At 37.9% G+C, this 57,671-nt stretch carries 62 protein-coding genes, 1 tRNA gene and 1 other annotated feature (2 of these 64 cut by a window edge); of the genes, 23 read left to right on the forward strand and 40 right to left on the reverse strand.

From position 1 onward, the window contains the following. On the forward strand, positions 1 to 1,122 hold the 3' portion of the coding sequence (putP, locus tag DX933_RS05800; RefSeq protein ID WP_123315530.1) for a sodium/proline symporter PutP. Its footprint begins 384 nt before the window's first position; the window shows 1,122 of its 1,506 coding nt (coding positions 385-1,506); the start codon falls outside the window, past its left edge; its stop codon occupies positions 1,120 to 1,122. A 46-nt stretch (positions 1,123 to 1,168) separates the two neighbouring features. After that, complete coding sequence (locus DX933_RS05805; RefSeq protein ID WP_123315531.1) at positions 1,169 to 2,125, forward strand: agmatinase family protein; 957 nt, start codon at positions 1,169 to 1,171, stop codon at positions 2,123 to 2,125. A gap of 43 nt (positions 2,126 to 2,168) precedes the next feature. Here the strand turns inward: DX933_RS05805 and DX933_RS05810 are convergent, their stop codons facing one another. The 4 genes from DX933_RS05810 to DX933_RS18810 all read right to left on the reverse strand — a co-directional run bounded on the left by DX933_RS05810 (position 2,169) and on the right by DX933_RS18810 (position 7,769). Further along, positions 2,169 to 5,384 (reverse strand): efflux RND transporter permease subunit, encoded by a 3,216-nt coding sequence (locus DX933_RS05810; RefSeq protein WP_123315633.1) that lies wholly within the window; start codon positions 5,382 to 5,384, stop codon positions 2,169 to 2,171. Positions 5,385 to 5,437: 53 nt separating this feature from the next. Then, a complete protein-coding gene (locus tag DX933_RS05815; RefSeq protein ID WP_190279425.1) occupies positions 5,438 to 6,049 on the reverse strand; it encodes a TetR/AcrR family transcriptional regulator in 612 nt (203 codons plus the stop codon). Between the two features lie 359 nt (positions 6,050 to 6,408). After that, positions 6,409 to 7,134 carry a magnesium transporter gene (mgtE, locus tag DX933_RS18805; RefSeq protein WP_317843081.1) on the reverse strand — a complete coding sequence of 242 codons (726 nt, stop codon included), beginning with the start codon at positions 7,132 to 7,134 and terminating at the stop codon, positions 6,409 to 6,411. Between the two features lie 17 nt (positions 7,135 to 7,151). After that, positions 7,152 to 7,769, reverse strand: a complete 618-nt coding sequence (locus DX933_RS18810; protein WP_317843082.1) for a magnesium transporter MgtE N-terminal domain-containing protein — start codon at positions 7,767 to 7,769, stop codon at positions 7,152 to 7,154. Between the two features lie 258 nt (positions 7,770 to 8,027). Between DX933_RS18810 and DX933_RS05825 the strand changes: the two genes are divergently transcribed. Together DX933_RS05825 and DX933_RS05830 are read left to right on the forward strand one after the other, a co-directional pair. Beyond that, positions 8,028 to 8,354, forward strand: a complete 327-nt coding sequence (locus tag DX933_RS05825) for a general stress protein (RefSeq protein WP_123315533.1) — start codon at positions 8,028 to 8,030, stop codon at positions 8,352 to 8,354. Between the two features lie 140 nt (positions 8,355 to 8,494). Continuing rightward, positions 8,495 to 8,567 (forward strand) — tRNA-Val (locus tag DX933_RS05830). Positions 8,568 to 8,774: 207 nt separating this feature from the next. Here DX933_RS05830 and DX933_RS05835 read toward each other — a convergent pair. The 7 genes from DX933_RS05835 to DX933_RS05865 form a co-directional block, all read right to left on the reverse strand. Then, positions 8,775 to 10,121 (reverse strand): FAD-dependent oxidoreductase, encoded by a 1,347-nt coding sequence (locus DX933_RS05835; RefSeq protein ID WP_123315534.1) that lies wholly within the window; start codon positions 10,119 to 10,121, stop codon positions 8,775 to 8,777. A 12-nt stretch (positions 10,122 to 10,133) separates the two neighbouring features. Then, positions 10,134 to 10,412, reverse strand: a complete 279-nt coding sequence (locus tag DX933_RS05840) for a GNAT family N-acetyltransferase (protein ID WP_123315535.1) — start codon at positions 10,410 to 10,412, stop codon at positions 10,134 to 10,136. A 15-nt stretch (positions 10,413 to 10,427) separates the two neighbouring features. Beyond that, positions 10,428 to 10,826: a (4Fe-4S)-binding protein gene (locus DX933_RS05845; protein WP_123315536.1), complete on the reverse strand. Its 399-nt coding sequence runs from the start codon at positions 10,824 to 10,826 to the stop codon at positions 10,428 to 10,430. Between the two features lie 130 nt (positions 10,827 to 10,956). Continuing rightward, positions 10,957 to 12,327, reverse strand: coding sequence for an MDR family MFS transporter (locus DX933_RS05850; protein WP_123315537.1), 1,371 nt, complete (start codon positions 12,325 to 12,327; stop codon positions 10,957 to 10,959). Positions 12,328 to 12,350: 23 nt separating this feature from the next. Continuing rightward, entirely contained in the window at positions 12,351 to 12,926 is a 576-nt protein-coding gene (locus DX933_RS05855) for a TetR/AcrR family transcriptional regulator (RefSeq protein WP_123315538.1), read from the reverse strand. A gap of 97 nt (positions 12,927 to 13,023) precedes the next feature. Continuing rightward, entirely contained in the window at positions 13,024 to 14,076 is a 1,053-nt protein-coding gene (locus DX933_RS05860; RefSeq protein ID WP_123315539.1) for a C45 family autoproteolytic acyltransferase/hydolase, read from the reverse strand. A 156-nt stretch (positions 14,077 to 14,232) separates the two neighbouring features. After that, positions 14,233 to 14,796, reverse strand: a complete 564-nt coding sequence (locus DX933_RS05865; protein WP_123315540.1) for an NADPH-dependent FMN reductase — start codon at positions 14,794 to 14,796, stop codon at positions 14,233 to 14,235. Positions 14,797 to 15,277: 481 nt separating this feature from the next. On the opposite strand from DX933_RS05865, the gene DX933_RS05870 reads away from it, so the two are divergent. From DX933_RS05870 to DX933_RS05895, 6 genes are all read left to right on the forward strand, one after another. Then, complete coding sequence (locus DX933_RS05870) at positions 15,278 to 17,008, forward strand: ABC transporter ATP-binding protein (protein WP_123315541.1); 1,731 nt, start codon at positions 15,278 to 15,280, stop codon at positions 17,006 to 17,008. Next, the gene (locus DX933_RS05875; RefSeq protein ID WP_123315542.1) at positions 16,998 to 18,827 is read left to right on the forward strand and encodes an ABC transporter ATP-binding protein; all 1,830 of its coding nucleotides are present in this window, start codon (positions 16,998 to 17,000) and stop codon (positions 18,825 to 18,827) included. The genes DX933_RS05870 and DX933_RS05875 overlap by 11 nt, the downstream gene beginning before the upstream one ends. 122 nt (positions 18,828 to 18,949) lie before the next feature. Continuing rightward, positions 18,950 to 19,675, forward strand: coding sequence for an alpha/beta hydrolase (locus DX933_RS05880; RefSeq protein WP_123315543.1), 726 nt, complete (start codon positions 18,950 to 18,952; stop codon positions 19,673 to 19,675). A 106-nt stretch (positions 19,676 to 19,781) separates the two neighbouring features. Continuing rightward, complete coding sequence (locus tag DX933_RS05885) at positions 19,782 to 20,300, forward strand: YjcG family protein (protein ID WP_123315544.1); 519 nt, start codon at positions 19,782 to 19,784, stop codon at positions 20,298 to 20,300. Further along, positions 20,297 to 20,722 carry a GNAT family N-acetyltransferase gene (locus DX933_RS05890; RefSeq protein ID WP_123315545.1) on the forward strand — a complete coding sequence of 142 codons (426 nt, stop codon included), beginning with the start codon at positions 20,297 to 20,299 and terminating at the stop codon, positions 20,720 to 20,722. Before DX933_RS05885 ends, DX933_RS05890 begins: the two co-directional genes overlap by 4 nt. Before the next feature lie 298 nt (positions 20,723 to 21,020). Continuing rightward, complete coding sequence (locus tag DX933_RS05895) at positions 21,021 to 21,725, forward strand: DUF421 domain-containing protein (RefSeq protein WP_123315546.1); 705 nt, start codon at positions 21,021 to 21,023, stop codon at positions 21,723 to 21,725. Positions 21,726 to 21,741: 16 nt separating this feature from the next. Here DX933_RS05895 and DX933_RS05900 read toward each other — a convergent pair whose 3' ends face one another. After that, positions 21,742 to 22,644 carry an MBL fold metallo-hydrolase gene (locus DX933_RS05900; protein WP_223805880.1) on the reverse strand — a complete coding sequence of 301 codons (903 nt, stop codon included), beginning with the start codon at positions 22,642 to 22,644 and terminating at the stop codon, positions 21,742 to 21,744. Positions 22,645 to 22,683: 39 nt separating this feature from the next. Further along, on the reverse strand, positions 22,684 to 22,950 hold the full coding sequence (locus DX933_RS05905) for a hypothetical protein (protein ID WP_123315547.1): 267 nt from the start codon (positions 22,948 to 22,950) through the stop codon (positions 22,684 to 22,686). 261 nt (positions 22,951 to 23,211) lie between these two features. Between DX933_RS05905 and DX933_RS05910 the strand changes: the two genes are divergently transcribed. Further along, positions 23,212 to 23,685: a CotY/CotZ family spore coat protein gene (locus DX933_RS05910; RefSeq protein ID WP_123315548.1), complete on the forward strand. Its 474-nt coding sequence runs from the start codon at positions 23,212 to 23,214 to the stop codon at positions 23,683 to 23,685. Positions 23,686 to 23,742: 57 nt separating this feature from the next. On the opposite strand, the gene DX933_RS05915 is transcribed toward DX933_RS05910, so the two are convergent. Both DX933_RS05915 and mgtE (DX933_RS05920) read right to left on the reverse strand, forming a co-directional pair. Next, positions 23,743 to 24,261: a CotO family spore coat protein gene (locus DX933_RS05915; protein WP_190279426.1), complete on the reverse strand. Its 519-nt coding sequence runs from the start codon at positions 24,259 to 24,261 to the stop codon at positions 23,743 to 23,745. Between the two features lie 207 nt (positions 24,262 to 24,468). Next, a complete protein-coding gene (gene mgtE / locus DX933_RS05920; RefSeq protein WP_123315550.1) occupies positions 24,469 to 25,827 on the reverse strand; it encodes a magnesium transporter in 1,359 nt (452 codons plus the stop codon). Positions 25,828 to 26,086: 259 nt separating this feature from the next. Between mgtE (DX933_RS05920) and prpE the strand changes: the two genes are divergently transcribed. Continuing rightward, positions 26,087 to 26,830, forward strand: a complete 744-nt coding sequence (gene prpE / locus DX933_RS05925; RefSeq protein ID WP_123315551.1) for a bis(5'-nucleosyl)-tetraphosphatase PrpE — start codon at positions 26,087 to 26,089, stop codon at positions 26,828 to 26,830. An 8-nt stretch (positions 26,831 to 26,838) separates the two neighbouring features. Here prpE and DX933_RS05930 read toward each other — a convergent pair whose 3' ends face one another. Genes DX933_RS05930 through DX933_RS05940 form a run of 3 tightly spaced genes read right to left on the reverse strand, consistent with a single transcriptional unit; the run spans position 26,839 to position 29,176 of the window. Then, entirely contained in the window at positions 26,839 to 27,717 is an 879-nt protein-coding gene (locus DX933_RS05930) for an RluA family pseudouridine synthase (protein ID WP_123315552.1), read from the reverse strand. A 13-nt stretch (positions 27,718 to 27,730) separates the two neighbouring features. Beyond that, positions 27,731 to 28,534, reverse strand: a complete 804-nt coding sequence (locus DX933_RS05935) for an NAD kinase (RefSeq protein ID WP_123315553.1) — start codon at positions 28,532 to 28,534, stop codon at positions 27,731 to 27,733. A 33-nt stretch (positions 28,535 to 28,567) separates the two neighbouring features. Next, positions 28,568 to 29,176 (reverse strand): GTP pyrophosphokinase, encoded by a 609-nt coding sequence (locus DX933_RS05940; protein WP_123315554.1) that lies wholly within the window; start codon positions 29,174 to 29,176, stop codon positions 28,568 to 28,570. 145 nt (positions 29,177 to 29,321) lie between these two features. Between DX933_RS05940 and DX933_RS05945 the strand changes: the two genes are divergently transcribed. From DX933_RS05945 to DX933_RS05960, 4 genes are all read left to right on the forward strand, one after another. After that, positions 29,322 to 29,891 (forward strand): CYTH domain-containing protein, encoded by a 570-nt coding sequence (locus DX933_RS05945; RefSeq protein WP_123315555.1) that lies wholly within the window; start codon positions 29,322 to 29,324, stop codon positions 29,889 to 29,891. Positions 29,892 to 30,099: 208 nt separating this feature from the next. Then, a complete protein-coding gene (locus DX933_RS05950; RefSeq protein WP_123315556.1) occupies positions 30,100 to 30,480 on the forward strand; it encodes a globin domain-containing protein in 381 nt (126 codons plus the stop codon). A 17-nt stretch (positions 30,481 to 30,497) separates the two neighbouring features. Beyond that, positions 30,498 to 31,394, forward strand: a complete 897-nt coding sequence (locus DX933_RS05955; RefSeq protein ID WP_123315557.1) for a ClpXP adapter SpxH family protein — start codon at positions 30,498 to 30,500, stop codon at positions 31,392 to 31,394. Positions 31,395 to 31,929: 535 nt separating this feature from the next. Continuing rightward, entirely contained in the window at positions 31,930 to 32,109 is a 180-nt protein-coding gene (locus DX933_RS05960) for a hypothetical protein (protein WP_123315558.1), read from the forward strand. A 64-nt stretch (positions 32,110 to 32,173) separates the two neighbouring features. Here DX933_RS05960 and pepF read toward each other — a convergent pair whose 3' ends face one another. The 9 genes from pepF to DX933_RS06005 form a co-directional block, all read right to left on the reverse strand. Then, positions 32,174 to 33,949 (reverse strand): oligoendopeptidase F, encoded by a 1,776-nt coding sequence (pepF, locus tag DX933_RS05965; protein WP_123315635.1) that lies wholly within the window; start codon positions 33,947 to 33,949, stop codon positions 32,174 to 32,176. Positions 33,950 to 34,093: 144 nt separating this feature from the next. Further along, positions 34,094 to 35,290, reverse strand: a complete 1,197-nt coding sequence (locus tag DX933_RS05970; RefSeq protein WP_190279427.1) for a competence protein CoiA — start codon at positions 35,288 to 35,290, stop codon at positions 34,094 to 34,096. Positions 35,291 to 35,385: 95 nt separating this feature from the next. Beyond that, on the reverse strand, positions 35,386 to 36,075 hold the full coding sequence (mecA, locus tag DX933_RS05975) for an adaptor protein MecA (RefSeq protein ID WP_123315560.1): 690 nt from the start codon (positions 36,073 to 36,075) through the stop codon (positions 35,386 to 35,388). Positions 36,076 to 36,375: 300 nt separating this feature from the next. Continuing rightward, entirely contained in the window at positions 36,376 to 36,771 is a 396-nt protein-coding gene (gene spxA, locus DX933_RS05980; protein ID WP_123315561.1) for a transcriptional regulator SpxA, read from the reverse strand. A gap of 313 nt (positions 36,772 to 37,084) precedes the next feature. Then, the gene (locus DX933_RS05985; protein WP_123315562.1) at positions 37,085 to 37,687 is read right to left on the reverse strand and encodes a GNAT family N-acetyltransferase; all 603 of its coding nucleotides are present in this window, start codon (positions 37,685 to 37,687) and stop codon (positions 37,085 to 37,087) included. A gap of 375 nt (positions 37,688 to 38,062) precedes the next feature. Beyond that, positions 38,063 to 39,277 carry a putative glycoside hydrolase gene (locus tag DX933_RS05990; RefSeq protein ID WP_123315563.1) on the reverse strand — a complete coding sequence of 405 codons (1,215 nt, stop codon included), beginning with the start codon at positions 39,275 to 39,277 and terminating at the stop codon, positions 38,063 to 38,065. Positions 39,278 to 39,667: 390 nt separating this feature from the next. Further along, positions 39,668 to 40,546, reverse strand: a complete 879-nt coding sequence (locus tag DX933_RS05995) for an NAD-dependent epimerase/dehydratase family protein (protein ID WP_123315564.1) — start codon at positions 40,544 to 40,546, stop codon at positions 39,668 to 39,670. A gap of 132 nt (positions 40,547 to 40,678) precedes the next feature. Next, positions 40,679 to 41,422: a hydrogen peroxide-dependent heme synthase gene (gene hemQ, locus DX933_RS06000; RefSeq protein WP_223805881.1), complete on the reverse strand. Its 744-nt coding sequence runs from the start codon at positions 41,420 to 41,422 to the stop codon at positions 40,679 to 40,681. Positions 41,423 to 41,572: 150 nt separating this feature from the next. Further along, complete coding sequence (locus DX933_RS06005; RefSeq protein ID WP_317843083.1) at positions 41,573 to 42,499, reverse strand: DNA-3-methyladenine glycosylase family protein; 927 nt, start codon at positions 42,497 to 42,499, stop codon at positions 41,573 to 41,575. 316 nt (positions 42,500 to 42,815) lie between these two features. Beyond that, positions 42,816 to 42,993 (forward strand) — a binding site (T-box leader). Between the two features lie 62 nt (positions 42,994 to 43,055). On the opposite strand from DX933_RS06005, the gene trpS reads away from it, so the two are divergent. Beyond that, positions 43,056 to 44,045: a tryptophan--tRNA ligase gene (gene trpS, locus DX933_RS06010; protein ID WP_123315566.1), complete on the forward strand. Its 990-nt coding sequence runs from the start codon at positions 43,056 to 43,058 to the stop codon at positions 44,043 to 44,045. A gap of 555 nt (positions 44,046 to 44,600) precedes the next feature. Here trpS and DX933_RS06015 read toward each other — a convergent pair. The 5 genes from DX933_RS06015 to DX933_RS06035 form a co-directional block, all read right to left on the reverse strand. Beyond that, the gene (locus tag DX933_RS06015) at positions 44,601 to 45,374 is read right to left on the reverse strand and encodes a YjbA family protein (protein ID WP_123315567.1); all 774 of its coding nucleotides are present in this window, start codon (positions 45,372 to 45,374) and stop codon (positions 44,601 to 44,603) included. A gap of 73 nt (positions 45,375 to 45,447) precedes the next feature. After that, positions 45,448 to 45,654, reverse strand: a complete 207-nt coding sequence (locus tag DX933_RS06020; protein ID WP_123315568.1) for a hypothetical protein — start codon at positions 45,652 to 45,654, stop codon at positions 45,448 to 45,450. A 129-nt stretch (positions 45,655 to 45,783) separates the two neighbouring features. Next, a complete protein-coding gene (gene fabF, locus DX933_RS06025) occupies positions 45,784 to 47,022 on the reverse strand; it encodes a beta-ketoacyl-ACP synthase II (RefSeq protein WP_123315569.1) in 1,239 nt (412 codons plus the stop codon). Between the two features lie 33 nt (positions 47,023 to 47,055). Then, a complete protein-coding gene (locus DX933_RS06030; RefSeq protein ID WP_123315570.1) occupies positions 47,056 to 47,994 on the reverse strand; it encodes a beta-ketoacyl-ACP synthase III in 939 nt (312 codons plus the stop codon). A 324-nt stretch (positions 47,995 to 48,318) separates the two neighbouring features. After that, on the reverse strand, positions 48,319 to 48,963 hold the full coding sequence (locus DX933_RS06035; protein ID WP_123315571.1) for a hypothetical protein: 645 nt from the start codon (positions 48,961 to 48,963) through the stop codon (positions 48,319 to 48,321). Positions 48,964 to 49,083: 120 nt separating this feature from the next. Between DX933_RS06035 and DX933_RS06040 the strand changes: the two genes are divergently transcribed. After that, positions 49,084 to 49,266 (forward strand): DUF2929 family protein, encoded by a 183-nt coding sequence (locus tag DX933_RS06040; protein ID WP_123315572.1) that lies wholly within the window; start codon positions 49,084 to 49,086, stop codon positions 49,264 to 49,266. Positions 49,267 to 49,345: 79 nt separating this feature from the next. On the opposite strand, the gene DX933_RS06045 is transcribed toward DX933_RS06040, so the two are convergent. Further along, on the reverse strand, positions 49,346 to 49,654 hold the full coding sequence (locus DX933_RS06045) for a hypothetical protein (protein WP_123315573.1): 309 nt from the start codon (positions 49,652 to 49,654) through the stop codon (positions 49,346 to 49,348). 123 nt (positions 49,655 to 49,777) lie between these two features. Next, positions 49,778 to 50,017 (reverse strand): DUF2249 domain-containing protein, encoded by a 240-nt coding sequence (locus tag DX933_RS06050; RefSeq protein WP_123315574.1) that lies wholly within the window; start codon positions 50,015 to 50,017, stop codon positions 49,778 to 49,780. A 220-nt stretch (positions 50,018 to 50,237) separates the two neighbouring features. Here DX933_RS06050 and DX933_RS06055 point away from each other — a divergent pair, with 220 nt between their 5' ends. After that, on the forward strand, positions 50,238 to 50,930 hold the full coding sequence (locus tag DX933_RS06055) for a Crp/Fnr family transcriptional regulator (RefSeq protein ID WP_123315575.1): 693 nt from the start codon (positions 50,238 to 50,240) through the stop codon (positions 50,928 to 50,930). 149 nt (positions 50,931 to 51,079) lie between these two features. Here DX933_RS06055 and DX933_RS06060 read toward each other — a convergent pair whose 3' ends face one another. Next, a complete protein-coding gene (locus tag DX933_RS06060) occupies positions 51,080 to 53,407 on the reverse strand; it encodes a nitric-oxide reductase large subunit (protein WP_223805882.1) in 2,328 nt (775 codons plus the stop codon). A 252-nt stretch (positions 53,408 to 53,659) separates the two neighbouring features. Between DX933_RS06060 and DX933_RS06065 the strand changes: the two genes are divergently transcribed. The 4 genes from DX933_RS06065 to DX933_RS06080 are packed head-to-tail and all read left to right on the forward strand — an operon-like array spanning position 53,660 to position 55,715. Beyond that, positions 53,660 to 53,911: a DUF2249 domain-containing protein gene (locus DX933_RS06065; RefSeq protein ID WP_123315577.1), complete on the forward strand. Its 252-nt coding sequence runs from the start codon at positions 53,660 to 53,662 to the stop codon at positions 53,909 to 53,911. Beyond that, entirely contained in the window at positions 53,908 to 54,123 is a 216-nt protein-coding gene (locus tag DX933_RS06070; RefSeq protein ID WP_123315578.1) for a DUF2249 domain-containing protein, read from the forward strand. Before DX933_RS06065 ends, DX933_RS06070 begins: the two co-directional genes overlap by 4 nt. Positions 54,124 to 54,142: 19 nt before the next feature. Next, complete coding sequence (locus tag DX933_RS06075; RefSeq protein ID WP_123315637.1) at positions 54,143 to 55,381, forward strand: heme-copper oxidase family protein; 1,239 nt, start codon at positions 54,143 to 54,145, stop codon at positions 55,379 to 55,381. A gap of 34 nt (positions 55,382 to 55,415) precedes the next feature. Beyond that, entirely contained in the window at positions 55,416 to 55,715 is a 300-nt protein-coding gene (locus DX933_RS06080; protein ID WP_123315579.1) for a metal-sulfur cluster assembly factor, read from the forward strand. Between the two features lie 85 nt (positions 55,716 to 55,800). Here the strand turns inward: DX933_RS06080 and moaD are convergent, their stop codons facing one another. From moaD to DX933_RS06105, 5 genes are all read right to left on the reverse strand, one after another. Next, a complete protein-coding gene (moaD, locus tag DX933_RS06085) occupies positions 55,801 to 56,034 on the reverse strand; it encodes a molybdopterin converting factor subunit 1 (RefSeq protein ID WP_123315580.1) in 234 nt (77 codons plus the stop codon). After that, positions 56,027 to 56,500: a molybdenum cofactor biosynthesis protein MoaE gene (locus tag DX933_RS06090; protein WP_123315581.1), complete on the reverse strand. Its 474-nt coding sequence runs from the start codon at positions 56,498 to 56,500 to the stop codon at positions 56,027 to 56,029. The genes moaD and DX933_RS06090 overlap by 8 nt, the downstream gene beginning before the upstream one ends. Before the next feature lie 29 nt (positions 56,501 to 56,529). Then, positions 56,530 to 57,045: a molybdopterin-guanine dinucleotide biosynthesis protein B gene (gene mobB / locus DX933_RS06095; protein ID WP_123315582.1), complete on the reverse strand. Its 516-nt coding sequence runs from the start codon at positions 57,043 to 57,045 to the stop codon at positions 56,530 to 56,532. A gap of 149 nt (positions 57,046 to 57,194) precedes the next feature. Further along, on the reverse strand, positions 57,195 to 57,506 hold the full coding sequence (locus DX933_RS06100) for a metal-sulfur cluster assembly factor (protein ID WP_123315583.1): 312 nt from the start codon (positions 57,504 to 57,506) through the stop codon (positions 57,195 to 57,197). A gap of 108 nt (positions 57,507 to 57,614) precedes the next feature. Beyond that, on the reverse strand, positions 57,615 to 57,671 hold the end of the coding sequence (locus DX933_RS06105) for an alpha/beta fold hydrolase (protein ID WP_123315584.1). It continues 714 nt past the right edge of the window; only the last 57 of its 771 coding nucleotides appear in the window; the start codon falls outside the window, past its right edge; its stop codon occupies positions 57,615 to 57,617.

The raw sequence follows: 57,671 nt of genomic DNA on the forward strand, positions 1-57,671 counted from the left end.
GCAGTATTTATTTTAGCCTTCTTTCTTTTCTATACCGCGTCAGGACTTGTCGCCGGTGCAAAGCTTTTTCAAGGAACATTTGCAGCAGATTATCATACCTCACTCATTATTGGAGCACTTATCATTGTCACATATACCTTTCTCGGCGGTTTTTTGGCGGTTAGTTATACGGACCTGATTCAAGGTTTATTGATGACCATCGCACTAGCGTTTACAGCGATTTATGGACTAATTTACATTGGCGGATTCGGTGCATTATTTAATCAGCTGGGATCCATTAGCCCAAGCCTCATTGATGCATTCGCAGATACACGATATGACGAACCAAATAGCATACTATGGCAGGCAGCTGGTCCAATCGGTGTGGTAGGCATTATTTCTGCGTTAGCGTGGGGACTAGGATATTTTGGCCAACCACATATTTTAGCACGGTTTATGGCTATACGGTCTCATAAACAGATTCCAAAAGCACGACTAATCAATGTGTCTCTTGGTTTGGTTATACCGTTATATGCTGCTTTAATCGTCGGTATGATTGGTATTGTTACATTAGATAAACCTTTGGCAGATGCTGAGCAAGTATATATTCAACTTGTACAAATTGTTTATAATCCTTGGATTGCGGGGATATTACTTGCAGCCGTATTGGCAGCAATTATGAGTACAGTAGATTCTCAGTTGCTTGTATCCTCCAGTGCACTATCAGAGGATTTTTATCGCAGGTATTTTCGAAAGCATGCGAGTGAAAAGGAATTGGTATGGGTCGGTCGTTTTTCGGTACTATTAATAGCCATTATTGCTTTATTACTAGCTTGGAATGAATCCAGTTCCGTACTGGAACTTGTGTCCTATGCATGGGCAGGGTTTGGCGCAACCTTTGGACCAGCAATCTTATTTTCATTATTTTGGCGTAGAACTACCCGAAACGGCATACTGGCTGGAATCATTGTTGGTGGCCTAACCATCTTCATCTGGCCCTTCACTGGATCGGAATTGTATGAAATGGTACCTGGTTTCATTCTCTCCAGTTTAGCAATTATTCTATTTAGTCTCATTAGCAAACAGCCTTCCGAGGACATTTTAAACGAGTATGATAAAGTGATAGATAAAATCCGTTCCTGATAGGATAGAAACTACGAATTTGAAAAATAGGCAAGGAGAGATTGTATTGGAAAACACGTTGTATGGGAATACTCCCTGTTTTTTAAATAGTAAGAGAGCTGATTGGTTGAATAGTGATGCATATGATGTCCTTATTTTCGGGGTTCCCTGGGAAGGTGCTGTCACTTGGGGAGATTACACTGGATGTGAGTTAGGGCCAAAATCGATCCGTCTACATTCTGCCCGTTATTCGGGGTATCTGCCAGAGCTGGGACATATTGATGTATTGGAGCATTATAAACTTGGGGATCTAGGTGATGTCGATGTCGTGGCAGCAAATGCTGTGGAAACGATGGAACGAATTGAAGCATTTGCCTATCAAGTATGGAAAACGAAGAAATTTCCAGTTATTTTTGGTGGTGACCATAGTATCACCTATCCCATCGTAAAAGCACTCGGTAAACAAACAAACGGTAAAATCGGGATCATTCATTTGGATGCCCATTACGATAATCACCCTGATTACCAAGGAGAACGCTATGCTAGAAACACACCATTTCATCGATTATATGAATGCGAATCCGTTCGAAATGAAAGTATCGTTCATATGGGGATACATGGCCCTAGGAATAAACCGGAAACTGGGAAATACGCAATGGAAGCTGGCGCAAAAACGATTACCATTCGCGATATTCGCCAAGCAAAATCCATTTCGGATATTGCACGTGTTGCCTATCAGATGGCAAAAGAAGATACAGAAGTCGTTTATTTATCTATTTGTAGTGATGTACTGGATTTTGCTTTTAATCCTGGTGGACCAGTCGATGGCAATGGGCTTACTTCCTTTGAACTGCTGGAGTTGGTACATGAATTTGCCAAACGCGGTATTAACGGAATGGATTTTGTAGAGGTATATCCTCCACAGGACAGAAATCATCAATCCTCTCATTTCGTCACCTATGCAGTACTTTATGCTTTAGCTGGAAATGTCATCAATTTATCCCAAAAAGAAAACGAGCGCTGACTTTGATTATCAGCGCTCGTTTTTTTGATACGTGTAGAATGAATTAATCTAACTGCTTATTCTTTTTACGCGGTCTACCAATTACTTCATATACGATTGGTACAATAACAAGGGTTAATAACGTCGAGCTTACCAATCCACCAATAACGGTGATAGCCAAGCCCTTCGAAATTAATCCGCCACCATCTTCCATCCCAAATAATAATGGAGATAATGCCCCGATTGTAGCTAGTGCAGTCATTAAGATTGGACGTAACCGGGTACCACCAGCTTCTAATATAGCTGCTCGTGTTTCCATGCCAGTTTTTTCATTACGGATCACACGGTCCACCAACACAATCGCATTGGTAACGACAATACCAATTAGCATCAAAGCACCAATCATGGCAGATACACTTACTGGCTCACCAAATATCCACAAGGCGACGAGACTACCAATCACGGTAAACGGTAGTGAGAAAAGAATTGCAAATGGTGCTAAACCACCACTAAAGGTTACGACAAGGACAAAGTAGACAATCGCAATTGCAGCTACCATTGCAACTCCTAATTGGGTAAATGCCTCTTCAATCTGTTCCGTAACACCACCGAATTCTACTTTCACACCAGCAGGTAGATCAAGTTTTTCTATCGCTTTATCAACAGTACTGGATACACCAGCTGCGTCTTTGGAATTAATATCTGCCGTTACACTGGCATACATTTTTCCATCTAGACGTTCAATCGTTTCAGGAGATTTCCCTTCCTTCACTTCAACAACATCGGCGATTTTAACCTTTGTGCCAAGCGGTGTATCTATTTCTATTTTTGTTAAATCATCGATGGTTTTATAGGAGTTTTTTTCAACTTCCACAAATACATCAACATCTGCCCCATCATGTTTCACCGTTGTAAGGGCTTCATTCGCTTGATTATCACTTAGAGCCATCCCAATTTGTGCAGCGGTCAACCCTTGCTCACTCAATTTCTTTTGGTCAGCAACAAGTGTGTATTGATCATACGCTTCCGTTAGACTTGATTCTACTTGATCCAGGTCTTTATTTTTTTCGATAGCAGGAATGATTTCATCCATTGCGGCCTGAATATCCTCTACATTATTCCCAAATACATTTAGCTCCAAGCCACTGCTCATACCGGAAAAATCAAGGCTGCCCCAATCTCCTCTTTCGGTATCTTGGTTCAAATCTTCAATTAAAAGTTTACTTTCTTCAGAGAAATTCTTAAAATCATCCTCGTATTTAATAAAAAACAAGGCGGAGTTTTCATTTATCCCCATCATGGCGCCCATGCCCATCATGCTATCTTCCCCAAGAGAGAACTGATACATCTCAACACCATCACGGTTATTAAGAAGGGATTCTGCTTCAAGCGCTACTTCCTCTGCTTGTGCTCTCGTTTGACCAGGTTCTGGGCTGTATGTTGCAATCATCATCTTCTCTTCTTCATCTGGAAGGAAACTTGCGCCAATAACCGGGATAAGAAACAAGCTTGCTACTAAAACAATTGTTGCAGATCCAAAAACAATGATTTTATGATTTAAGGACCATTCTAGAATCCCTTTATAAAAGTTCGCTAATTTGCTTTCTTTCTTTTCTTGTTTCAACTGTTCCCCATTTGTTTTTGCAACCAATCTCTTTTTGAACAAGGAGTGTGAAAGCATTGGGACAATTGTTACTGCCACAATGAGGGATGCTGCTAAGGCAAATACAATTGCCAGTGCAAAAGGTAAGAACAATTCTCCAACCATACCACCGACTAATGCAATAGGTAAAAATACGACAATGGTTACGACCGTTGAAGAGAAAATGGGAATAAACATTTGTCTCGTTGCTTCACGGATTAATTCTTTTCCTTGTAATTTCTCATCTGGCAATGACATTCTTCGGTAAATATTTTCCATAACAACAATGGAATCATCAATTACCCGGCCAATTGCAACTGTTAATGCACCCAATGTTAAAATATTTAAGGTGATATCCATTTGGTGTAAGAAGAATATCGCCATCAACAATGATAACGGAATCGACACGATCGATATAACCGTCGTTCTGAAGTTTCTCAAGAACAGTAAAATAACGATGACTGCAAAGACAATTCCAAATATAGCCTTTTCGACCATCAAACTAACAGAAGCTTCAATCGGTTCTGCCTGGTCAAAGGTAGTGGTTGCTGTAAATCCAAAGTCTGATTCGAAATCATCCAGCACATCTTTAACTTTGTTAACCACTTCAACTGTGTTAGCCTGTGGTGCTTTTACAATTTGTAATCCAATGGACTCTTCCCCGTTGGTTCTTGAAATAGATGGTGCTTTTTTCACCATTTCAATCTTAGCAAGATCACCTAACTTTACAGTAGGTACACCCATTTCAGCTTGTGCCATTTGATCACTTGACATATCACCTTCTGTTGGTAATTGGCTTTCTGCAGGGTTCTCCCCTTCAGTCGGCATGTCCCCACCATTTCCTTGATTACCCATACCAGGATTCATTGCCCCATCTGGAAGCTCCGGCATTTGCGGTGTATATGGAATTTGAACATTTTTCAAGTCTTCTAAAGATACAATATCATTGTCAATCACGACATTTTTTTCTGATTTATCAAAGGCAGTTAAACCGAGTGGAAACGTAACGCTAGATCCTTGTATAAGCTGCTCTACTGTATCCTCTGTTAATCCGTGTTCAGCTAAAGCCTTCTGATCAAACGTAAGAGATACTTCTTGAATTTGCTGACCAGCCATTTGTGCTTCTGCTAAACCATCAATTCCTTCCAGTGAAGGTAGAACTTCCTTTTCAATTAGTTCTGTTAGCTCCTCTAAAGAGCGATCCGAATCAGAAATACTCGCTGCCATGACTGGCATTGCATTAAAGCTTATCCGCATGACGTCAGGATCTGAAGCTGAGTCTGGCAAGGATAAGTTTTCTAATGCTTCCTGTACTTCCGTCGTTGCTTTATCCATATCTGAACCATAATCGAATTGAATCATGACAGAGGAAGCGTTGGCATAGGAGGAAGACATGAACAACTCTACACCATTTAAATTTTGAACACGCTGTTCAATAGGCTCCGTAACATCCTTCGCCACTACATCAGGTGCCGCTCCGGGATATGTAGTAACAACAGATAAGTTTGGCAAGGTTATGTCAGGGATTGCTTCTTGCTTCATATTCAGTCCTGAATATATCCCCATAAAAATAACGATAATCGATAAAATCCATATAGCTAATTTATTATTCAAAGAAAAATTGATAATCTTTTTCAACATTTACGCCCCTTCTACTTTATGTTTATTGTTCATAGATGAATCCTGCTTCATCATTTTATAAAGCCACGCTTCACTAGCTTTAACTGCAGTTCAAAATGCTTGGCCACTTCTTCATCCGATAATTCCTGTGCGAACTTTAACATTAATGCCTGTATCATAATCGTCATTGTAATCTGTAGCATATGAAATAATTCCTCATTATTGGCAGCATGTAAATCTTCAATTTGAATAAGAGGCAAAACATTCGACATTTGTTTGTTAAATTCCTCTAATTTGACAGTGTGCTTAAATGTTTTTTCAATCTTATAATTCATGTTTAAAAACATATTGCTATAGAAATCCCTTGTATCTTTTTCATTAATTAAAGATAATGTCGAATAAAACATTCCCGTCATTGCTGCAAACAAGTCACCATCATGTTTTTTTAACTCCGAAACAAAAACAGCCCAACGATCTTCTGTATTTTTATCTAATAAATAAAAGTATAAATCGTCCTTATCCTCAAAATATTGATAGAAGCTTCCACGAGAAACGCCAGCTTCCTTTACAATATTTGCTATTAATGCATCATTTAATGGAACACGAGAAAACTCTTTCCTTGCTGCCCGAATTAAAGTAGCCTTTTTTTCTTCTGGCAGGTTAAAAAATGTTTGCTTGGGCACTTCATCTTTCCCCCTTTTTCGACTATATGACACGGTGTTACTTATTACACTTTAGCAAGTATAAATGACGCGATGTCACACGTCAAGCATTTTATCACGGATTAACTGGCTGTAGCCCCCACTTCAAGTATTTTGTTTATAACTAGAATTGTATGGGGGGCAACAGCCAGTAAAGGCCTGATTGGTTCAACTAACAATCAGTGGGGGAAGTACGAACCCCACTGATTGAAGTTTCACTTTATGACGTCATGCCACTTTTTTTAATATACTTCACAAATCTTTGGTCATAAAACCAAAATGAAATAGCTGCACCAATCATTGGTACAGCTAGTTCATTCGGTTTATTATTTACTTAAAAATTATAATAAATGAAGAAAGCTTGTTGCGATTGTAAAATAGATAAGTAAGCCAATAATATCATTCAATGTCGTAATAAATGGTCCGGAAGCAATGGCAGGATCAAATTTTAATTTATGAATAAGCAATGGAACAACTGCACCAATAACAGCAGATGCACTTAAGGTGCAAAAAATAGAAACTCCAACAATCAATCCAAGCGCAGGATGTTGATATAATAAGGAAATGATAATCGTAATAATAATCATACATGCAAGCCCCATCCATATGCCTGTTCCAAGTTCTCTCCGAATGATTTTGAACACACTATTTTTTTCTATAGTACCGAGTGCCAAACCACGTACGGAAACCGCAAGTGATTGAGTACCCACATTTCCTGCTGAATCCATAATCATTGGAATAAATGCTGCCAACAAAACAACTGACTCTAATGTGTCTTCAAATCTCCCAATAATTCCACCGGTAAGTAAACCGAAAAACATAAGCGCAATAATCCAAGGAGATCGTTTTTTGGCTGCTGAAAAAGAACCAATATGAATATCTGTAGCACCTTTCGTAGCAGATATTTCTCCAAAGTCCTCGGTTGTTTCCGCTTCTAAAATATCCATCATATCATCAACCGTAACAATCCCTAATAAATGATTTTGCTTGGAAACGACCGGCACAGCAAGTAAATCATATTTTTGGATCACTTTACCAACTTCTTCCTGATCCATCACATCAGGCACAGATATAACTCTCCTACTCATAATCTCTTCCATGCGTACATTGGGTTGGCAATAATCAAATCCCTTAAAGAAACAACCCCAACCAACTTGCCGTCTTCATCAAGAACATATAAATAATAAACAATTTCAGCATCTGGCGCTTCGTCTCTCAGCATATTCAAAACATCTGTAACTGTTTCCGTACTTGAAATACTGATTAACTCTTTTGTCATAATGGCGCCTGCCGTTTCCTTTTCATAGGAAAGCAGCTGCTGAATCTTTTTCGCTTTAGCTGTTGGTATTTGTTTTAATATATGGTCGGAGCGCTCTTTACCAATTTTTGATAAAAAATGGACAATGTCATCTGTAAACATGTGATGAAGCATTGTAGAAGCATATAGCTCATCCATTTCATCAAAATATAGTTTTTGTTTTGCAAATTTAAAACCACCAAATAAAACAGCCATTTCTTTTGGCGACAAGTATGCATACACCGTTTGCCTGTCTTTTGGTCCTAATAGAAGAAAGATATCCACCTGATCCGATGGATGTAATGCCATAAAGGTTTGTCTGAAATCAAGCATTGCTTCCGCTTGAATAGCTGTCCAAATAACCTTTGCATACTGCTCCTTCGTTTTGTCATTTAGTCTTATCATTGAAAGTACCTCCTTCGCCAGCATTTTCATTGTCCAATTGTTCATGTGAACTAGCCTAGCCCTTATCTTACCTATCTGTTTGATAACTTCCAAATTAAATGACATGATTGCGGGAAGTGTATGTATTCGGTACATAGTAAAAGCAACACGTAACCTATTTTCAATGACAGCCCAACCATTTTTCTCGTTTAATAATTATTCAATCGGGTATTACTAATAGTACGGTTCATTACACACACATTAACTAGGAGGGTTACTTTGAAACCAACCGTAAAAGAATTTCAAGATGATGTATCATTAATGAACGAGGTCAAACTACAATCGCAAAAAGGGATTTCAAAAGACAATCTGTATGTCATTTCACATGATGATGACCGAACCGAAAGAGTTGCTGATAATGTCGATGCCAATACAGTAGGCATCAACGAAGAAGGACTCGGAACAGCTGTAGGTAATATATTCCGTAAAAAGGGAGACGAGCTGCGTGAAAAGTTTAAACAGCTAGGTTTTTCTCAAACGGAAGCAAATGAATTTGAGGAAAAATTGGATCACGGGAAAATACTATTGATTATTACAAATGAATAAATAACTCAAACAGGAGGATATTTCCCTCCTGTTTTTCTTTTTTCTCATAAAGATTCATATGTTACTAATCCGCTATGAAAATTTGATTGACAGATTCCAATTAATTATATATAGTATTAATTGTTGTACATATGTCATTTGATTCCGTAGCTCAGCTGGGAGAGCGCTACCTTGACAGGGTAGAGGTCGTTGGTTCGAGCCCAATCGGAATCACTACAAAAAATGCTTAGTCTATTAGAGACTGAGCGTTTTTTGTTTTATTAACCTGTCCTCAAAAATCGTAAATGTACCAAAAATGTACCAAAAATACCACACACCGACGTTTGGACAGCATTTATGGACAAAAATAAAGGCCAATGATAATTTCGCTTCATTGGCTTTTTCATATGGAATATAATAGTTAAACCATTTAGGATGTGTTTATGTTTCCACATTGCGCATCGCTTTTCGAGCGGCGCGCTGAATCGGATCCCAGGTACCATTATATGGTGGTGCATAACTAAGATCAAGGTCTTCCAGTTCCATGATGGTCATCTGATTGAATAGAGCTGTTGCAAGTACGTCAATTCGTTTATCAATGCCCTTCTTCCCTATAACCTGTCCGCCTAATAATAATAAATTATCAGGGCGATAAGTAAGCTTAACGATAATTTCTTCGGCATTAGGATAGTAGCTTGCGATATGCTTTCCCTCCACCGTTACAGATGCATAAGGTACATCCAGCTTTTCGACATCTTTAGCAGATAAACCCGTTCTGCCTATACTTAAATTCATAAACCTTAATATGGAGGTCCCAACAATACCTTTAAAGGCACGTATTTCTCCTGCCATATTCATGCCAGCAATTCGACCTTGTTTATTCGCATTTGTTCCAAGCGGAATATAATCATCTTTTTCCTTCACCAGATGATACTGCGTAGCGCAATCGCCTGCTGCATAAATATCCTTTACATTCGTTTCCATAAATTCATTCACGATAATTGCACCATTGCCGGCTGTCTGAACAGCAGTGTTCTTCAACAAATTGGTATTGGGACGTATTCCTGTTGCAACTAATACGAGATCCGTCTTGTACTTGCCTTTATTCGTATGGATCGCAGTTACCCGGTCTTCCCCTGCAATAGACATGATATTTTCATTCAGATGAACAACTATATCATTCTTCTTCGCTTCATTAAGAATATATGATGACAATTCCGGGTCTAGAAAGCCACCAAGCTGTTCACTACGATTTATTATTCGAACATGTTTATCAAGTAATCGGAAGCTCTCCGCCATTTCAAGACCAATATAACCACCGCCAACAATGGTTATGTCGTTTACATTATTTTCCAATTGCTCCATGATTACGTTTGCATCAGGGATTGTTTTTAACGTATGAACACCTTTTAAATCTACACCCGGCCAATTTGGAACAAATGGATCTGCACCAGTAGCTATCAATAATTTATCGTAATCAAGTGTAAATGCTTGTGTGCTATTTGTATGTAATCCTGATACCTGTTTTTTAAGTGTATCAATGCTTTTCACATGATGGAATACTCTCGCATCTATCCCATATTTATTTTGAAACACGTGACGACTGCGCATCATTAGCTCTTCAGAATCGGAGACAATTCCGCTTATCGCATATGGTAAGCCACATTGGGCATAAGAATATATGCCCGTTTTCTCTAATGTAGTGATTGCCGCAGTATGATCATACTTTAAGATTTGCATTGCCGCACTCATACCAGCTGCGTCTCCACCAATTATGACATATTTCAAGGTGTATCCTCCTTATTTCTTCACAACATCCTGTAATTCTGGATGCTTTTCGATATAGCCTTTCGCAAATGGACATAAGGGGATTATTTTCTTATTTTCTTTGCGGGCAAAATCAACAACATGTCTGACAAGTTTTCCAGCAATTCCTTCACCACGTAACGCATCTGAAACCCCAGTATGATCAATGATCAACTGGTTAGATCCTACCTCAACATAGGTAATCTCAGCCAACGTTTCATCTTCATGATCACCAATATAAAATTTACGTTCAGCGTGTTTTATCTCATACATATAGCGCTCCTCCTCTTATCGACAAGCTTCATTATTATCACAAAATGGATAGTTCCCAGTTTTCCCACACCCACAAAGAATGACACGTGTCGCATGGATACTTTCAGCCTCATTTGTAATTTGCAGATCTCCACGTACATACATTTTACCTTTCGGCTCGACATGCACCGTTGTTGGGATATTCGGAGCTTCTTTGTCCCCATTATCTTTTCTTACATATTGTAATGCGCCACTTGGACATCGCTCCACAACATCTGCAATCCGAGCCGCATTTTCATTATCTGGTGAAATCCATGGACGTTTTTTTACATCGAACACCTCTGGTAAGCCATTCACACACTCTGCAGCATGAACACAACGTTCTGAATCAAATTGAACATCTATTTTTTTCCCTGTATATGTTTTAAACCCCATTTTATTTCCACCTCCTTTTTCATTATTTTTAAATCTGTGTATTTTTTCTTTCCCTATATACTACATCTTGAAACAGTATTCAGTATTGCAATGTTACTTAATCTTCAGCCAACTACCCTTTTTTCATTAGCTACTCTTTTTTACTTTTTAGACGAAGTGATAAGATCATTCCGACTGCTCCTACGATCGTTGCAATGATAAAAGCTTGTTGAATTCCTTCGATGGAGGTTTCGCTAGACTGGTCTAAAGAAGCATGACTCATTACCGACACAAGTATGGCAGTACCAATAGATCCGCCTACCATTCGAATGGTATTATTCATGGCTGTACCATGTGCAATAAGATGGTTAGGTAAATCATTGATTCCAGCTGTCATCAATGGCATCATCATCATTGAAATGCCGACCATCATTATGAAGAATATCGTTGCAATCCAGATGATAGAAGTTTCGAGAGCCAAATTTGAATATAGTAATAAAGATGCTGTAATAAAGGTAAATCCGATAATAGATAGCCATCTACCACCAAATTTATCAAATATCCTACCAGTAATTGGAGACATAAAGCCCATGATAAGTGCACCCGGCAGCAACATGAATCCAGATTCTAATGCAGTAAATCCAGCGATATCTTGTGCATAAATGGGTAGTAATGTTTGTGTACCCACCATAATGGCAAATACCAGCACAGACAAAATGGTTGTAATAGCAAATACAGGGGATTGAAATACTCGAAACTCTAACATCGGTTGTTTTAATTTTAACTGTCTCATGATAAATATACTTAAAGACACAGCACCAATATTTACTGTACAAACAACCTGTGTGCTTAACCAGCCAGTTGTACCCGCAATACTAAATCCATATAACAGCCCGCCCCATCCAAAGGTTGAGAAAACAACGGAGGCAAAATCCATTTTCACATGCTTTTGTTCGGTCACATTTTTCATAAAGCATATGGCTAATATTAAAACAATGAGGGCAACTGGCAGAACCGTGTAAAATAAGGATCGCCATGAATAATGGACAATCAACCAACCAGCTAATGTTGGGCCTATCGCAGGTGCGAAGCCTGTAACAAGACCAACCACCCCCATTGCAGACCCGCGCTTTTCAGGTGGGAAAAGAGTGAGCATTACCGTCTGCATTAATGGCATCATAATCCCAGCTCCTACCGCTTGGATTACCCTTGCAAGAAGTAATATGGAAAAGTTAGGTGCAACCCCTCCTAAGAATGTTCCAAGCGAAAAGACACTTAATGCCGTAATTAATAAGTGTTTACTTGAGAATTTTTCGATGAAAAATGCAGTAATTGGTATTAATATTCCGTTTGTTAATATAAAGGCTGTTGTCAACCACTGGGCACTACTTGGATTAATTTGAAAGTCCCCCATGATTGGTGGTATCGCAATAATAATCAACGTCTGGTTCAAAATAGTAACGAAAGATGCAGATAGTAATATCCCCACAATCAGATTTCGTTTATATGTCTGCTGTTTCATTTTTTTAACCCCTGTCATCGTGCTTATTGTTTTAAACTGTCACAAAATAATTCTATTGTGTTTATTAGAAAAGATTCTTTCCATTCATGCAGGAAATGGGATTCCCATAAAGCTGTCGAAGAAAAGAAACCAAATAAAGTTGTCAAAAAAATAATTGCTTGTGCCTCTACATCTGTTTCTTTCATTTGATTTCTCTCTTGCATCGATTTAAAGTATGACACGATTAACTTTTTCAGCTTTAATGTATGTTTTGTAATTGTTTCATGTAGTTCGGGAAAGTGATTTCTTTCCTGAATCGCAATCAAAAAGATAGACTTATTTTGATTCATCAAATGGAAATAGGCCTCAGCAATATGGGTCAAATCTGTTTGTAAATCCCAAACGATATCCGTTGTAAAACTCTTCTCAAAATGCGGGATATATGAATATTTTTCCAGGGCAGATTCAAATAATCCTAATTTATTTTTAAAGTGTCTGAATACAGTCATTTCACTAACCTGAGCGTGCTCAGCTATTTCCTTGATGGAAACGGATTGATAGCCCTTCTCTTCCATGAGCCTTAATGCTGCTTCAAGAATTTTATTTGACGTCTTGTTCATGTTCTATTCCTCCAGTTTCACCATAAATGTTAGTGACTACTAACTAACATTTGATGCAAAAAAATAAATAGAGTGGTTTTATATTTTGTATGTCATTTTATGTTTGTTTCTCCATATTAACAAATGGAATATGGAATTGAAGCTTTCCCTTCATTTGTTTAATATTCATTTTTCCCCCATGTAATAGATGATTAAAGTCAATAATAACCGGCAATTGATTATTTCCAATGGCAAATAATGCCTTCTTTTCAACTGGTAGGTAAGCTGACGTGTGTATCGTTCCAGCTGAGGCATCATATTGATGAGAAAATATTTCTTTTTCCTGATCATTTAATAATCGATAAGCCTTAATTACATCCAGATTTGGACGTTGATTTGTTTTTAATGTATTCCATCTTCTTAATGAGTCATCCATACGATAACGATTTTCTTCTGTTAATAATTCAAAATGATTGGTGCTAACCGTTGCCTTTCTTGCCACAACTTTTCTTGGGGAGGCTTCAACTACATATGATTCACCAAGCTGATCTAAAAGTACATAGCTAAATGAAGTTCGGTGTGGAATCTTCTTTAGCATCACAATGGCCTCTTGAACATTGGCACAGGTTTCTAAAATGATACGACAAATCATATTACAGACAAAACCATTTTCAGAACCAACTCTATTAATGAAGTTATAGCCCACAACTAACCCCTTTTCATTCATCCCATCGGTTCGGCCTGTTATTTGCATGGAAGGGCCGATTGTAGCATAACCTGTATCTGTTGGTTGATAGATAAGATACCTTCCTTCATAATAACCGGGATGGCTGTCATAGTTACGGATGTAATATTTAGAACCAGTTAATATAGAACATCCACTTTGCTCATAATCAACATAATAACCGCCAAATTCGATTAATGCATCCTCAATCGACCAGTTTAAGGCATCTGCAAGTCCTTGAAGTTCATCCAGCATACTTGGCATCAAGTTGGAGAATAATTGGATGGCTTCCTGCTTATTTATATGGAAATGACGCTTTCTGGATTTAGACCATTGCTTTTTACGATTCTCCAGGATAGGTGATTTTTTTAAAAGCTCCCCTTGCATCAAACCAAAATCATAGTGATTCCCATTAAATTGGATTGTATCGCTATAATACTGTTTCAATTACAATCACCTCATTTGGGGTTTTCTCCTTCAACCCATCATCAATTTAGCAATCAGCCAATCGAATTGCAACTAAACAGCTTTCATGAAGCCAGATTTGGATTAGGCTGGGGTACAAAATCTGCCTCCCAGCCTGTTGTCAAATTCTATCTTTATTTAATCTCTTAATGGCTTTAATGCATTGCCCCATGCATGAAGCTGTTCAAACATCGCATTCATATTTGGTTCGTGAATGGCTTCTTGTGGAGTGAATTCCCCTTTTGCAAAATTAAAATCTGTGAATACAGATAGGCCAACCTGTGCGCGAACACCTGGAACTTGTAATTCTGCAAAAATCAATCGTAAATGCTCTACAGCTCTGGCACCTAAAGAACTTCCATATGCTACAAATCCTACCGGTTTATTATGCCATTCATGATGCAAAAAATCGATAGCATTTTTAAGCGCTCCGGTTGGTGCATGATTATATTCAGCTGTTATTACGATAAAAGCATCCAGGCTGGCAATCTTTTCGGACCACTTTTTCGTATGTTCCTTTGTATATTGACCTAAAGATGCTGGCATTGGTTCATCTAATAATGGAAGATTGTAATCTGCAATATCAACAATTTCATATTCTGCATCATTTCTCTGTTTTGCTTTCTCAAATACCCAATTGGCAACTGCCTCCCCGTTGCGCCCTGGTCTTGTACTACCAATAATAATTCCTATTTTTAACATCATAATTCCTCCTATTTTTTTAAAGTCGTACGATACATTCCTCATCAAATACAGTATCTCGAATTCGAGGAATCAATCGCGATTATTTCCTTATCTAAATTTCTATATAGAATCGCATCTTACAGTTAATCCTTGCTATTATTAGTTACTGCTACAAATCCCCCCTTTCAAATCAATGTTGCAGAAAATTATTTGACTACTCAAGTGATATCATAAAAAAAAGACCTATTCTGTGTTTTGGCCCCATCCCAACTCCACTAATGACTTTACCACTCAATTGATAAAAAAGCAAACATCAAAATGCAAAAATGTGATTTACAAGTGAGCGATTCTCGTTTTTTATCCATGTATAAAGCCCAATACAGGTGATTAACAATCCTATTATTTCTATTCCCGAAATAATTTCTTGGATATATTTTTTATTTAATATTATAATAAAGAGAAAATTGTCTTATCTTTAAGAATATACTGGAGGTTCATTGTGAAAAAAGTTTTTACCTTTCTAAAATCATATAAAATCCCCATTACCATTGCCTACAGTCTTACCTTTATTGAATTGACTGTTGAACTGTTGCTCCCACTTTTTCTTGGTCTCATGATTGATGATGGTGTTGTACAAAAAGATATGCAGAATATTGTCATGTGGGGCAGCATAATGCTTGGGCTCGCATTTTTATCATTTATTGCAGGAATTATTAATTCATTTTATGCCTCTCATACGGCAAATGGTTTTGCTTTTGACATTCGTGAAAAGCTATTTGAGAAAATACAAGCCTTCTCATTTGCAAATTTAAATAAATTCCCAACATCAGGGATTGTTACCAGATTTACCAATGATGTACGTCAAATTCAAAATACGATATTTATGGCACTGCGCATCATGATAAAAGCACCGTTTCTAGTAATTGGCGGTGTCATCATGGCTTTTATCGTTAACGTGAAATTAGCACTTATTTTTCTTATTACAGTTCCTTTATTGGTGATTTTTATTTTATGGGTACTAAAAAAAGCAACCCACATGTTTGATCGTGTCCAACAAAGTGTCGACAACGTCAATCGGGTCATGCAGGAAAACCTGGCGGGAATGCGACTAATTAAAGCTTTTTTACGCCGAAAGCATGAAGAAAGTAGATTTACCGTAGCAAATCGAGATTTAGCTACCATTACACAAACAACTTTCCGATTTATTGAAGCTTCTATGCCAATTTTATTATTTATCATGAACCTAAGCTTAATTTCTATTCTATGGTTTGGTAATTTGCAATCTGTTGCAGGTACGACTGAAGTTGGGGATGTTGTCGCAATTGTGAATTATGCGATGCGTGTCGCAATGGCAATCTCTATGTTCACATTTATCATTCTTGCCTTTTCTCGTGCAAAAGCATCGGCAGAGCGTCTGTCAGATGTACTGGAAGAAAAAGTTGACCTTGTCGATGACAAAACAGCGGTAAAGAATCTGCAGATTGCCAATGGAGAAATCGAATTTCAGGATGTCTCATTTATCTATCCAGATACGGATACTCCTGTGCTGCAGCAGCTGTCCTTCCATATTAAATCAGGAGAAAAGCTAGCTATTATTGGCGCGACCGGCTCGGGTAAGTCATCTTTATTCCAGCTTATCCCACGCCTATATGATGCTAATCAAGGAAAAATAACGATTGATAGAAAGCCAATTGCTTCATTTACTTTGGAGCATTTACGTAAAGGGATTGGTTACGTTCCGCAAAACCCTCTCCTTTTTAGCGGAGCTATCAAAGATAATATCGCCTGGGGAAAGGACCATGCGACGGAGGAAGAAATTATTCAGGCGGCAAAAGATGCCCAAATTCACGATACCATTATGAGCTTGCCCGACCAATATGAAACAAAAATTGGTCAAAAAGGTGTGAATTTATCCGGTGGTCAAAAACAAAGGATCTCCATTGCACGCGCATTAATTCGCAGGCCAAAAATACTGATGCTGGATGATAGTACAAGCGCATTGGATCTTGCGACAGAAGCACGCTTACTTGATGCGATTCGAACAGATACCGGAACAATGTTAATTATTACACAAAAAATCTCTACTGCATTAAACGCAGATCGAATCATGCTGCTTGATTATGGAAAATTACTGGCAATCGGTACCCACCAGGAATTACTGGAAACATCTGATTTATATCGAAAAATAATTGCTTCTCAATTTGGAAAGGAGTATGCACATGCTGATTAATCAAATAAAACGTCCTTTTCAATATGAAAAAATACCACTGGATTCTGTTAATACAGATAAAAAGTCAAAGGCAAAAAACACAGCCGGAACAGTAAAACGAATTTGGTCTTATTTGGCGAGAGAAAAAGCCAAACTCGCACTTGTCATCTTAATGGTCGTTATTAGCTCTGGATTAAGTCTGTTAGGTCCTTATATGATTGGGATGGCGATTGATGATTATATTGTGACAAAGGCCAGTGCCGGACTTGGCATACTTCTTATTTGGTTAATTGTCATTTATTTCATTCACTCGATGTCTATCTTTTTACAAAACTTTTGGATGGTTGGGATTGCACAAAACACAGTCTACTCTTTGCGTTCTGACTTGTTCCATCACTTTCACCGCCTGCCAATTTCCTATTTTGACAAACGTCAGCATGGAGAACTGATGAGCCGAGTTACAAACGACATTGATAATGTGAACAATACATTAAACCAATCTGTCATCCAAATCTTTTCCAGTTTATTAACCTTGGTCGGAACGGTATTGGTCATGCTTTACTTAAGTCCACTTTTAACCGTTGTTACGATGTCGATTATACCGATTATGTTTCTTGGCATGCGCTGGATCACAAAACGTACGGGGCCACTATATAAACTGCAGCAGCGTGATCTTGGAGAATTAAATGGTTATGTGGAAGAAACTGTTTCTGGTCAACACGTCATAAAAACCTTCTCACAAGAAGAACGCGTCATTGAAGCGTTTAGGGAAAGAAACCAAAATCTACGCCGTTCTGGTTTTTGGTCACTAACTATTTCCGGATACATCCCTAAAGTAATGAACATGCTTAATTTTGTTAGCTTTGCCCTGATTGCTTTGGTAGGCGGGTTACTGGCAATTAGCGATACCAGTACAGTCACAGTAGGTGTAATCGTTATTTTCGCTGAATTGGCACGTCAATTCACACGACCCCTTAATGAACTATCGAATCAGTTCAACATTATCCTTTCAGCTGTCGCAGGGGCAGAACGTGTTTTTGCGGTAATGGATGAAGAAGAGGAAGAAATGGATGAACAAACAGCGAAGGAATTAGCAACTACAAATGGAAAGTTTTCTTTTCAAGAGGTCCGATTCGGATATGAGGAAACACCGATATTAAAAGGGATTAGCTTCGATGTAAGTCCTGGTGAGTCGGTTGCATTTGTCGGTCACACTGGTGCTGGGAAAACGACCATTATTAATTTGATTTCTCGTTTTTATAATTATGATGTAGGAAAAATCACCTTGGACGGTATCGATATCAAAGACATTAAACGCTCCAGCCTACGTTCACATATGGCGTTTGTGCTGCAGGATTCTTTTTTATTTCACGATACCATTCGAGAAAACATTCGTTATGGTCGCTTGGACGCTACCGACGAAGAAGTGATTGATGCAGCAAAGAAAGCAAATGCACATGAATTTATCAGTCATCTTCCACACGGTTATGACACCATCTTAGACCAAACCGGCAGTGGGATTAGCCAAGGACAGAAACAATTATTAACCATTGCAAGAGCATTTATTGCTGAGCCCTCCATCCTTATTTTGGATGAAGCAACGAGTAACATCGACACCATCACAGAGGTAAAAATACAGGAGGCTTTAAAGCAGTTGATGAAAGGTAGAACAAGCTTTATTATTGCTCATCGACTTAATACAATTCAAGAAGCGGATGCAATTATTCTGCTGGAGCATGGTGAAATAATGGAACAAGGCAATCACGATGAATTAATGAGGCAAAAAGGACGTTACTACGATTTATACAACGGCCAGCTCCAAGAAATAATGGCCATATAGCTTAGTAGGTGGACGGAAGTTCCTTTGCCCTATGGAATATTAAAATAACTAATGATAAAATAAAAGGGAATAGTTTACGTTATAAAAAAAGAGGGAATCCATATTGGATAGAGGTGTAGTATTTGGGTAGAAAAGGCAAGATGCTGGAAAAACATATAGACAGCAAGTATTTACAAGAAACGATGACACTGAAATTGTATCTGCCGGAATTCTTCACCCCTTTGTATAAGTATCATGTTTGTATCATGCAAGATGGAAATGATTACTTTCAAATGGGGCGCGTTGCAACGAAGAGTGATGAACTGCATGATGATGGAGAAATTGAAAATACAATTTTTGTTGGTATTCATTATGAGGATAGATTTGACCGTCGAAAAAAATATCATCCAGCCGGTGAGCAACAGCCAGCATATATGAAGTTTCTGGCTCATGAAGTTATCCCATTCTTGGATGATACGCTCCCAACCTATCAAATGGGACAAGCCCGTACATTAATGGGAGATTCTTTAGCTGGAACACTCGCTTTAATGACTGCGCTGCGATATCCAAATATATTTGGACGGGTAGTGATGCAGTCACCATACGTAGATGATCTTGTATTAGAAGCAGTAGCAAATGCCAGCAATATTCCTGCATTGGATGTTTATCACAGTATTGGTACTTCGGAAACGGCAGTTAAAGTAACAGATGGAGCTATTTTGGATTTTTTAGAGCCCAATCGACGTCTGCATGAGGAGTTAAAACAGCTTCCAATCACATACCATTACAAGGAATTGGAACAAGGAGAACACACGTGGAAATATTGGCAAAATGAAATGTCGGAAGTATTAACAACTATGTTTGGTTAAAAACATACGCTTCAACTAGCAGGAGTCCCCTGCTGCCATATTTAATTTCAATCACACCAGGAACCGCAACCGTTTGAAAGAAAAATATTCCAGGAGGTTTTATAAAATGAAATATGGTATTGCTGTTTTTCCGTCAAAACAAATTCAGGATGAAGCAAATTCTTATCGGAAAAGATATGACCCGCATTATGCGTTAATTCCGCCACACATCACATTAAAAGAATCGTTTCAAGTGGACCAGGAAAAAATAGATGAGTTAGTCATTGAGCTTAAAAAAATTGCCAATGAAACAGATCCTTTTACAATTGCGATTGAAAAAGTGAGCACCTTTGCTCCTGTTACAAATACCATTTATTTAAAAGTCGAGCCTAATCAAGCATTGGAAGAGCTGGTCGAGAAAATGTACACTGGTAAATTCCCATCTGAAATGGAGCATCCATTTGTTCCTCATATTACCATTGCTCAAAAGCTAGTAGAAGATGAGTATTCAGATGTGCTTGGCAGCTTAAAAATGAAAAAATTGCAATTTGAAGATACTGTAGACCGTTTTCAATTATTATATCAATTAGACAATGGGTCTTGGACCGTTTACGAATCCTTTGTCTTTGGTAAGGAAGTATTGTGATTATTCGAATAGCCGAAACTCCATCTGAATTAAACCAAGCCTATCAAGTAAGAATGGACGTTTTCGTTAAAGAACAGCATGTGCCAGTGGAATTGGAAATGGACGAACATGATAAGGAAGCCATTCATTTCGTTGGTTATGTGGACAACACTCCTGTTGCTGCCAGTCGTCTTCGATTCGTCGACACCTATGGCAAGCTGGAACGAATTTGCGTACGCGCAGAACAACGTGGACAATCCTTTGGTAAACAAATTATTTTACGTATGGAAGAACAATTGAAAGAAAACGGCTACTCCACTGCAAAATTGAACGCGCAGACACATGCACTCGAATTTTATCATCGGCTTGGTTATGAAGTGATTTCTGAGGAGTTCATGGATGCTGGAATTCCCCATGTCACCATGGTTAAACAGTTAAAATAAAGTGAAACTTCAATCCGTGGGGGTTTTCCACTTCCCTCCACCGATTGTTAGTTGATCGAATCAGGTCTTTTACTGGCTATTGATCCACCACTTACAATTCTTGTTATCAACAAAACTCTTGATGTGGGGTCTTACAGCCAGTTAATCTGTGATTAAATGGTCTCAAACGTATAAACACTAGGGAGATAACTCCCTAGTGTTTTTCATGTTCCAAACGAATGACTTTATACATTTTGGTTACCCTACTGAGTGAAGTATCCGCTCATTTTAATTGTTTGTTGAAGGGGGAAGTATAAAGTTGGATTCCTATTTTCACATGTTTATTGATACGCTATTTGGTTTTTCTGCTTTGTTTGTATTAATGAAAATACTTCGAAAAACACAGATGTCTGCATTAACGCCATTTGACTTTATATCTGCCGTAATCATTGGAGAATTGGTTGGAAATGCCTTATATGACAAGAAAGCAGGAATTCCAGAAATTGCTTTTGTCATTATTTTATGGGGAGGATTGCTGTATACAGTAGAAATTATTTCACAGAAGTTTATGCGAACCAGATACATTATCGAAGGAAAGCCATCCATCATCATTCATAAGGGTAAATTAATTCGGGAAATCATGAGAAAGAATAAAATTGATATTAGTGAAGTGCAGCAATTACTGCGAGATAAAGATGTTTTTTCAGTTCAAGAAGTGGAATACGGCATCTTGGAAGCCAATGGAAAAATATCCGTCCTTAAAAAGTCTGCCTATCAAGTACCAAATAAAAAGGATTTAAATATTGCACCAGTAGATATTTTCTTACCTTACACCCTTATCAATGACGGTGAAATCATTACGGATAATGTAAAAGAAGCAGGTCTGCATAAAGAGTGGTTGGAGAAAGAATTAAAGCGCCAAGGCTTTGACAAAGTGGAGGATGTTTTTTACGCAGAATATACAGAAGGAAAAAAATTATTCGTTCTCCCATTTACAAAACAAACAAAAAGAAAAAGCGATTAAAGGAGTTCCCTCTCCATTAATCGCTTTTTTGGAAAATCCATTTATAATCTCGTATCGTATGATGCAATTTATGTGCTTTAATCAAACCAATCACATAAGCCGTAGCTGCTGTCCGAAACAAAAGCCATTGTGCTAACGTTGGTGCATGCACTTCATATGATTCACACATCTTGGCAATGATCTGTTCATGAGAAATGCCTGTCTCGTATTGACAAACTGTTTCATACGTCCAATCTAAGACTTCATGATGATAATCGAGGTTTGCCTTCACTGTGGGGATAAACTCCTGCTCAAATTCTCCATGTCCAGGTACAGCACCAGTACAATCAATCGTTTGAATTTTTTCCAATGTTTCTACAGTTAAAGCTGCATCTACAATATATGGTATTTTATGCTTATGTAGCTGTTCCTTACCAAAATAACTATCTCCTGCATACAAAATAGTATCTACTACTAATCCTAGTTGGTGATAGCTATGCCCTGATAAATCATATGTATGAAGCTCGAAAGAACCGAATGAATATATCCCTTCCTCTACCTTCTCCGCTACTGTAATAGGCTTCCCTTCCAGAAATTTATTACGAAGCTCTTTCAATGGTACATTCCCACCAAATAAATAAAGCGGCTCCAACGCTGGATTCTCCAGAATAGCCGCCTCAAAAACGGGTGCCATTGTCTTCACCATATGCCGTTCTTGTAAATAAGACGCACCACCATAATGATCCGCATGGGCATGGGTAATAAATAGATGTGTAATTGGCAAATTCTTTTCTTCTAATTGCCGCAAGACCTTTCGCATTACAGAATCATCAATCCCGGCATCAATTAATAACCCTTCATCCCCATGATGGACATAGCCAATATTAACCGGCGCCGAAAAATAATAGCATGTCTCATTTAACTGTATGAATTTCACCATGCTCCCCTCCCTACTCATATATGTGTGCGACATGTACTATCATATACTTTCGCTGAACAGGTGCCCTTTTCCTGTTAAGGATGCCGTAATTTTTTCATTTATTCTATTTGCTTTAGCTCTATTTGGTGTTCGCTCCAATACAGAAGCGCGAGACCATTTATCATATTTATTTTTTATAACCTCATGTTGAGCATCTAAAATGGCTTGAAAGGGTTTTTCAATAAAATAGGAATTGCCCTTTTTTTCCACATTTCGATTTTGATAATCGATGGATTGAAAATTCGTTACTGGTAAAATATATCCCATTTTCATACCCCTTTCTTCTATATTTATACATTTCGAATAGTCGATCTCTTTTCTGGGTGCACATCTCTATTTTTCTATACCCTTAAAAGTACCTTTCTAAAACCTTGTATATTGGTGGGATATTTTCATTTTTAAGTAAAAAACAACTGTACCGAGACAATATCCACAGAAAGAAAGATACTCGCCCACACCATCTATAGCGGGACACATATTCTATTAAAGACAATATGTCAATAAGCTTAAAGAAGGGAGAATGTATTCATGGGTTGTGGCTGTGGAAAAGACCGAAATACCGGCAGCTGTGTTTGTGACATTCTAAAAGAGATTGTGGATGCGCAAAATGATGTCGTAGAAAATTGCTGTGACACGAGCTGTGAGCAGTCCATTAATGATTTACTGGGGGTTACAGAATCTGGAAGTGGATTGGATACCGTACCAATTATTTTATATTGTAAAGATGGCTGTAAACCATTTAAAGGATATGGGGCACACCGCTCACACCACGGTATTGGTGACATTGTAGCCAGCTTTATTTTCAGAGTAAAACGGGTGGATGATGATTGCTGTGCCGTATTGGAATTGGTACGAAAAAATGATGAAAGCTGTGAACATCTAAAGGATCCTTGTCATCAGGATACGCATCATTTAGAAGCAACTGGAATCTGTATTACGGTTGATTTGAATTGCTTCTGTCATGTCACTTGCTTGCCTGCTGTTTCACTATTCAATAACTAGGTTGAAAGTATACCATTGAAAGAAGGGCAGCCTTTTTTCAATGGTATTTTTTTATTTTTAAAAACCGAGCATACGCACATCTGTTACAGATGTAATGGGGATCGCAGTAATTCCCGGTTTCCTTACAACTTGCATATGAACAACTTCATCCTTTAATTCCATGATGATACCACGGTAATTTCTTTCTGCTGTCTTTAGTTCACACTTCATTTTTGGTACGTGGGTTGGCTTTTCCGCAAGATAGGCTATTTTTTCAAGTAATTTCATATCCTTAAACTTTGGACGTGATTGCTTTTCTTTTTGAGTCATTCCTTCATTTTCTGATATATCTTTATCCACCTTATCCTTTATTCTATCTTGAGGAATAGATAATACATTTTTCTTTGGTGAACGGCGCACCGGTCGTTTCTCCCGTTCTACGGACTCCTGTACAGTCGTTTTATCTTCAACTGCCAGTGTTTCATTTCCTCTGCCATATGAACGATAATGCTGCTGCATTTTCGCCTCAGGAACCTTTAATGTTGGTTGGTGAATATATAGCATAGGTTCACGTGCATAACCATGACTGTTTTCCAACGCATGTTCTCCCCTTTCGTTCATGGATTCATCCCATTATATGAACCCAATTTTCAAAATGTGCTCGGACATGATGCACATCGAACAATAGACCGGGAACAGACGACTTCTTTCTTAAAGTCCATCCATAGATAAAACATGTAACAGAAAAAGCTATCTTCAAAAACATGTGTCCATCACTTGTTTTCAAAGATAGCTTTTTTCAATTTATATGAGATAGCTAATGAAGGTTGTTGCAATACCAAAGTAAATGAGAATAGAAGTAATATCATTTAATGTGGTAATAAAAGGACCTGATGCTACTGCAGGGTCAATCTTTAACTTTTCCATTAAAATCGGAATGAGTGATCCTGACAGTGTAGCAACTGTTAATGTTGCCAATATAGAGATCCCTACGAGAAAGCCAAGAAATAACTCACCTTTCCATAGATAGATGACGACCATAATGACAACACCACAAACACTTCCAGTAATTAAACCAGTCGTCGCCTCTCGCACCATCAGTTTAAGCTTCCCTTGCTTCCCATATTCACCTGTCGCTAATCCACGAACTGCAACAGCCAGCGATTGTGTTCCAGTATTCCCGGCCATACCAGCGATTAATGGTATAAAAATAGCCAACAAGGTTACTTGATCAAGTGTATCCTCAAACCTTCCAATCAAACTTGCGGTAAACATACCTAAAAATAATAAAATAATCAACCATGGCAAACGTTTTTTAGCTGCCTGTAATGGACTATCATCCAGCCGTTGCACCTCTGACATCGCAGCTAACTTAGAATAGTCATCACTTGCTTCTTCATCCATGACATCGAGAATATCATCGACTGTAATAATTCCGAGCAAATGGTTCTGAAAATCAACAACAGGGACTGCTAGAAAGTCGTAATCCCGCATCATCTGTGCAATTTCTTCCTGATCTTTGGCAACAGAAACCGAAACAACTTTTTCACTCATTAAATCATTAATAATCGCAGTCTCATCTGCAATAATTAAGTCACGTAGAGATATAACACCTACTAAATGCTTGTCCTCATCAACCACATATAAATAATAAATGGTTTCCGCATCTGGTGCTTCTTCTTTCAGCTGCCTCATTGTATCCTTCACAGTTTGGGCTTTATTAATTGCCACAAACTCAGTTGTCATGATACTACCAGCTGTTTTTTCTTCATAATGCAATAGCTGTTTGATTTCCTCTGCAGCTTCTTGATTCATAATCGTTAAGAAACTCGCTACCTTGTCTTTTTCCATTTCATTTAAGATGTCAACCGCATCATCCGTTGGCAGATGAGCGAAGACCATGGAGGCAAAGCGCGGATCCATTTCGGAAAATAGTGGTTCTGTATCTTCCAATTCAATATGCTCAATTAAATCTGCTGTTTCCTCAGGTGATAAATAAGCATAAATTTTTAGTCTTTCTTCATGGTTTTGATCCATAAAAAAAGTGGATTGATCGTACGGGTGCATTTCAAGAAATTCTTCACGAAATGCTTCCATGTTTTCTGACTTAAGTGAATCCATCAGGTTATGGATATGTTCCTCATATGCAATGTTTTGTTCCATCTTCCCTCACATCCCTTCACCAAAAAAATAACAACATTACAGTTATACCATACATGAATTGGTACTGTCACACAAAGTTGTTATCCAATTAACTCGTTTCTGCGACATCACCATGCAATAAACCTAGCATTTTAATCTTTTCCCTTTTGAGGGACTAGTTATTCCTGTATTCTTAAACATGTATGAAAAGCGGTTAAAATGGGTTAGCTAAATAAATGGAGGACATACTATATTCATTATTAAAGGTGGTGTTTATGATATGAAATATGATGTGATTGGTGATATTCATGGCTGCTTTGATGAGTTATGCGAGCTGCTGGAAAAACTCGGTTATAAATGGTTGGATTCTACCTTCCAGCATCCAGACGGCAGAATTCCTGTATTTATAGGGGATTTAACTGACCGTGGCCCCGCTTCGTTACAGGTCATTGAGCTTATTTATCAAATGGTTATCAAGCACAAGCATGCATTATATGTACCAGGTAATCACTGTAATAAATTATATCGATATTTTCTTGGAAATCCGGTTGTATTGCAGCATGGAATTGAAACGACTGTGGATGAGCTAAAGCAATTATCATCCAATCAGCAGAATCGTATTCAAAAGAAATTTAAACATTTATATGAGCAAGCACCTTTATATCTGCAGTTACCTGACGTTAATGCGATTATTGCGCATGCAGGGATAAAAGAAACATTCATTGGTAGAAAGGATAAAAAGGTAAAATCCTTTGTTCTATATGGAGATGTTTCGGGGAAAACCGATGAACAAGGAAGACCCATTCGCAATGATTGGGCTAAACATTATCAAGGCAATAGCTGGGTTATTTATGGTCATACACCTGTTCTACAGCCGCGAATCATACACCATACTGTTAATATTGATACTGGCTGTGTATTTGGTAATCAATTAACAAGTTATCGGCTGCCTGAGCATGAAATTGTATCAGTACCTTCCAAGCAGCCATTTCTTAGAGATAAATTCACAACATTTGATACATGAGGTGTTATTTATGGCTCTATCATCGAACACATATCCGTTGGCATGACTGCTTCAAAGCTCATCCATTCCTTTGTAAAAGGATGAATGAATCGAATAGCAGCGCAATGTAATGCATGTCTTTTTATTATATCCAAAGAGCCACCGTATAAATCATCCCCAGCAAGTGGATAACCAATATGGGCAAGATGGACACGAATTTGATGTGTCCGGCCAGTCTCCAGCCGGATATGTAACAAAGTATGTGTCGCTGTTTTCCGCTTATTTTGATAATGGGTGACAGCGGGTTGACCATCAGGATCAACGACCCGCTCAATAATCGAATCCGGCTTCCTGCCAATTGGCGCATCTATCGTTCCAAATTCCGGATGTACGATTCCCTCCGCAATTGCCATATAATCACGCTCCACCTCTCCTGCCCTTTGCGAGCTGGAGAGGATGGAATGGCTATAACGATTTTTGGCAATTAACATGAGGCCGGAAGTATCCCGATCTAATCTTGTTACGATATGTACTGTTGATGTAATGCCAGTTTCATCGTAGTACTGCAATAAACCGTTCGCTATAGTGCCTGTAGGATGATGTAAGGAAGGAATACTCGCTCTCCCGGCTGGCTTATTCAATACAATTACTGCATCATCCTCATATAAGATATCCAAATTCATATTTTCCGGCTGCATATGTGAACCTATTCTTTCTGGTGGAAAATCAACTAACAGATTGTCTGCGGTCATCAGTCTATATGCTAACGTTCGTTCTTGACCATTCACCTTTATACTGCCGCCTTCATAGATGACGGCTTTTAAAATTCTTCTGGAAAAAGCATGTTCCTGCCTTAAATAATCCCGTATACTTAATCCTTCGTGTTCTTTATCAATTTGCCAATTCATCCTATGTCATTCCTTATATATCATCTTCAGCTACAAACGAGTCTCTCACACGGTTCCAGAATGGAAATGGTCGAAAGCGTGCAAAACGAATCCGTTCTTTGGCAACACGGCATTGAATGGACTTCACATTTGTGTAGGTTTCCGTAAAATGATCGATTCCGATTAAAAAACTTCGATCTACCATGGGGCGCAATACACATGTGTGATGTTTCGGCAGAATAAGTGGTGAACCAATTGTACGGAAGACCCGATTATTGATCGATGCCATTTCTGTTAGTTGTACCGCATCAATCGACGGGTGTAAGATAGCGCCGCTAAGTGCCTTATTATATCCCGTACTTCCAGATGGCGTAGAAACACATAGGCCATCACCTCGAAAGGTTTCAAAATGTTCTCCGTTAATTTCTACATCAAATACAACAGAGCCTTCTGCCGTTTTGATCATCGCTTCGTTTAATGCCAAAAACCGATCCGCTTTCCCGCCTGAATCGGGGCGAATTATGACTTCTAATAACGGGTATTCGACAATTTGAAATGGTGTTTTTGCGATTTCAATGATTAATTTTTCCACTTCATGTGGAAGCCAGTCTGCATAAAACCCTAGATGTCCTGTATGAACACCAATAAATGCAGTCGTATCAAGGCGATGTACATACCGATGAAAAGCTTCCAAAAACGTACCATCACCACCTACTGATATAACTAAATCCGGTTCCTTTTTATCATAAATTAAATCAAAGCCTGTCAAATATTCTTTTATTGTCGATTTAATTTTATTGGAGCGATGATCTCCTTTAGATACAATTTTGAATTTCACGCCACGAGCTCCTTCCTGTCCGTATCATGTCTATTACCAACGATGAAAAATACGCTGCGCTTCCTGTACTTCATTTTTGATTGCGGACATTTCTTCATCTAATTTAAATGCTGCCTCAGCTGCACGCTGGAGCCTTGTTTTGATTTGTTCTGGTATACGACCTTTATATTTATAATTTAAGGAATGTTCATTCGTAGCCCAAAAATTCATTGCGAGCGTACGAATTTGAATTTCAGCAATGACCATTTTCATCCCATGTATCGTTTCAACAGGATATTCAATAATCATGTGAAAGGAACGATAGCCACTTGCCTTTCGTCTGGAAATATAATCTTTTTCCTCGACTATGTTAAAATCCTTACGGGAGCGAAGCATATCTACTACAGTATAAATGTCTTCTACAAATTGACAAACTACCCGTAAGCCGGCTATATCTTGCATTTCGGTATCAATATCACGAATGGGGATATCTTTTTTTTCAGCTTTTTCCAATATACTTGGAACTGGTTTAACTCTTCCAGTGATAAATTCAATTGGTGAATGTCTTGATTCATGTTCAAATTGTTTTCGCATTCCTTTAAGTTTTACCTTTAACTCTTCTACTACCTGTGCATATGGGGCAAGTATTGCTTCCCAGTTCATACCAAACACCACCTATATTTCTGTCAGCATTTCATCAAGTCAATCTTATTTTACCATAACAAGCTGAAATGGATAATCTTTGCATATTTTATTGAGATTCGCCATAATCAATACGAACCAAAACATGTACACGAGGGGGATTGACATGACACAGGAAATAGAAATTGAATTTAAAAACTTGTTAACCAAAACAGAATATGAGCGATTATTACATGCACTTCCCTTTCCAAAGACTGGAAAAACACAAGTGAATCATTATTTTGAAACAAAAAATTTTCAATTAAAACATAAAGGGGCTGCCTTAAGAATTCGTCAGATAAACGGAGCATACCAGCTTACATTGAAAGAACCACATCATGATGGTCTGTTGGAAACCCATGATTCATTAACACCTAAAGAAGCTTCCAGTTGGTTTATTGGAAAACCAATTGCAAAACCACATACACATCATCAGTTGGAGAAGCTTGGCATTCAGATTGAAAATCTCCATTATTGGGGCGAACTCCAAACAGAAAGACGAGAATTTAAACAAGATGGCTATATATACGGTTTAGATTATAGTGTTTATCATAATCAATTTGATTACGAACTCGAACTAGAAGCCCCTGACAAAGCATCTGGACAGGAGAAATTTAATGAGCTACTTAAACAGCAGCATATCATTAAAAGACATACTCCAAATAAAATACAACGTTTCTTCTCTAGTAAAAAATAGGTATGATGACTGATGCTTCAATCGAATAATTTGCCCGATGATTGGTCCGTTGCTACAATATAAACAAGTAGCCAGCGTGTTACCCATGACAATTATACTCTTTTTATCTACGTATTTGATAGGATGACTTAGGTACCAGTAGATAAATTAGCGAATTTGCTCATAATAGAATTTTGTTTCATGCATATAGATTGTAAGGAGAATGGAAATGAATCGACCCGGAACCATGTTTGAAGCTATCGGTGGTTTTGATGCAATTGATAGGCTCGTTACGGCCTTTTACAAACGTGTGGGAAAACACCCTAAACTAACACCGATTTTTCCAGATGATTTAACAGAAACTGCTAGAAAACAGCGTATGTTTTTAACTCAATTTTTTGGCGGGCCCAAATTATATTCAGAGGAGTTCGGACCTCCTATGTTACGTAGGCGCCATCTGCCATTTGAAATAACACCAACAAGGAAAGATGCCTGGCTGGAATGCTTGCAGCAAGCATTAGAGGAAGTAAACATAGAAGAACCATATCGGACAGCTATATTTGAAAAACTAACCATGACCGCACATCATATGATGAACACACCGGAATAAGAGAAAGGAGAATCGATGTGAACTGGAAACCTGATGAGCATGCTAGCTCAACTCAGACAAACACATCGCCTAAATATAGCTATTTTGATTTTGTACAAAAACCAATTGAATTATATGTTTTCATAGACCCGTTATGTCCGGAATGTTGGTCCTTAGAACCATATTTAAAGAAGCTTTCGATTGAATATGGACGCTTTTTTACAATACGTCCAATCGTTAGTGGTAATTTACACCCCATGAATAATGATCAATTTGAACAGCCAAAACGGTTAAGAGATATATGGGAAAAAACAGCAAAGCGGACCGGCATGAGCTGTGATGGTGATCTTTGGATTGAGAATCCAATCTTTTTTGCATGGAGTGCTTCCTTAGCAATTAAAGCAGCAGAATTACAAGGTAAAAAAGCAGGTAGAATCTTTCTGAGAAAAATTCAAGAGAAACTTTTTCTTCAAAAACAAAATGTCACAGAAGAAGCAGTTTTACTTGCTTGTGCTCGTGATGCCAAGCTGGATATTGAAGAGTTTAAAAAGGACCTTCATTCTAGTTCAGCCAAAAAAGCTTTGCAATGTGATTTAAAATTAACGAGGGAAATGGATATAGATTATATTCCTACAATTGTATTTTTTAATCAGATGATTGAAAAAGAAGGCATCAAAATATCTGGTTTATATCCATATGAGATTTATGTCCATGTCTTATTTGAGATTTTACAGAAGGAAGCAATTCCATCGGAAAAACCACCATTGGAGGAATTTATCTCCTTTTATGAAATTGTTGCTACAAAAGAAGTCTCTGTTGTATATAACTGGTCATTAGCCAAGACAGAACGCGAATTAAAAAAGCTGCAACTGCAACAAATCGTTGAAAAGATACCAGTAAAATACGGATCCTTTTGGAAATATATCGGTGAATAGGCCTTTACTGACTGTTGATCTGTGATAAAATAAGGCAGCTTAATTAAAAGACACTACGAAACTCCCCTTTTTTTCAGCGGACTCTGTAGTGTCTTTTTTTGTGTAATATAAGAGCTCCGTCCAATAAAACCCGCGCTTTCATAACTACCATCCTGTTGCCCCAAGGTTTTATCGCTTGCCCACAGCTAATGACAGCAGAACAGTATACCTTCTATTACTGGGTGTTTTCGTAAATTTACTCCATTTGAGGGTGAAATAAAGTTGTTGTCTAAGGAAATTTATTAATGAAAAACAAAAAAGACATACGGGGCAGCGTATATCTTTTTCGTTCACACTTTGTATTCAAACAAAGGGGGATGGGAGAAAGCTTCATGATCAAACAAAGGGGTTTTGTTTGTTTGTGATTCATCTCACATTTATATAATAGCAGGTTATTATCGGTTTCGACAAGTACTATGTGTATCATTTCACAATTTCGTCACTTCTAATTCACTTTTCTGCAACATATGATGAAAATGAAAAAGGAGTGAGTCACATGAGAGAGCTATTACCAGTTATTTTTACTATCCTTGTTTTCATTGCATTCTTTCTTAATATACTCGGTCTCATGCGCTTGATACCACTTTATATCACATTACCTCTCCTATTTCTATCCATTTACTTATCGATCTATTCCATGACACATAAACGCACATTTAAAGGGATGCGTGGATAGTCACAAAAAAAAAGAGTGTCGGACTACATGAAACCCATGGTTCGTCCAACACTCTTTTTGTGTTTTATTTCAGTAAAAGTGCTTCCATTTCATTCAATTTCTCTTCAAAAACGGCAAGCGCATCTAAGATTGGTTGTTTGGAATTCATATCAACACCAGCTTGCTTCAATACTTCGATTGGATAGTCACTACTACCAGCTTTCAAGAAATTGATATAACGTTCTACCGCACCGTCCTCTTTAGATAGAATCTTACTTGCAAGTGCTGTAGCAGCTGAATAGCCTGTCGCATATTGGTATACATAATAGTTGTAATAAAAATGTGGGATTCTCGCCCATTCTAATCCAATTTCCTCATCGGAAACAACTGCTTCACCGTAGTATTTTTTATTTAATTCATAGTATATTTCTGTTAGTCTTTCTGCAGTTAATGCTTCCCCATCTTGCAAACGTTTATGGATGTCATGTTCAAATTCTGCAAACATCGTCTGGCGAAACACGGTTCCACGAAAGCCTTCCAGAAAATGATTCAGTAAATATAACTTTTGATTCTCATCATCCAGATGGTCAAGCATATAATCACTTAATAAAGCTTCATTACAAGTGGAGGCTACCTCAGCCACAAAAATGGAATAGTTACCATAACGATATGGTTGCGATTGTCTCGTATAATAGCTATGCACAGAATGTCCCAATTCATGTGTCAATGTAAATAAATCACTCACATTACTTTGCCAATTCAATAAAATATACGGGTTAGTCCCATAAGCACCAGAAGAATAGGCACCACTACGTTTTCCTTTATTTTCTTCCACATCAATCCAACGATTTTGATATCCTTCTTTTACAATATCAACATACGCATCTCCTAGTGGTTGCAAGCTATCAACAACATATTGCTGTGCTTCTTCATATGGAATTTTCATATCTACATCTTGAACTAAAGGAGTATACATGTCATACATATGCAGTTCGTCTAGTCCTAATACTTTCTTTCGCAGCTCCGTATAACGATGCAATAATGGAAGCTTTTCATTTACTGCCTCAACTAAGTTATCGTACACTTGTTCAGGGATATTATTATTATCCAATGCTGCCTGTCTTGCAGAATCATAATTTCTAACCTTTGCAAAGAAATTATCCTTCTTAACATTTCCCGTTAATGTTGTTGCAAAGGTATTTTTAAAGCTGCCATATGTTTTGTACATTGCTTTAAAAGCCTCTTCACGAACACGTCGATCCTTTGATTCCAAAAAGCCAACATATCTGCCATGTGTTAAATCAACCTCTTCCCCATGTTCATCCTTAATCGATGGGAAGGTTAAGTCTGCATCATTTAACATGCTAAAGGTCTGTGAAGCACTCCCGAGTGGCTCAGAAGCTTCTGCAAGAATGGCCTCCTCGCGTTGGCTTAATACATGAGCACGTTGTCTAGTAATTTCATTTAATGTATGCTCATATAATTTCAACTCTGGCTTTTCTTCTAAGAATCCTTTTAAAACAGATTCATCAATGGCCAATATCTCTGGTACGATAAAGCTCATGGCACTAGATGCAATGGTTAGTAAATTAGCTGCCTTTGCATTTAATGCTTGATAGAAAGCATTTGCAGTATCCTGGTCATAACGCATATGTGCATATGTATAAAGCTTTCCAAACCGCTCCGATAATTCATCTTGCAATTTAAACAAGCCATATAATTCATCTGCGGATTGAGCAAGCTTTCCTTGATACGTTTCAAATGTAGGGATTTCCTGTTTCAAACTTTCGAATTCTTTTTCCCACGCTTCATCTGTTGCAAATATGTCTTCCAATCTCCATGTTTTTTCTTCTGGAACCATATCCCTTGTTTGAAGCTCTTTCGTTTTTTTTACCACTAATTATTCCTCCTTCGACCGCTAAACAGCTATCTTCTTCATTAAACCCAACGTCAAAATTTCTGAATTGATTAAATTGACGAAGGTTTCTATACATAGTATAACGGATTATGAACCAAAGATGCTTGTATTTTGATTATGAACAGCTACTAGTTTCTTCATTAACTTTTGGTCCTCTATTATTGCTTGCTCCACATTGGTATAGCTCGTCATGGGGGCTATTTTTTTATATTGCCCTGGATTTGTCATTTCAATCATACCTGCTTGTTCTATTAATTGAAGATAAGATAAAATGGGACTGTCAGCAGATAACAATAAGGAATATGTCCGTCTAGGAAGCTTGTCTTGACGAATGAACCGCTCACATGCTGCAAGCGTAAATGTACCGCCAATAGGAATTCGATGCAAAATTTGAAACCAAAGTCTGCTCTGCCAATCCCAGAGCGGTGTTTTCATATGGAGCTGATTGGCAATCGGAAGATAAATAATAGAAGGAAGTCTTTCAATCCACAGTTGATTGTCATATAGCCAACGATGCCATTTCAATTCACGACCATAAAGCTGATTACGTGGTCGTAAACGAAAATTTCTCTTTTCTTTCATCCAGGGTAAATATAGCTGTTCCGGTGTGAAGGAGGTATTATCAAATAAATGAAGAAATGTTGCGTGTTGCAAATACAACTGGCGAAAAACAGCCATCATTCGATTGCCTCTAATGGGGTGGATGTTTTGCAAGGTAACAAGCTTTTTTTCATAGGGACATAAATAATATAGGGTTGTAGCAAATTCATTGTGGAATTGATGAAGAAATTGAAGTGTAAATGTAGAGGTATAAAATATTTGTTCACCTATTCGCTTAAAATGGTTGGCACCTAGAATCCATATTGGCGTGATATGCATGTCGAGATAACCATTATTTCGTTTATCAATTTGTGATTTAGGAATCTTTGCACATTGATATTCAATAGCAATTTGTTTTCCATTAATATTTACAAGCAAATCGGGCCGTTGATTAATCTCTGGAATATATGCTTCCAGTGTAACGTTCAATCCTTGCTGAAGTAACCATTGATAAAGCAATAATTTTCCTTGCTCATGATAAATTCCTTCCCCGCCATGCATCGTTTCACAAGCAGCTCCTGATTTATGAGCAAAATGCGGTATCACTGTTGTCCCGGCTTTCATAATAACCTTATTATTACATACAGGGCAGAAAAAAGTATCTCCCCTCCTACGATCAATTTCTTTCTTTGTTAAAAGTGCTAAGGTAATATATTCACCTGAGCTAGATTTGGCTTGAAGCAAGACCAAACCACCTCCTTTTGTATACATATTCCACCACAATCTAAAAATCCCTGCAAAAAAGCAAAAAAAAAGACACCCCATGTCAGGTATCTTCTTTAATTTACTGGAAAATGCTTTCTCACCTTTTGGAATACATCATTTTCAAATACTTTTTTTGCATATTCTTCTAATACAAACCACATGACATTGGAGTCATTTCCGAATTCAAAAAGCTGACTAATAATATTCTCACGTACTTCTTCTTCAATCTCGTCTGATTTAAATTCAGCGTAGAGGAAATATTGGTCTTCATAATGGTATAAAATGGTATTAAAGGTTTCCTCACAACGTTCCAAATAATAACTTAGCTGAATAACATCCTCAAAGTCATTAAAGTTAATAACGACCCAAACATTATCGTCTTCTTCCTCTTCTTCATTCTCTTCTTCTTCACCTGACAAGCTTTTGCCAAATTTGCTTTCCAATAACTGCTCCATTTTTTCATCAACTGAAAGGTCAATTGCTTCACCATTAATTGGTAACTCGATATTTTCACCATTTTTATGCATTTGCGCTTTCGTTACGACAATCTCCAAACCTTTATCCAAGGCTTGAACCTGAATCCATAATGGACCATCTACATTAAAATCTTCTTTATAATTAACTTCATCCATCATTTGCCAAAATAGCTGTTCACTTCTCTCACGGTTATACCAAATTTCTTCCCGTTCAAAACCGCGATCTTCTATATCGACATATGAAATATAAAATTTAACTGTATTTTCATTAATTCTTTCTATCTCCATTTAATTCCTCTCCCTTCTGACAAATGATTGGCGGAAGAGCCACTATACTTTGCTCACTGAATGAATTCTTTCTTTATTATACTAATACCCGGTTCATATAAGTTTAAGCATCGAATTCCCTTTACAACAGCATATGCGGTTCTCAAAAGAATCGGACAATAAATTAGCCTATATATATGAACTGAATCATCATTTTAGCGTAAAAATAGTCGATTGTCATCTTTTTCGTCTCAACATAAATAGAAGCGGAGCTCTGCAATTGGAGATCTCCGCTTTTCAATCATTAGGCTTGCTAATTGATTAATTAACCATTCGTTGTGCTTCACGCAATTGGAAAGTTCTAACCGTACGCGGTAAGAAACGACGAATTTCATCTTCATTGTAGCCAACCTGTAAACGTTTTTCATCAAGAATGATTGGTCGACGTAATAATCCAGGATTTTGCTGGATTAAATTAAACAGCTGCTGTAAAGGTAATTGCTCAATATTTACATTCAGCTTTTGAAATACCTTGGAACGAGTGGAAATAATCTCATCTGTTCCATCTTCCGTCATCCTTAATATTTCTTTAATCTCTTCCAGGCTTAATGGTTCAGAAAAAATATTGCGTTCCTTATATGCAATATCATGCTCTTCCAACCATGCTTTTGCCTTCCTGCATGAAGTACAGCTTGGTGAGGTATAAAGTGTTACCATGTAACTTCACTCCTCATTCTATGTCTATAATTGATATATAAACATTTTATTAAATAATAATTAATTTAGATTACCATTAAGTATATTATACTACATTTGTCAAGCAAAAGGTAGGGGTGTTTTCCAGAAAAATAAACAAAATCATAAGTTTATCTATGATTTATTTATGTACAATTAATTACAATATACCCATAATGTATTTTGAATAAACGTAAAGGCGTTCATTTTTCTATAAAATAAATCAATCAGCAGACAGGAAAGCCCTGTTGCTGATTGATATGCTCTTTCTTATATCGATACAGAATAATCCGTATTATTCTGCTTCGGTTTTTTCCCGAATTTGAATACTTTCTAATAAATCATCTGTGTCGCGATCTTCATCATAACGCAATACCTCATCAACAGATTGATAGGACTTACCATAAATTTCTTTATCCTTATACGTATGAATAAGTTCATACATTTTTTTCATCTGTTCAAAAATAACTTCTTCGGAATCATTTCTTGGGGACCAATATAGTATTTCCATCACGGTTTCTTCATTCGTAGCAAGTGAACGTCGATTATATCCGATTGATTGAGCATGGGAAAATGATTCCCGTTTATAAAAGTGCAGACGTTTTTCTGTATCTGTATCCTCATAATCAATAGGCTCCACTTCAAGAATGATCGGTTTATTCTTCTCTTTGAGTTTGCTGATTAATTGATGCCCCAAGCCTTGTCCCCTTGAAGCAGCCGAGACCCATAAATAATCAATAAATATAAATGTCTCGAATTCTGCATACATAAGAACATGGTGTGGACCTTCGTCCTTATGATATACGTCGCCTTTTTCCTGAAGAAGCATATCCATATGCTCCTTTGATTTCATTTCCTCTACTGGGAAATATTCATTCAATTTTTCATACCAATTCATCGATCTACTCCTTTTAAACGTAGTCGTTTTTTATTATAACAAAAAATGCCGATATTAAAAAATGAGCTCTGATTCCTTAGCATATACCATGCAAAATGGAATATACAAAAGCAATCGCATAAGCCTCATTGTGCCTACCTTGTAAGATCTATATGTTTATCCCTGTCCCATAAAAAATTAGAATAATGTCATTGCAAACGAAAAACCTAGAACAATAAAGGTAAACTTCAATCAGTGGGGGTTTTAGCCCTTCCCTCTCTGATTGTTAGTGGTTACCGGCTGTTGATCTGTGATAAAAAAACAACAATTGATCAGGCTTTTCATTTTTTGCCCTAAAAAATCCGGTACGTGGGCTGCACATACCGGATTCGATCTTTATGGTGTATAATCTACATTTTTCGTATACGTGTTACCTGCATTCCAAAGCAAGTATTCGTTAATTCCATTTTCCTTTAATGCTTTAATTTGACCTTCAATTTCTGCTTTACCATATTTGGTTGCTGGCCCTTTATAAAGCCACGGTGCTTCAAAATCCTGTAGCCAAGGTCTGGACACCGGTGGATTATCTAATTTGCCTAATACATCATTTTCCACCTTTGCATATTCGGATACAAGTCGGTATGGCTCTTTATCTGGCATTGGTATTCCAAAGTAATTTGCTGTCCAATGACTTGGATAAATCATGGAAGAAATGATATCAACATTTTCCGAAATACGGGAGAAGTTTTGACCAATTCCCGGTGTTTCCGGAATCGTTGCGGCATAGCCGAATATATCTACAGCAACATCTACTCCATAAGAATCTAATTGTTCTTTTGCATAGGCTACAAAATCTGTTACCGCATCAACACGTCGCTGGCTATTTTCTTTTTTCGATTTTTCATAATCTCCCTTTGAATAGGTTAAGTCCTCATCACGTGTTTCAAAGCCTTCTGGGAACCGTACATAATCAAATTGGATTTCCTGGAATCCCATTTCTGCTGCCATTTTAGCAATTTCAACATTATATTCCCAAACTTCTTTTTCAAATGGATTTACAAACGCCTCTTTGCGATTGTTCTGCCACACTTTGCCGTTTTCAGTAAAGGATAAGTCTGGACGTTTTTTAGCTAGCTCCGTATCTTTAAATACGACAATTCTAGCAATTGGATAAATCTTTTTTTCTTCTAATACTTTCATTAATTTTTCAGGATCATGAATATAGTTTTGACCGATGTCCTCATATGGTGATCCTTTTTCAGGCTTAAAGGTTAAATAACCATGATCTTCCTTTATATCTATTACCATTGCATTCAAATCAGTTGTTTCTACTAAATCGAGCAAGCTTTCAAATTTACTTCCGCCTGCCGAATTTCCTGTAACATAAATCCCTCTCACTGCATCCGGGTATTCAAAGGTGTAGCCAGAGTCAAACTTAAAACGTTTTATCTGCTGCTCCATATCAAATAATTGCAAACCAGTCATTCTCTTTTCATGAAGTGATGCTGTTCGCTCTCCATCAGCACTCGATTGTATTGGGCCTGCAAAAACGATGCTACCGAATAGGAGAATTCCAATCAATAAAAAAATTGATGTTTTTCTCTTCTGCATGCTAATCCATCTCCTAATCTACTAAATTATTTTTCACATGAAGGAAATACGTAAGCCTCTGGCAGGTTGTGCGTATCTCCCCAGAGGCGTGTTAACAAGTTGCATTTGTCATTCTTAATTATTTACACTGGATTGATGCTAATATAATAGAAATATCTGCCTATCTTGCATAACTTGTACAGAATAACTCCTAAAAATCACCATCATTTGTCAAATTTCGAACTCAAATTATATCATATCTACGAATATAATTCTATACTGCCTATCCATCATTTTCCGTGAAATATTTGCAGTTTAACCCAACAACGTCACCTTTAATTCACATAAAACTTTTTTTATAAAACGTATCGATGAGCATGGTTTGAATCAGTTCTATCTTATTCCATTGTCTTATGTGTTATCACTTTGCTGTAGCGCGTGAATCAAATCCGGTAGCCAATCCATTAGATTTGAAAACTTATAACCTAGTTTTGCAGCTTTTTCGTTGCTGAGTGACCAGGTCTTTGAAATCCCATATGGAGACTCCAGTGTTTGATCTTCTGATGTGATATGTACGTGACCACCTGTGTTTTCACCAATGAGTCCCATTAAGGTTTTCATAGCTATTTGCCCATTTGCACTTGCATTAATTGGCCCGGTGAATGATTGTTCTCCTGCCCATGCTAAAAAATCACCCGCTTCTTTTTGATGAATAAAACACATTTCTGCATTCGGGTTTGGCAAATAGATTGGTTTATCATTTTTAATACATGTTACATAATGTAGTAACCTTTCCGTATAATCAGTCTCCCCCATTACGATAGGTATTCGCATGGCAACAACTGGCATGGAAGTTTTTTGATAAAAGTATGCCTCCGCCTGCCGTTTTCCTTCCTGATACGTTACATTATCTCGTGCTTCCATTTTCAAGGTATAGGAATATGGATCAAATCGTTCTTCCGTTTGTTCGCCCCCATCATCATATACAGACAAGGTGGATGTAAAAACATATCGTTTCACTTTACCTTCCAGAGCTATTACAGCCACTTCTGCATCAACTGATGAATAGCAAAGCTGGTCGAAAACGACATCCCAAGTGCGACCTTTTACTGCTGTTTGCATAGAGGCTAAATCAAATCTATCCAATTGTATACGCTCGACTGCATTTCCAAATGGATCTCCACTGTTTTGTCTTGTACCTATTGTGACAGCCACTCCTTTATTTAAAAGCGCTTCCACTAAATTCACACCGAAAAATCGCGTTCCACCTAATACCAATGCTGTTTTCACTATGAACACACTCTCCTTTAATCACTATATAAATTATAAACAACTAATTCACATTTTCCCAACATAAGCTTTTTTCTTCAAAAAAAGAAGCCTTCACCCTGTTATTGGTGAAAACTTCTTATGCCAATTATTTTATATAACAAAAAATGATTCTATATCGTCGAGCACAAGCCGGCATCCAATATAGAAGGAACCAAAGATACCATATTTAGCGCTGACCTCATCAAATCTTGTATCATAAATTAACTTCTTAAATTGTAATGGATCATTACAAAATAAAGATACACCCCATTCATAATCATCTAAACCAATCGAGCCTGTTATAATCCGCTTCACCTGCTCTGTGAACGGTTTACTCGTTTTAATATGGTCAAACATCATGCGGCCACGTTCAGCCTTAGGTAAGGTAAACCAATTATTTGTTTCCCCGCGAAGCTTGCTCATCGGATAGAAGCATATATAATCTTCCTCCGGTATAGATGGAAATAGTTTACTTAACATATTTGGATCCTCATACGGATTTATATCCGGCTTGGTATAAGAACTTTTTTCAATAATGGACACATAAGAATAAGCTGGTTTAAAATAACGAGCTATTTTTGTACGATTTAGTTCATTTTCAAGATGATTCAAATCCTGCATCGTAGGGCGCAATACCATAAACATGAGATCTGCTTTTTGCCCAACAATCGTGTATAAAGCATGACTACCTTTCTTCTGATCTGCCTGATTTTGCCAGGTTCCAATCAATTCTTTAAATTCGTGTAAGGCTTCTTTCTTGTCTTGTTCAGAGGATAGCTGCCATTTTTCCCAATCCATTGTTCTGAAGTCATGCAATGCGTACCAACCATCATATGTTTGAACTGTTTCGACCACATTTATCACTCCTGAAAAAATTTGAATTATACCTACATCATAAATCTTAATAAATGAAACACTTGTGATGCACATCACGGAAATTTGCTGAAAATGTGAAGAAAATTAGAAATTCCCTTCCATCCTTATTTTTAAAAATCATTTTCTGTTTCAATATTTGGAGCGCCATAAATAAAATGTTGCATAGGCTTCCCAACCTTTCCAATTCACGGAAACTTTTCTGATTTCATCTTTTGTTGGTTTTCTCCCCAGTCCCATTTGTTGTTTTAATGCCAGGTGGAGTCCCACATCATCTATCGGAAATGCATTAGGAAAGCGTAAGCACCGCATCATTACATAATTAGCTGTCCATGGACCAATTCCTCGAATGGCTACAAGTGCATTTTCTATTTGTTTAAAATCCCCTAATGAGAGCAGTTTCTTTTTTGCTAATTGACCTGTCGCCATGAGCTGGGCAATCCCAATGATGTATTCACTTTTACGAATAGTCATTTTAATATCAGACAAATCCGTTGGTGATAATTTAGCTATACTTTCATACGAAGGAAAACTCCAATATTTCATTCCTTCAAACGTGATAGCATCCCCATACTTTTCAACGAATTGTCGTTTTAAAGTATAAGCAAAACCTAAATTTATTTGCTGGCCTAATATACCCCAACATAATGTTTCAAATAGATCCGGAATGCCCATTATCCGCAATCCGTAAAAGCGTTCAACAGGTTCGTTCAAGAGTGGATCATATTGTGCCCATTCATAAAACCCACTTAAATCCATTGACAAATCAAACCACTCCCAGATGTAAGCAACAACCATTTTTCTTGTTGGCAGTGATGCATCTGACAGGAATTGTACACGAAGTTTTCGGTTGTCAGGGGAATCTATTCGTACCAATACCCGTTCTCCCGCAATATCAATGACACGTGTGATGATTCCGTCTGTAATGTCATACATACATTCCTTTGGGTTACGTTGCAGATAGTCAAGATTCACCATAAAGTCAAATGGTTCTGGTGTTTCAATCCATATATAAGCATCGTTGGATTCCAACTTTACATGCTGATCATTGTTGGTCAAGACGGTCTCCCCTCCCAAATAATTCTCTTCACATCATCTATTATACAAGCCACATATGTGAATGGAAAAAGATCCTATTTGATTAGCGTAAAATGTTAAGGACAGCATCAAAAGACAAGACAGAAAATCCATCCATGGAAAGTGCTTACTGTATGTAGCGCAATAACCCGTTGGATATTCTGCCAAACGCCGATAAAACAATACCATAATAAGGGACTATAAGATTCTCCCACAAGTACTTGACTCCATTAACAAATTGCATCGGCTTGCATTCCCTGCTCCAACTATATATAATTGTAATCATAAAAATCATATATTAACAACGATGAAAAAGGCGTAGTACATTTGCTCCCTGATTGATTAGAGAGTCTGTGGTTGGTGTAAACAGACATCAAAGCATAATGGAATTGGACTTTGGAGTTGTTTACATGTTAAGTGATCCAATAGAAAAACTTGGATAATTAGGGTGGCACCGCGGTTCATTCGTCCCTTGCAATGGGAGAGAATGGGCTTTTTTTAATGGAAAAATGTAATGAATAAGAATGGAGTGTCTTTCATGAAAACAATTTTCTCTGGTATTCAACCAAGCGGCACATTAACACTTGGCAATTATTTGGGAGCAATTCAGCAATTTGTCCAGCTACAGCATGACCATGACTGTTATTTCTGTGTCGTCGATGAACATGCGATAACAGTTCCACAAGATCGTCTGGAGCTTCGTAAAAACATTCGTTCACTAGCTGCCTTATACCTTGCTTCTGGCATTGACCCTAATAAATCTACTTTATTCATCCAATCAGAGGTTCCAGCGCATACGCAGCTAGGCTGGATGTTACAATCGATTAGCTATATGGGAGAATTAGAACGAATGACACAGTTTAAGGATAAGTCAGAAGGAAAAGATGCTGTATCTTCGGCTTTATTTACTTATCCTGCATTAATGGCTGCGGATATTTTGCTGTATAATGCAGATATTGTACCCGTTGGAGATGATCAAAAGCAGCATTTAGAGCTAACTAGAAATGTTGCACAGCGATTTAATAATCGTTTCAACGATATATTTACCATTCCGGAAATTAGTATTCCAAAGGTTGGGGCACGCATTATGTCACTTCAAGAACCAACCAAGAAAATGAGTAAATCAGACAGTAATGAAAAAGCCTTCATCTCCATGCTGGATCATCCAAAAAAGATTGAAAAGAAAATTAAGAGTGCAGTAACAGATTCAGAAGGTATCGTTACATTTGATAAAGAGAATAAACCAGGCGTTTCTAACCTGTTGACGATATATTCCAGTTGTACAGGCGAAACAATTGAAGCTTTGGAGAAAAAATATGCCGGAAAAGGGTACGGCGACTTTAAACAAGATGTTGCAAACGCAGTTATTCAATTGTTGGAGCCAATCCAAGAACGTTATGAAGCGTTACTTCAATCACCCGAGCTGGATACCATTCTGGATCAAGGTGCCGAAAAAGCATCCCGACAAGCAAATCGGATGCTTGCAAAAGCAAAAAAAGCAATGGGACTAGGCCGCGTGCGTAAATAAAGTGAAACTTCAATCTGTGGGGGCTTTTGCCCTTCCCCCACAGATTGTTAGTTGAACCAATCAGGCCTTTACTGGCTGTTGATCCCCCGTTTACCATTCTTGTGATCAACAAAAATTTTTGTAGCGGGGGTCTTACAGCCAGTTAATCTGTGATAAAGTGAAACTTCAATCCGTGGGGGCTTTTGCCCTTCCCCCACAGATTGTTAGTTGAACCAATCAGGCCTTTACTGGCTGTTGATCCCCCGTTTACCATTCTTGTGATCAACAAAAATTCTTACTTGAATGCTTTTTAAGAAATGTTCTTTCACTTCCCTTTTATCCTCACAAAGGATTGTAATTGACGAGGCGGCAGGATTTACTTCATGTTACAACCTGTTAGGTTGCTCGCACGCTTGACAGAGTTACTTTGTCATAGGGCTTCAACTTAGAATTTCTTCACCAGTCGCCTGTCAGCTACTGAGCGTCTTGGCACTGACTCAGGTTGGACTTTCACCAACTAGCAATTAACGGCTCGCTGGGTACGCATAAAATAGAAATCAGTGAGCAATGATCCGCTCACTGATTTCTTGATTTTTGCCTTGCGTTTTGGTAGTGCTGGGCATTTTCTATTTCCCACATCCGTTCTAAAAACGGCTGACCTTTCACGAGTTTCTCACAAAGCTCTTCATGTTCCTTGCTCCAACCATGTTTCACACCATTATAGAGTGCTTTCCATACAGCATCTGCATCCATCATGCGCAAGTATGGATATTTTTTGGGATTCCATTCGGTTAGCCAATATCTTAATTCCTCAATATTGTTTGCCGTGCGGAGCTGATCAAGCCCCATCATCATCACATGTTTTAACTGCCTTTCTCTTCTCGTTAAACCGATAGCAAGCTCAGGCGGCATCGATAAAATATGGTATTCTTTTTGATGACTACGTCGCTTAAACGAAAAATCCATTACCTTTGATTTTTTTATCATCTCAAATACAAGCTGTTCCTGTCTAGGAATCAGACGGCTCTTTCGAATTGGAATATGATAACCAATCGTGTCCAATGCAAGTATATTTGCGCCATCCGTTATGACACATGCATAATCTAATACATGACGTTCTTGACCTTTTTTTACGTAAGCACGCTTATACATCATATCCAGCATTTCCTTAGGTAAATCAAGCATATCATTTTCAATGTAGTCAAATAAAGCTTCTGTTATGTATAATAGCGGCACCTGATCCAATAGCTCAATTCCATCATCCCGACGCCATTCGTGGAAATGACAAACATTATACCCGTTCTCTTCCCCTTCAAACCAGTTCACCCAAACATCGTGCAATTGCATCATATACAACCCTCGCTCCTAAATGAATCATTTACCATCATTATGACCATCATGGAAAAATTTATTCGACGACATATTAGGAATTGTTCGGAAATCGATAAATAATAATGCTCATCAAGATAAGTCCAATGGGGAGAAAATAACATTCTGGACGACTGCGGATAAATATGAAGTACTCCAGCCAAGAAACTCCCGCCGGCAAAAAATTCATATAGCCGATAACAGATACACCACCTGCAACAGCCATACCAAATCCAATTAAAAATAGAAATACATACCCCAAAGCTTTTCACCTGCGCTTGTCCACCGTTTATCCATATATATATGCACCGTTGGACAAACCATGAATAATTCCTTAAAAAGCACAAAAAAACCTGCATGAAAAGGATATTTTCATACAGGTTTTAAAACATTAGGATTGATATTTCTTAAATACGAGTGATACATTATGGCCACCAAAACCTAAAGAGTTACTAACAACAACATTTACAGCTTGTTCTCGTGCTTCATTCGGAACATAGTCCAAATCACATGCTGGATCAGGTGTTTCATAATTAATGGTCGGTGGAATAACTCCAGTCGCAATTGATTTCACTGCAACAACAGCTTCAACCCCTCCTGCTGCTCCCAACATATGGCCAGTCATTGATTTCGTTGAGGATACGGCTAGCTTTTCCGCATGTTCACCGAATACATGTTTAATTGCAGCTGTTTCAAAAGCATCATTTAATTCCGTGCTCGTTCCATGTGCATTGATATAGTCCACATTTTCAGGGGCAAGCTTTGCATCCTGAATAGCTTGGGACATAGCACGTGCAGCTCCTTCGCCATCCTCAGCAGGGGCTGTAATATGATAAGCATCCCCAGTTGAACCATATCCAACAATTTCCGCATAAATATGTGCATCACGTGCCAATGCGGATTCCAATGTTTCTAATACTAGAATGCCAGCACCTTCACCCATTACAAAACCATCACGTTCCTTATCAAATGGTCTGCTTGCCTTTTTGGGATCTTCATTGACAGATAAGGCCTTCATAGAAGAAAAACCAGCAAATGCCATGTTTGTAATTGGTGCTTCCGTACCGCCTGTAATGATATAATCTACATCACCACGCTGCACCGCTTTAAATGCATCCCCAATGGAGTTTGCACCAGATGCACATGCTGTAACTGTACATGCGTTAATTCCTTTTGCCCCGAGCTGGATGGAAACCTGTCCAGCTGCCATATCCGGAATCATCATCGGTACAAAAAACGGGCTTACCCTACGATAACCTTTCTCCATAAAACGCGTATGCTGCTCCTCATACGTATGCATACCACCAATTCCTGAGCCAATCCAAACCCCTACACGGTCTGCATTCGTGTCATCAATTGTCAATTTCGCATCCGCGACTGCCATTTTGGAAGCAACAACCGCATATTGTGTAAACAAATCCATTTTACGGATCTCTTTTTTCTCAATAAAATCAGATGGATCAAAGTCTTTGACCTCTGCAGCAACCTTTGTTGGAAAATCATCCTTGTTTACTTTTGTTACATAATCTATCCCTGTATTTCCGGCAACAAGGTTGTCCCACATTGTTCCTACATCATTACCGACTGGGGTTACCGCCCCAATCCCAGTTACAACAACTCTTCTTTCCATTTGTTTTTCCTCCTATATGTTCAAACAATCAATCTACTTTCCCCATCTTAATGCTACTGCACCCCATGTTAAGCCTGCTCCAAAACCGACAAGAACCACTAAATCATTCTCTTTAATACTACCATTTCTCACACTTTCAGAAAGTGCCATAGGTATGGATGCAGATGAATTGTTTCCATATTTTTTAATCGTCGTGGCCATCTTTTCTTCCGCTATTCCAAGTCGCTGTCTAGCGGCCTCCATGATCCGAATATTTGCTTGGTGTGGAATAAGATAGTCTACATCTTCCTTATTATAGCCTATTTTTTCAATTACGTTAACGGAGGATTCAGGCATTTGTCTTACTGCAAACTTAAATACTTCTCGTCCGTTCATAAATAAGTGGTTTGATTTATTCTGGTATAGATGTTCACCACCTGCACCGTTTGCTCCTAATTCAAAGGAAAGGATTCCTTTTCCTTCTGAAACTTCTCCCATAACAGCTGCTCCGGCACCGTCACCGAACAACACACATGTATTGCGATCCGTCCAATCCGTAATTTTGGAAAGCTTCTCCACTCCTACGATTAGCACACGTCGATAAACCTTTGTATCAATAAATTGTTTAGCCGTTATCATTGCATACATAAAGCCAGCACATGCAGCACTTACATCCATTGCTGCTGCCTTGGTTGCACCAAGTCGTTCCTGCAGCATACAAGCCACGGAAGGAAACGGCGTATCTGGCGTGACAGTCGCAACGAGAATCAGATCGAGCTCCTCTGCTTTTGTTCCCGCATCTTTTAATGCTTCTTCCGCCGCGAGAAATGCCATATCTGATGTATCCATGTCATCCTCAGCAATTCTTCTTTCTTCTATTCCTGTACGGGTACGAATCCATTCATCACTTGTATCTACTATTTTTTCTAAATCTTTATTGGTTACAACCTTTGGTGGAGCGTAATGCCCAATTCCTATTACACCAACACTCATCATGCCATCTCCTTATATGTTGCAAATATTGTTATCAAATATTATGACTTGGTACTAATTTTAATTCAAAATAATTATTGTTGCAAGAGAAAAATTTATTATTGGATCGCTAACAAACTTTAATCATGATATGCAAGCACCTGTTAAAGCTGAATTGGTAATCATCGTGTTTGATTTGCTTGAGATTTCATATGCTTATAACATGCCTGTCCTCATTTGGCATATCGACTCTACTGTGCTTTCTTTTTGAAAAAAATCCAAGTAACGAAACTGACTTATGAAACAATACAGTTATAAGCCTGCTTGTTTTTACGCGACTTACCTCTATTCATCCGTATTAAACGCTGAATATGCTTGTCGATAAAAAAAAGTGAATCGCCGATAATGTTCCTGTAATTGATTGAAGGCGGCTTTCACCGGTCTGTTGTTTTGGATTTCGACACTTGTATCATGTTTAACATGTTTCTTTTTCGTAAAATGAATGGTTTTAGGTAATTCGACAATTTTATCTCTCTCCCATTTCTTCATCAAAGAATATAGCTCCCTTGCGAAATCACCGATATGGACAGCCTCTTGAAGAAATTGCTCGGAATCAAATGGGACCTTCTCTTTCTTTTCAGTGTAACAACCATCCTTATACATTGGCATCCATTCACCATATAAATAAGGGGCGGATAATATGGTGATATGCTGATCATTTTTTTGCTTATGAGCGGTTTGAATGTGTAGTTGTCGTTCAGATACATTTGAAAATGTTGATTCACCGATGATAATCGCTGTATGATAAGTCGCATCATCTAAGGGCTGCAGATGAGTGAATAGGCTATTTCTGCCAATCAACATGGATAATTGCTCTTCTAGTTCTGATTTAACCTCTCCCACACCAACTACCTTTTCCCCTTGCTCAAGCAAATAATCCGTTATATGATAACCAATCCAATGAAAACAATTATCGACTAAATAGCTCATGTTACGCCTCCATTAATTGAATTTTTATGGACATTACGATTAAACTCTTTTCAATTTCAACACCATTTGATAAACTAGATTGGGAATAAATAATTGATAAGAATAAAATGAGGTGTAGCGATGCGGTATATTATCACGGCACTTTGGGCCGTATTGATTAGCTCCGTGCTCTCCTATGTATTGACTAGCATGGGAAATCAAGCATTCAATTTAAATGATACACTTGTTTTAGCAGGCGTTTTTTCCATTATCATCTTCATTTTAGGTGATGGAATTTTAAAAGGTGAAAAAAGCCATTCATGAAACAATGATGTAAGCAAAACCCTTGCCTAATATGTATTGGCAAGGGTTTTTTGCATCTGCAGTATATCGAATGCAGTTTTTAATACCAAGGTAAAGCCGTTAATGCAACAAGCGCAGCAAGCGGCAAAATCAATCGATTAAATCGTCTGGGCGGATAGCTATACCCCGGAAAACCACCGAAACCTGGATAGCCGAATTGCCTATTGTGATGGTTCATTTGCTGAGATACATCCTGTTCTTGATCAAATGGCACTGCCATATAAACATATTCGTCGTCCAATCCAGTTATGATACCATCAATCTTAGACCCATCATTCATTTCCGCAAGTACATAAGAATGAATATGAGCCTTGCATAAGTCGTATACTTTTTTTACATCCTGATTCAATTACCTCAACCTCCTCACCAACTAGACTATTCAAACGCCCATTTGTTGGTGACACAGAGGATAAGACGGTGGGTAAAAAAAAGAGCTCCAGATAGTATACCATCCAGAGCTTCATTTCATTTATTAAAGTTTACCTATCGCGACGCGCCATAAATCAGGTCCTTCTTGTAAATATTCCCAGGTAAACATACCTTCTCGTTCAATCATAAATTGGTAATGAAGTGGTTTCGGATTGTGATCATTAGAAAGCTCCATGAATTCACCCGACTTCAATCCATCAAACATTTCAAAAATGCGTGGATGACGGAATCGTGGTTCAATTTCTGGTGCGTGCAGCTTGATTGCGTATTGAATTTCGCTCATCATTATAACCTCCTTATCATTCAATCAATCCCACACCCTTATCATAATTCATTTCTTTTCATTTTTATGTGAGAAAAAACACCATTCGCCTATGATTTTCATCACAGTTTCGTAAAATAGTCATGTTTTCATACATCAAATGACTTGCGAACATGATAATATGGAGATAGTACTCTTAAATGAGAATGAATAGCTGTTATTGAGAAAGGAGACGAGCAAATTGAACAGCTCCTCAATCAAAAATTTACTTCAAAAGTTTCCCATTTTTAAAGATTTAACAGATGCGGAAATGGAACCCATCTTAGACTTAGCCAAACACCGAATGTATCGGACCGGTTCTCATATTTTTATGCAAGGTGACCCACTGACCAACGTATATTTTATTCAACAGGGCCAAATAAAAATTTATCGAACTGATTTTCATGGGAAGGAACAAATTGTGAATGTATTGCAAAAAGGTGATATGTTCCCCCATCAAGGCTTCTTTCGCCAGGATGACTATCCTGCACACGCAGAAGTGCTGGAGGATGCCGTATTAATTTATATCCCAATTAACTTATTCGAAAACTTTCTAATTACACATCCTGAAATATGCATTAAATTATTTAAAGTATTGGGAGATATCATCGTTGATTTGCAAACCCGGCTGGAGGAAAAAATATTGCGGAATACATATGAGCAGATTATCCTTCTATTACTTCGACTTGCAAAAAAATATGGTAAAGAAAGAGACGATGGACTCGTTCAAGTAACAACCCATTTCACCAACAGAGAACTGGCGAATATGATTGGTTCTAGTCGTGAGACAGTGAGCCGTACACTATCACAATTAAAGAAACAGGGATTAGTTGATTCAAATAAAGACGGTCATATTCTACTTGAAATTGACATGCTGGAAAGTGAACTATTTTGAAAGAAGTTGGGCCAACATGATGTTGACCAAAAATATTCCATACAATCTAAAATGCAGGATAAGATCCAAGGCCTTGGATCCATCCTGCATTTTAAATATTGTCATGATGTTTGAATAGGTTCCTGAATTAATGCTTTCAAAGCCGCAGCTTATATTTGTTCTCCATCTTCTGTTTTCGGTTTACGTAAATGAAACATTGCTTTCACACAGAACCATAGAATAATCACGACACCAATTAGAAAAATCGTATCTGGAACCGCTCTCCAAAGTAATAGACTTTGAATGATATCCTGTTTTAAGAAATCACTTGTACGTGATGACCAATATCCATTTACGAAAGCTTCCTTCAACTGGATGAAACCAATCGGTGTAAGGTTCACAAACACCATGCCTGCCAAACCAATATTAAGCATCCAGAATGCAATCTTCAACCAACGATCCTTCCAAGCATCCGGTTGCACAACATGACGTAGCGCATATAGCATAACTGCAATCGCAAACATACCATACACACCCATCATTGCGGCATGCGCATGGGCTGGTGTCAAAAATTGTCCGTGTTCAAAGTAGTTTACAGCAGGTAGATTTACAAGAAAACCAGTGACACCTGCTCCTACAACATTCCATAATGCAGTTGCAACTAAAAACCAAAATGTTAATTTATAAGGGAAGTACACGCCACCATCCCGCATCATTTTATACTGTGCATATGCTTCTAACACAAGTAAGGTTAACGGAATAATTTCCAATGCACTAAATACAGCGCCGATTCCCATCCATGCCTCAGGTGAACCATTATAATAATAATGGTGTCCAATACCTAATACTCCACTGCCGAGTAAAATGGTAATTTGGAAATATAATGCACGAACGGTCGATTGTTTCGTCACTAGTTTTAAATGGACAAGCATAAAACCAATAATAACGACGGCAAAAACCTCAAATATTCCTTCTACCCATAAATGCACGACCCACCACCGCCAATAATCAGACATGGTAAAGTTTGCTTCGGGATTAATAAAGAATGCAAATATATAAAATGCAGGTACAGCAATGGATGCATAGAATAACAAGTGAATTAATCCACCTTTATCCGTTTCCTGCTTCAAACCATTACGAATACCACGATAAATAATCCATAACCATATCGCAAGTCCTGCTACTAGAGCAATTTGCCAAACACGTCCTAATTCTAAGTATTCCCAACCTTGGTGCCCAAATAAAAACCATTTATTACCTAAGTAACCATTCACTCCAAGCCACTGACCAATCGTAGAACCAACTACGACAGCTACTAGTGCCCAAAATAAAATATCAACGAATAGTCCTTGTTTCTTCGGTTCACGACCTCCGATAATTGGTGCAATGTAAATACCTAACCCAAGCCAAGCAGTTGCAATCCAAAATATAGCTAACTGTAAATGATAGCCTTTTGCCACGCCAAATGGAAGAAGTTCATAAATCCATTTCATTCCAAAGAAGGAATCCGGCTCAACATAATAATGTGCAAGAAGGGCTCCAAACATAACCTGGATAAAAAACATTACAGCGACCAACAGGAAGAATTTCGCCGACTTCACCTGGGATCTACTAGGGGTCTGCTGCTGTAGATCATAAACGGGATATCGATCCGGTGTATATGCTTCTTCCATTCCCAAACGATAACGATAAAATACATATAAAATAACAGCCAAAAATAAAGCAAGCAGGGTGATACTAATACCACTCCATAAAACAGCTGAATAAGACATCACATTACCCGCATCCTCATAGAACGGCCAGTTATTTGTATAACTGATGTCCTCCCCTACTCGATTTGTACTGGATAACCATGCTGTCCAAAAGAAAAAGTGAGAAATTTGTTGAATTTGATCTCCATCAGCTACATATGCCCGATCAGTTGTTGGCATATGTGATTCATTTATGAGACCTTGCTGCAAACCCCAACCATCCCCTTTGGTAAAAATGAGTTGGTAATAGTTTTCTACTTGCTCTAAACCATACAACTGAGCTGCTGTTAATGTAAGAGTCGTTTCTGAATCATCTAAACGATTCTCACGCATTTCTTGAATCACTTGATCTTTAATCGCCGCAGCCTCGGCTTGTTCCAATTCCTTATACGCTTTGCTGTATGTTTCCTGAGCATAATAATTCTGCATACCCTCTGTATATATTTTCAACGTTTCTGCTGTATAATCGGGCCCCATATAGGAACCATTACCAAGCACGGTGCCATAGTCCATCAGACCATATTTTTGAAAAACAGCTTGACCACCAACGATTGAATCTTTTGTCATGACAGTTTCGCCATTTGGAGAAACGACTTGAAGTGGTCGAGGTGCTTGATTTTTAAATATCCAAAAACCGCCTACAAGTAAGGCTGTAAAACTTAATAATAATGTTGCAATGAGGACAGATTTCAATAGGCTATTTACTGAAGTTGCTTTTTCTGTATCTCTCCTTCTATTCCTTGCCATATGACCATCCCTTTCTATGTGATACATCTAGCTTATAAAAATACAGGTATGCAAAATGTGATATTCATCACGTTTTTTGTGATGCTTTATTAAATATTTGTGACATATATCACATTTTATAAATGTAATCATAAAAAAACCAAGTATGTCCGCGTACTTACAATGTGTGATAGGCATCACATCTTTCCTAATTGAAAATGATTATCATTATATATAGATACACCTACAATTTATTGCAAGGAGGCACAACGCATGGAATCATTTGAACCCGTAGTTGAACTTGATGTTCGAGAGGATTTACGCTTAAAAAAAGAACCTTTCGATAAAATAATGGGAACGGTTAAAAGCTTAGAAAAAGGTCAAGCGTTTGTTCTGCATGCTCCTTTTAATCCAGTACCATTACATGCCGTATTAAAACGGAAAGGCTTTACCCATGATGCGGTCAAAATAGAAAGAAAGCATTGGAAGGTTACCTATATAAAAAAGGAGGAAACAGCAAAATGATAATTGATAATCGAGGATTGGAACCACCACAACCAATGATGCGCACCCTAAAAGCACTAGATAAAATGGAACAAGGTGAAACACTTCAAATCATAAATGATCGGCGTCCGATGTTTTTATATGAAGAATTAGACGAACGGGGATATACACATTCTACGGAACCAAATGATGATGGAAGCTTCCAAATAACAATCACAAAGAATGGTGATTAACATGCTTGGACAGCCAAATATGAAATCCTCAACAGACATTAAATTACCGCTAGGCTTTATTCTATTTGGGCTGATTGCTTTTGTGATTGCACAAGGCATCTTATTGTATGGATATTCATTTTTGGAATCTGGACAATTTCGCAGTCCTGCTATTTGGTCCGGTGCCCATTTTCTCCTGCTTGGTTTTGCTATGATGGTTGCGATGGGCGCGATGTATCAACTTGTACCGGTAGCATTTTTAACCGAAATCTGGAGTCATAAGCTTGGTTACATCCAATTATGGATTACAATCATTGGAATTACCTGTTTTGCAATTCTTTTGGGAGTTGCTCCGCAGTTTGCAGTATATGGCGCTGCGGTTGCTATCGTTGGAGTCTTATTGTTTTTATTTCAAATGGGCTGTACTATTCTAAAACAAAAACAAAAAAATATGATGACTTATTTTGTTCTTGCTGCTTTAACAAGTCTTGCACTTACTATAAGTGCGGGTTTATTGCTTGCATGGAATCTGTCTGCACATGCCTTTTCCAACCATAATCAAATTTTATCTACCCACATTTTATTTGGTTTAGCAGGGTGGTTTACATTACTTATCATCGGCTTCTCCTATAAATTGGTTCCGATGTTTAGTCTATCTCATGGTTTTTCGATGAAAATGGCTAAAAAAGCATTTATTGCTTATATATGTGGGCTAATGCTATGGACGATTTCCGTGTGGATTCACCATTCAGTTGGACAAACGATAGGATGGTTGTTATTGCTGATGGGCTTTTTCCTCTTCACATTGGATATACTGGAAATTTTGAAAAAAAGAATACGAAAACAATTGGATAAACCATTACAATTTTCATTACTTGCTATCGGAATCGCCCTTGCCGTTCACACCTGCGCATTTTTACTTTCTTTATTTCAGGTAACAGACATGATGATATGGAGCTGGCTTATTTACGTCTATGTCATGGCTTGGATCATTTTTAGTATTCTAGGCTATCTATATAAAATTGTCCCCTTTTTATGGTGGACACACCGATTCTCCGATAAAATCGGCAAAGAAAAAGTGCCTACAATGAAGGAAATGGTGAATGAAAAGCGAAGTGTACAATTATTTATTCTGTTTGTGGTGAGTATGATTGGAATATTAGTGGCAGTCTGGTTACAGCAGGTGGCACTGCTATTACTATTCCAGGGGCTATTATTTATTGGCTCTGTGCTATATGCCGCTTCCATCATTCATGTACTGCGCGTGAAATCATCATGATGCTACTTAACATATTGAAAAGGAGAGGTTTCGCATGTCACTAAAGGAAAAAGTTCGATCAGCATTATACGAGGTAATTGATCCAGAGCTGGGTATTAATATTGTGGATTTAGGTCTCGTTTATGATGTGGAAATAGAAGAAAGCCATGTAACTATTACCATGACGCTAACGACACCTGGCTGTCCGATGCATGACAGTATTACTGCCGGAGTCGAACATAGAATTCAACAAATAGAAGACGTTCAAAAAGTAACTGTACATCTCGTGTGGGAACCTGCATGGACTCCTTTAAACATGAGCGATCAAGCAAAACAAATGCTTGGTTTTGGTTAATATACTGACAAATCATCGTGTTATTAAAAAAATGAAGTAATCGCCTGATAGCTTGCAGGATGATTACTTCATTTTCATTTGCCGCTTAGCCACCACTTACTGGTGGGATAAATGCAATGGTATCCCCATTTTCCAGAATTGTTTCCTTCGATGCATAGGATTCATTTACTGCTATCATCGCATATTCCAAATTCGGTAATTCATATGCTGCAATCCACTTCTCTATGACCTCAGCAACTGTCATTCCTGCTGCTTCCAGTGTTATTTTTTCTTTACCAAGCCGTTCTTGTAGCTCTGCAAAAAATAACACGTTAATCATGGCTCATCTCCTCCTTTGTTGGTATTTCTTCTTGATAGGAATCATTTTCCTTCTGATTGCCTATCCAGCTCGTGCCATCCTCCCAAATTTCTTTTTTCCAAATGGGAACAATTTCTTTGATTCGGTCAATAGCATAACGAGATGCTTCAAATGCATCTTTACGATGAGGAGTAGAGACGGCAATGACAACAGCTATCTCTGAAATATCAAGCTTTCCAATCCGATGTGCGATTGCTGTTTGTGTATTCCCCCATCTTTTCTCAATTTCTTCACCAATTTGCTCCAGCTTCTTTTCTGCCATCGATATATATGCCTGGTATTCTAATGAGAGTGTACGCTTCCCATGCGTAAATTCCCTGACTGTTCCCATAAACGTACTAATTGCCCCCGCCTCTGGTCGGATGACTTTGCTGACAACGTCCTCCAGATGAATTGCTTCATTTGTTATCCAATATTTTTTTGTCATATCATTCTGTCTTCTCCCACCATACGTATTTACTCCACTATAATATGCCGAGATATAAGTGGCAAGACTTCCTCTACATTGTTCAGTGAAAAGGTTTCATAAGGCAACCCTTCCAATAAATCCTTATCCAATGAACCAACCAAATGAATGTTGGTCAGCTGTTCCAATAAACGATAATCAGAATGGTTTCGTAATAGAACCATCTTAGGATAATTTGCAAGCTTATGACCCTCGATTAAAATCAAATCAACTGGAAACGAGTGATACCATTTAATTAATTTTTCGAGTGTGTCGGTTTCGTGCTTGTTCATATACAGCTGCAACTCGTGCTCTCCATGAACCGCACTTACCATTGCACCAGCTGCGTAATGTTTACCACTATCTGTATCGACAGGGAACTGTAGCTCACTTCCATGACCATGATGCTTAATCGTACCTACTGCTAATGATTGGTTGGTAAAATAGTGAATAAGTGCTTGCATGACAGTGGTTTTTCCTGAATTACGATAACCGACTACTTGAAATGTCGGGACTGTCTTTGTCATCTTGTATCCCCCACATATGTAGAAATGCTTTCATTGAAGGTTGTGTCCTATCTGTTTATTTGGATATCTGAGTGAAATCATGACATTATCCGTGATGATAATAGAAAAGGTCGATCCGAATCTTGGACCAACCTTCTTGTCTGTTTAAATTAATCTGGAATGCCTAATGCAATTTTTGCATAGCGGGACATTTTATCCTTACCCCATGGTGGATCCCAGACAATATTTACCACAATTTCTTTTACTTCTGGAATGTCTGCAAGTGCATAGCGTACATCCTGCTCAATATGACCTGCCAATGGACAGCCCATAGCAGTTAATGTCATGGTAACTGTACAAACCCCATTATCATCTAAGTCCACATCATATATTAAACCAAGATTGACAATATCAATTCCCAATTCCGGGTCCATGACATTTTCAAGGGCACCAAGCAAGTTCTCTTTCAGTGCTTCTTTCATGACCTTGCCTCCTTCACAATTCTTAATCCTATTTAATCATATTTCCCATCATAATTAAATGATTTAGGTCACGCTTTTGATTATTTTCAGGTTATATAGGCCAAAATATCATTCATGTTCAAGATAGGTTTCAAACCATTTTACTGTTTCCAAAATGGCAAACCG

This window comes from Ornithinibacillus gellani, from assembly GCF_003730295.1.
GTDB lineage: Bacteria > Bacillota > Bacilli > Bacillales > Amphibacillaceae > Ornithinibacillus_A > Ornithinibacillus_A gellani.

Excerpts from the sequence above, each read along its gene's own strand:
- fabF (WP_123315569.1), bottom strand. The coding sequence starts at position 47,022 with ATGGAAAGAAGAGTTGTTGTAACTGGGATTGGGGCGGTAACCCCAGTC.
- DX933_RS06030 (WP_123315570.1), bottom strand. The coding sequence starts at position 47,994 with ATGAGTGTTGGTGTAATAGGAATTGGGCATTACGCTCCACCAAAGGTT.
- DX933_RS06015 (WP_123315567.1), bottom strand. The coding sequence starts at position 45,374 with ATGATGCAATTGCACGATGTTTGGGTGAACTGGTTTGAAGGGGAAGAG.
- DX933_RS05900 (WP_223805880.1), bottom strand. The coding sequence starts at position 22,644 with ATGGTGAAATTCATACAGTTAAATGAGACATGCTATTATTTTTCGGCG.
- DX933_RS05985 (WP_123315562.1), bottom strand. The coding sequence starts at position 37,687 with ATGAATTGGTATGAAAAATTGAATGAATATTTCCCAGTAGAGGAAATG.
- DX933_RS06060 (WP_223805882.1), bottom strand. The coding sequence starts at position 53,407 with ATGGCAAGGAATAGAAGGAGAGATACAGAAAAAGCAACTTCAGTAAAT.
- DX933_RS05960 (WP_123315558.1), top strand. The coding sequence starts at position 31,930 with ATGAGAGAGCTATTACCAGTTATTTTTACTATCCTTGTTTTCATTGCA.
- DX933_RS05850 (WP_123315537.1), bottom strand. The coding sequence starts at position 12,327 with ATGAAACAGCAGACATATAAACGAAATCTGATTGTGGGGATATTACTA.
- DX933_RS05940 (WP_123315554.1), bottom strand. The coding sequence starts at position 29,176 with ATGAACTGGGAAGCAATACTTGCCCCATATGCACAGGTAGTAGAAGAG.
- DX933_RS05885 (WP_123315544.1), top strand. The coding sequence starts at position 19,782 with ATGAAATATGGTATTGCTGTTTTTCCGTCAAAACAAATTCAGGATGAA.
- pepF (WP_123315635.1), bottom strand. The coding sequence starts at position 33,949 with ATGGTTCCAGAAGAAAAAACATGGAGATTGGAAGACATATTTGCAACA.
- mecA (WP_123315560.1), bottom strand. The coding sequence starts at position 36,075 with ATGGAGATAGAAAGAATTAATGAAAATACAGTTAAATTTTATATTTCA.
- DX933_RS05845 (WP_123315536.1), bottom strand. The coding sequence starts at position 10,826 with ATGGGGTTTAAAACATATACAGGGAAAAAAATAGATGTTCAATTTGAT.
- DX933_RS06070 (WP_123315578.1), top strand. The coding sequence starts at position 53,908 with ATGATAATTGATAATCGAGGATTGGAACCACCACAACCAATGATGCGC.
- DX933_RS06035 (WP_123315571.1), bottom strand. The coding sequence starts at position 48,963 with ATGAGCTATTTAGTCGATAATTGTTTTCATTGGATTGGTTATCATATA.
- DX933_RS05950 (WP_123315556.1), top strand. The coding sequence starts at position 30,100 with ATGAATCGACCCGGAACCATGTTTGAAGCTATCGGTGGTTTTGATGCA.
- DX933_RS06050 (WP_123315574.1), bottom strand. The coding sequence starts at position 50,017 with ATGAGCGAAATTCAATACGCAATCAAGCTGCACGCACCAGAAATTGAA.
- DX933_RS06075 (WP_123315637.1), top strand. The coding sequence starts at position 54,143 with ATGAAATCCTCAACAGACATTAAATTACCGCTAGGCTTTATTCTATTT.
- DX933_RS06040 (WP_123315572.1), top strand. The coding sequence starts at position 49,084 with ATGCGGTATATTATCACGGCACTTTGGGCCGTATTGATTAGCTCCGTG.
- mobB (WP_123315582.1), bottom strand. The coding sequence starts at position 57,045 with ATGACAAAGACAGTCCCGACATTTCAAGTAGTCGGTTATCGTAATTCA.
- prpE (WP_123315551.1), top strand. The coding sequence starts at position 26,087 with ATGAAATATGATGTGATTGGTGATATTCATGGCTGCTTTGATGAGTTA.
- trpS (WP_123315566.1), top strand. The coding sequence starts at position 43,056 with ATGAAAACAATTTTCTCTGGTATTCAACCAAGCGGCACATTAACACTT.
- DX933_RS05855 (WP_123315538.1), bottom strand. The coding sequence starts at position 12,926 with ATGAACAAGACGTCAAATAAAATTCTTGAAGCAGCATTAAGGCTCATG.
- moaD (WP_123315580.1), bottom strand. The coding sequence starts at position 56,034 with ATGATTAACGTGTTATTTTTTGCAGAGCTACAAGAACGGCTTGGTAAA.
- DX933_RS06080 (WP_123315579.1), top strand. The coding sequence starts at position 55,416 with ATGTCACTAAAGGAAAAAGTTCGATCAGCATTATACGAGGTAATTGAT.
- DX933_RS05905 (WP_123315547.1), bottom strand. The coding sequence starts at position 22,950 with ATGGGATATATTTTACCAGTAACGAATTTTCAATCCATCGATTATCAA.
- DX933_RS05930 (WP_123315552.1), bottom strand. The coding sequence starts at position 27,717 with ATGAATTGGCAAATTGATAAAGAACACGAAGGATTAAGTATACGGGAT.
- DX933_RS06065 (WP_123315577.1), top strand. The coding sequence starts at position 53,660 with ATGGAATCATTTGAACCCGTAGTTGAACTTGATGTTCGAGAGGATTTA.
- DX933_RS05840 (WP_123315535.1), bottom strand. The coding sequence starts at position 10,412 with ATGTATGAGATAAAACACGCTGAACGTAAATTTTATATTGGTGATCAT.
- mgtE (WP_123315550.1), bottom strand. The coding sequence starts at position 25,827 with ATGGAACAAAACATTGCATATGAGGAACATATCCATAACCTGATGGAT.
- DX933_RS06100 (WP_123315583.1), bottom strand. The coding sequence starts at position 57,506 with ATGAAAGAAGCACTGAAAGAGAACTTGCTTGGTGCCCTTGAAAATGTC.
- DX933_RS06090 (WP_123315581.1), bottom strand. The coding sequence starts at position 56,500 with ATGACAAAAAAATATTGGATAACAAATGAAGCAATTCATCTGGAGGAC.
- DX933_RS05865 (WP_123315540.1), bottom strand. The coding sequence starts at position 14,796 with ATGTTAAAAATAGGAATTATTATTGGTAGTACAAGACCAGGGCGCAAC.
- spxA (WP_123315561.1), bottom strand. The coding sequence starts at position 36,771 with ATGGTAACACTTTATACCTCACCAAGCTGTACTTCATGCAGGAAGGCA.
- DX933_RS05990 (WP_123315563.1), bottom strand. The coding sequence starts at position 39,277 with ATGCAGAAGAGAAAAACATCAATTTTTTTATTGATTGGAATTCTCCTA.
- DX933_RS18810 (WP_317843082.1), bottom strand. The coding sequence starts at position 7,769 with ATGATAAGACTAAATGACAAAACGAAGGAGCAGTATGCAAAGGTTATT.
- DX933_RS05875 (WP_123315542.1), top strand. The coding sequence starts at position 16,998 with ATGCTGATTAATCAAATAAAACGTCCTTTTCAATATGAAAAAATACCA.
- DX933_RS05910 (WP_123315548.1), top strand. The coding sequence starts at position 23,212 with ATGGGTTGTGGCTGTGGAAAAGACCGAAATACCGGCAGCTGTGTTTGT.
- DX933_RS05945 (WP_123315555.1), top strand. The coding sequence starts at position 29,322 with ATGACACAGGAAATAGAAATTGAATTTAAAAACTTGTTAACCAAAACA.